At 70.6% G+C, this 57,671-nt stretch carries 46 protein-coding genes (2 of these 46 running past the window's edge); 20 read left to right on the top strand and 26 right to left on the bottom strand.

Going from position 1 to position 57,671, the window contains the following annotated elements; translation table 11 throughout:
- From M2421_RS15195 to egtB, 10 genes are all read right to left on the bottom strand, one after another.
- Window positions 1-1,281 carry the 5' portion of a lytic murein transglycosylase gene (locus M2421_RS15195; protein WP_259208213.1) on the bottom strand. It extends 936 nt beyond the left edge of the window, so only the first 1,281 of its 2,217 coding nucleotides appear in the window; its start codon is at window positions 1,279-1,281; the stop codon falls past the left edge of the window.
- Between the two features lie 65 nt (window positions 1,282-1,346).
- Entirely contained in the window at window positions 1,347-3,395 is a 2,049-nt protein-coding gene (locus M2421_RS15190; protein WP_259208210.1) for a hypothetical protein, read from the bottom strand.
- Entirely contained in the window at window positions 3,392-4,516 is a 1,125-nt protein-coding gene (locus M2421_RS15185; RefSeq protein WP_259208207.1) for a VWA domain-containing protein, read from the bottom strand. The genes M2421_RS15190 and M2421_RS15185 overlap by 4 nt, the downstream gene beginning before the upstream one ends.
- Window positions 4,513-6,894 carry a DUF5682 family protein gene (locus M2421_RS15180; protein WP_259208206.1) on the bottom strand — a complete coding sequence of 794 codons (2,382 nt, stop codon included), beginning with the start codon at window positions 6,892-6,894 and terminating at the stop codon, window positions 4,513-4,515. The genes M2421_RS15185 and M2421_RS15180 overlap by 4 nt, the downstream gene beginning before the upstream one ends.
- Window positions 6,891-8,012, bottom strand: coding sequence for an AAA family ATPase (locus tag M2421_RS15175; RefSeq protein WP_259208204.1), 1,122 nt, complete (start codon window positions 8,010-8,012; stop codon window positions 6,891-6,893). Before M2421_RS15175 ends, M2421_RS15180 begins: the two co-directional genes overlap by 4 nt.
- An 82-nt stretch (window positions 8,013-8,094) precedes the next feature.
- On the bottom strand, window positions 8,095-11,703 hold the full coding sequence (locus tag M2421_RS15170) for a DUF4132 domain-containing protein (protein WP_259208200.1): 3,609 nt from the start codon (window positions 11,701-11,703) through the stop codon (window positions 8,095-8,097).
- A 110-nt stretch (window positions 11,704-11,813) separates the two neighbouring features.
- Window positions 11,814-12,179 carry a WGR domain-containing protein gene (locus M2421_RS15165; protein WP_259208197.1) on the bottom strand — a complete coding sequence of 122 codons (366 nt, stop codon included), beginning with the start codon at window positions 12,177-12,179 and terminating at the stop codon, window positions 11,814-11,816.
- 138 nt (window positions 12,180-12,317) lie between these two features.
- The gene (locus M2421_RS15160) at window positions 12,318-12,479 is read right to left on the bottom strand and encodes a hypothetical protein (RefSeq protein WP_259208195.1); all 162 of its coding nucleotides are present in this window, start codon (window positions 12,477-12,479) and stop codon (window positions 12,318-12,320) included.
- A 60-nt stretch (window positions 12,480-12,539) separates the two neighbouring features.
- Window positions 12,540-13,514: an L-histidine N(alpha)-methyltransferase gene (gene egtD, locus M2421_RS15155; protein WP_259208192.1), complete on the bottom strand. Its 975-nt coding sequence runs from the start codon at window positions 13,512-13,514 to the stop codon at window positions 12,540-12,542.
- Window positions 13,511-14,812, bottom strand: a complete 1,302-nt coding sequence (gene egtB, locus M2421_RS15150; RefSeq protein WP_259208190.1) for an ergothioneine biosynthesis protein EgtB — start codon at window positions 14,810-14,812, stop codon at window positions 13,511-13,513. Before egtB ends, egtD begins: the two co-directional genes overlap by 4 nt.
- A 169-nt stretch (window positions 14,813-14,981) precedes the next feature.
- Between egtB and M2421_RS15145 the strand changes: the two genes are divergently transcribed.
- Complete coding sequence (locus M2421_RS15145) at window positions 14,982-16,289, top strand: GGDEF domain-containing protein (RefSeq protein WP_259208187.1); 1,308 nt, start codon at window positions 14,982-14,984, stop codon at window positions 16,287-16,289.
- Here M2421_RS15145 and M2421_RS15140 read toward each other — a convergent pair.
- Window positions 16,268-16,657, bottom strand: coding sequence for a YchJ family metal-binding protein (locus M2421_RS15140; protein ID WP_259208186.1), 390 nt, complete (start codon window positions 16,655-16,657; stop codon window positions 16,268-16,270). The two genes, M2421_RS15145 and M2421_RS15140, sit on opposite strands and share 22 nt — an antisense overlap.
- Window positions 16,658-16,773: 116 nt before the next feature.
- Between M2421_RS15140 and M2421_RS15135 the strand changes: the two genes are divergently transcribed.
- Window positions 16,774-17,550, top strand: coding sequence for a TSUP family transporter (locus M2421_RS15135; RefSeq protein ID WP_259208184.1), 777 nt, complete (start codon window positions 16,774-16,776; stop codon window positions 17,548-17,550).
- A 633-nt stretch (window positions 17,551-18,183) separates the two neighbouring features.
- Here M2421_RS15135 and M2421_RS15130 read toward each other — a convergent pair.
- The 4 genes from M2421_RS15130 to folE form a co-directional block, all read right to left on the bottom strand.
- Complete coding sequence (locus M2421_RS15130; RefSeq protein WP_259208182.1) at window positions 18,184-21,555, bottom strand: SbcC/MukB-like Walker B domain-containing protein; 3,372 nt, start codon at window positions 21,553-21,555, stop codon at window positions 18,184-18,186.
- A gap of 18 nt (window positions 21,556-21,573) precedes the next feature.
- Window positions 21,574-22,275, bottom strand: coding sequence for a DUF4194 domain-containing protein (locus tag M2421_RS15125; RefSeq protein WP_259208180.1), 702 nt, complete (start codon window positions 22,273-22,275; stop codon window positions 21,574-21,576).
- Entirely contained in the window at window positions 22,262-23,731 is a 1,470-nt protein-coding gene (locus M2421_RS15120; protein WP_259208178.1) for a DUF3375 domain-containing protein, read from the bottom strand. Before M2421_RS15120 ends, M2421_RS15125 begins: the two co-directional genes overlap by 14 nt.
- A 94-nt stretch (window positions 23,732-23,825) precedes the next feature.
- Entirely contained in the window at window positions 23,826-24,428 is a 603-nt protein-coding gene (folE, locus tag M2421_RS15115; protein WP_228884867.1) for a GTP cyclohydrolase I FolE, read from the bottom strand.
- Between the two features lie 161 nt (window positions 24,429-24,589).
- On the opposite strand from folE, the gene M2421_RS15110 reads away from it, so the two are divergent.
- From M2421_RS15110 to M2421_RS15060, 11 genes are all read left to right on the top strand, one after another.
- Window positions 24,590-25,045: a MarR family transcriptional regulator gene (locus M2421_RS15110; protein ID WP_259208173.1), complete on the top strand. Its 456-nt coding sequence runs from the start codon at window positions 24,590-24,592 to the stop codon at window positions 25,043-25,045.
- 84 nt (window positions 25,046-25,129) lie between these two features.
- The gene (locus M2421_RS15105; protein ID WP_259208170.1) at window positions 25,130-25,339 is read left to right on the top strand and encodes a DUF1656 domain-containing protein; all 210 of its coding nucleotides are present in this window, start codon (window positions 25,130-25,132) and stop codon (window positions 25,337-25,339) included.
- The gene (locus M2421_RS15100) at window positions 25,336-26,250 is read left to right on the top strand and encodes an HlyD family secretion protein (protein WP_259208168.1); all 915 of its coding nucleotides are present in this window, start codon (window positions 25,336-25,338) and stop codon (window positions 26,248-26,250) included. Before M2421_RS15105 ends, M2421_RS15100 begins: the two co-directional genes overlap by 4 nt.
- Complete coding sequence (locus M2421_RS15095) at window positions 26,247-27,704, top strand: efflux transporter outer membrane subunit (RefSeq protein ID WP_259208166.1); 1,458 nt, start codon at window positions 26,247-26,249, stop codon at window positions 27,702-27,704. The genes M2421_RS15100 and M2421_RS15095 overlap by 4 nt, the downstream gene beginning before the upstream one ends.
- A gap of 3 nt (window positions 27,705-27,707) precedes the next feature.
- Window positions 27,708-29,750, top strand: a complete 2,043-nt coding sequence (locus M2421_RS15090; RefSeq protein WP_259208164.1) for an FUSC family protein — start codon at window positions 27,708-27,710, stop codon at window positions 29,748-29,750.
- Window positions 29,751-29,937: 187 nt separating this feature from the next.
- Entirely contained in the window at window positions 29,938-30,372 is a 435-nt protein-coding gene (locus tag M2421_RS15085; RefSeq protein WP_259208162.1) for a hypothetical protein, read from the top strand.
- A gap of 36 nt (window positions 30,373-30,408) precedes the next feature.
- A complete protein-coding gene (locus M2421_RS15080; protein WP_259208160.1) occupies window positions 30,409-30,603 on the top strand; it encodes a hypothetical protein in 195 nt (64 codons plus the stop codon).
- A gap of 232 nt (window positions 30,604-30,835) precedes the next feature.
- A complete protein-coding gene (locus M2421_RS15075) occupies window positions 30,836-31,768 on the top strand; it encodes a 2OG-Fe dioxygenase family protein (protein ID WP_259208156.1) in 933 nt (310 codons plus the stop codon).
- Complete coding sequence (locus tag M2421_RS15070; protein ID WP_259208152.1) at window positions 31,765-32,571, top strand: hypothetical protein; 807 nt, start codon at window positions 31,765-31,767, stop codon at window positions 32,569-32,571. The genes M2421_RS15075 and M2421_RS15070 overlap by 4 nt, the downstream gene beginning before the upstream one ends.
- 91 nt (window positions 32,572-32,662) lie before the next feature.
- Window positions 32,663-33,871 carry a hypothetical protein gene (locus M2421_RS15065; protein WP_259208150.1) on the top strand — a complete coding sequence of 403 codons (1,209 nt, stop codon included), beginning with the start codon at window positions 32,663-32,665 and terminating at the stop codon, window positions 33,869-33,871.
- Window positions 33,872-33,934: 63 nt separating this feature from the next.
- On the top strand, window positions 33,935-34,435 hold the full coding sequence (locus tag M2421_RS15060; RefSeq protein ID WP_259208146.1) for a lysozyme: 501 nt from the start codon (window positions 33,935-33,937) through the stop codon (window positions 34,433-34,435).
- Window positions 34,436-34,498: 63 nt separating this feature from the next.
- Here the strand turns inward: M2421_RS15060 and M2421_RS15055 are convergent, their stop codons facing one another.
- From M2421_RS15055 to M2421_RS15025, 7 genes are all read right to left on the bottom strand, one after another.
- The gene (locus M2421_RS15055) at window positions 34,499-35,257 is read right to left on the bottom strand and encodes a hypothetical protein (protein WP_259208145.1); all 759 of its coding nucleotides are present in this window, start codon (window positions 35,255-35,257) and stop codon (window positions 34,499-34,501) included.
- A 54-nt stretch (window positions 35,258-35,311) separates the two neighbouring features.
- Window positions 35,312-35,503 carry a hypothetical protein gene (locus M2421_RS15050; RefSeq protein WP_259208143.1) on the bottom strand — a complete coding sequence of 64 codons (192 nt, stop codon included), beginning with the start codon at window positions 35,501-35,503 and terminating at the stop codon, window positions 35,312-35,314.
- A gap of 1 nt (window position 35,504) precedes the next feature.
- Window positions 35,505-35,930, bottom strand: coding sequence for a hypothetical protein (locus M2421_RS15045; protein ID WP_259208141.1), 426 nt, complete (start codon window positions 35,928-35,930; stop codon window positions 35,505-35,507).
- Between the two features lie 19 nt (window positions 35,931-35,949).
- The gene (locus M2421_RS15040) at window positions 35,950-36,207 is read right to left on the bottom strand and encodes a hypothetical protein (protein ID WP_259208138.1); all 258 of its coding nucleotides are present in this window, start codon (window positions 36,205-36,207) and stop codon (window positions 35,950-35,952) included.
- 100 nt (window positions 36,208-36,307) lie between these two features.
- Complete coding sequence (locus M2421_RS15035) at window positions 36,308-36,946, bottom strand: DUF2589 domain-containing protein (protein WP_259208137.1); 639 nt, start codon at window positions 36,944-36,946, stop codon at window positions 36,308-36,310.
- Between the two features lie 68 nt (window positions 36,947-37,014).
- Complete coding sequence (locus tag M2421_RS15030; RefSeq protein ID WP_259208135.1) at window positions 37,015-37,509, bottom strand: DUF2589 domain-containing protein; 495 nt, start codon at window positions 37,507-37,509, stop codon at window positions 37,015-37,017.
- Between the two features lie 134 nt (window positions 37,510-37,643).
- Entirely contained in the window at window positions 37,644-38,105 is a 462-nt protein-coding gene (locus tag M2421_RS15025) for an AraC family transcriptional regulator (RefSeq protein WP_259208134.1), read from the bottom strand.
- Between the two features lie 569 nt (window positions 38,106-38,674).
- Between M2421_RS15025 and M2421_RS15020 the strand changes: the two genes are divergently transcribed.
- Window positions 38,675-39,070 carry a hypothetical protein gene (locus tag M2421_RS15020; RefSeq protein ID WP_259208133.1) on the top strand — a complete coding sequence of 132 codons (396 nt, stop codon included), beginning with the start codon at window positions 38,675-38,677 and terminating at the stop codon, window positions 39,068-39,070.
- Window positions 39,071-39,083: 13 nt separating this feature from the next.
- On the opposite strand, the gene recD is transcribed toward M2421_RS15020, so the two are convergent.
- Genes recD through recC form a run of 3 tightly spaced genes read right to left on the bottom strand, consistent with a single transcriptional unit; the run spans window position 39,084 to window position 47,988 of the window.
- Entirely contained in the window at window positions 39,084-40,994 is a 1,911-nt protein-coding gene (gene recD, locus M2421_RS15015; RefSeq protein WP_259208130.1) for an exodeoxyribonuclease V subunit alpha, read from the bottom strand.
- The gene (gene recB, locus M2421_RS15010; protein ID WP_259208129.1) at window positions 40,991-44,644 is read right to left on the bottom strand and encodes an exodeoxyribonuclease V subunit beta; all 3,654 of its coding nucleotides are present in this window, start codon (window positions 44,642-44,644) and stop codon (window positions 40,991-40,993) included. Before recB ends, recD begins: the two co-directional genes overlap by 4 nt.
- Window positions 44,641-47,988: an exodeoxyribonuclease V subunit gamma gene (gene recC / locus M2421_RS15005; protein ID WP_259208127.1), complete on the bottom strand. Its 3,348-nt coding sequence runs from the start codon at window positions 47,986-47,988 to the stop codon at window positions 44,641-44,643. Before recC ends, recB begins: the two co-directional genes overlap by 4 nt.
- A 215-nt stretch (window positions 47,989-48,203) precedes the next feature.
- Between recC and M2421_RS15000 the strand changes: the two genes are divergently transcribed.
- From M2421_RS15000 to M2421_RS14975, 6 genes are all read left to right on the top strand, one after another.
- Window positions 48,204-48,992 (top strand): ATP-binding cassette domain-containing protein, encoded by a 789-nt coding sequence (locus M2421_RS15000; RefSeq protein WP_259208125.1) that lies wholly within the window; start codon window positions 48,204-48,206, stop codon window positions 48,990-48,992.
- On the top strand, window positions 48,992-49,741 hold the full coding sequence (locus M2421_RS14995) for an MlaE family lipid ABC transporter permease subunit (protein WP_259208123.1): 750 nt from the start codon (window positions 48,992-48,994) through the stop codon (window positions 49,739-49,741). The genes M2421_RS15000 and M2421_RS14995 overlap by 1 nt, the downstream gene beginning before the upstream one ends.
- Window positions 49,742-49,836: 95 nt before the next feature.
- On the top strand, window positions 49,837-50,361 hold the full coding sequence (mlaD, locus tag M2421_RS14990; protein ID WP_259208120.1) for an outer membrane lipid asymmetry maintenance protein MlaD: 525 nt from the start codon (window positions 49,837-49,839) through the stop codon (window positions 50,359-50,361).
- Entirely contained in the window at window positions 50,361-51,017 is a 657-nt protein-coding gene (locus M2421_RS14985; protein WP_259208119.1) for an ABC transporter substrate-binding protein, read from the top strand. Before mlaD ends, M2421_RS14985 begins: the two co-directional genes overlap by 1 nt.
- On the top strand, window positions 51,007-51,318 hold the full coding sequence (locus M2421_RS14980; protein WP_259208116.1) for an STAS domain-containing protein: 312 nt from the start codon (window positions 51,007-51,009) through the stop codon (window positions 51,316-51,318). The genes M2421_RS14985 and M2421_RS14980 overlap by 11 nt, the downstream gene beginning before the upstream one ends.
- Before the next feature lies 1 nt (window position 51,319).
- Window positions 51,320-52,321, top strand: coding sequence for an MlaA family lipoprotein (locus tag M2421_RS14975; RefSeq protein ID WP_259208114.1), 1,002 nt, complete (start codon window positions 51,320-51,322; stop codon window positions 52,319-52,321).
- Window positions 52,322-52,898: 577 nt separating this feature from the next.
- Here M2421_RS14975 and M2421_RS14970 read toward each other — a convergent pair.
- A protein-coding gene (locus M2421_RS14970) for a putative Ig domain-containing protein (RefSeq protein WP_259208112.1) crosses the window boundary here: on the bottom strand, window positions 52,899-57,671 show its 3' portion. Its footprint extends 507 nt past the window's final position; the window shows 4,773 of its 5,280 coding nt (coding positions 508-5,280); its start codon lies off the right edge, out of view — the gene reads right to left on this strand; its stop codon occupies window positions 52,899-52,901.

Genomic DNA, 57,671 nt, shown 5'->3' with positions numbered 1-57,671 from the left:
TGCGGGCATGGCGGTCGACGGGGTCTTGATGGGAGGGGCGCTGCGCAGGGCGGTGAGGATGCGTTGGCCGGCGCGGCCGTCGGTGGTGGTCCAGCCCAGGCGCTGCTGCTCAACCTGGATGGCGCGACGGGTAGCGGTGCCGACCATGCCGTCGGCGGCACCGATGTCATGCCCGCGGGCGAGCAGCAGGGTCTGCAGTTCACGGCGCTCGCGACGGCCGATGCCGGGATCGTCGGTGGGCCAGGCCGCCACGGTGCCCCTGCCGCCACGCAGGCGGTCGGCCAGCGTGGCAATGGCCAAGGCGTAGCTTTCGGCGGCGTTGTAGGCGTAGATCGCGTCGTAGTTGCGGAACACCAGCCAGGCCGGGCCGTTGGCGCCCGTGGGCAGCAGCAGCGCGGCGTTGCTGTCGGCGGGCAGGCCCGCCGGCGCCAGGGCGCCGCCGCCGACCGGGACGATGCCCAGCGCGCGCCAACTGGCCAGCGGCTGGCGCCGGGTGCGGCCGGCCACGGCCGCGTTGAAACCGGGCGGGAGCGTGACCTCGATGCCCCACGGCTGGCCGGTACGCCACCCGGCCTTGGCCAAGTAGTTGGCGGTGGAGGCCAGCGCGTCGGGGATGCTGGCGACCAGGTCGCGGCGACCGTCGCCATCGCCGTCTACCGCGATGCGCGCATACGTGGAGGGCATGAACTGGGTATGCCCGAAGGCCCCGGCCCAGGAACCGGTGAGGCCATCGGCCTGCAGGTCGCCAGCGTCGAGCAGCTTGAGCAGGGCCAGCAGTTCGCCACGGAAGAAGGGCTGCCGGCGGCCGTTGCACGACAGCGTGGCCAGCGACTGCAGCAGCGGGCGCTTGCCGAACACGCGGCCGTAGTCACTCTCCACGCCCCAGACCGCGACGATGGTGGCAGGGTCGACGCCGTACTGGGCGGACACGCGGTCCAGTAGATCGCGGTGCTGGACCAGCAAGGCGCGCCCATCGTCGACACGCTGGCTGTCCACCAGCGCGGCCAGGTAATCCCACAGCGGCGTAGTGAATTCCGGCTGCGCATCGAGCAGCGGCAGCACGCTCAGGTCCGGGGTGAGGCCGGCGGTGAGGCGGCTGAAGCCGGTCGCGCTGATGCCCTGCTTGAGCGCCTGCGGTTGCAGGGTGGCCAGGCAGCGATCGAAGCTGTCCTGCGCGGCCGCGCTGGTGGTGCTTGCGAGCAGCGCCAGCGCGATGCCGGCCAGGCGCAGGCCAAGGCGGTGGATGGCGGGCAGTCGGGCCGGGGGACGGCGTGCGGGCATGATCACCTGGGGGCAACGGAAGAAGGCATGCCTGCAGCATAGGTCAATGCGTGGCCAGGGAGGGATCATGCAGACAGGTCCCGCACCAGCACGGCCAGCGCCGACACGTGCTGCAGCAGCGTCGGCCGCCGCGCGGGTACCAGCGCCGCGCGCAGTTGGCCGAGCTGGGCAGCCGCCTGGCGGTAACCGGCCAGCCGCAGGCAGTGGGCCTGGTCCTGCACGCGCTCCCAGTCGCCGCCGTGCTGGTGGCGAAGGCCTTGCTGCAGCAGCAGCGACAGGTGTTCGAGGGTGTCCAGCAGCGGCGTCGATGCGGCGGCGGCCACCGAGCGCAAGGGCAGCGCTGCAACGGGCGGGTGGACCTGCGGGACCACCGCCTGGGTGTCGGTGAGCAGCGCGGTGGGTTGCATGACCAGTGCCCCGCCCTGCAGGCAGACGTTGCCGGCCACCGCACGCAACGCGCCGTAGTGGCCGTCGAGCACGCGGGCCAGCACGTCCACCGCATCGGGTGCGGCGGCGCGGTGCGGATGCAGCAGGCGCAGGCCGATGCCCTGGCCGTCGCGTGCGACCAGGTCGGCATGCAGGGTCTGGGTGATCGGATCCCAGTCGACCCGTGCCGGCTGCAGCGCGTCGACCTGGACGACATGGAAAGCCGCCGGCGCACCGCCGGCGACACCCGCTGCCGCCAGCCGCGGCTGGGTGAATGCCGGCGGCTGCCGGGCCAGGTGCGCGGCCAGGGCCGCCGGATCGGGCTGGCGCAACGGTGCGCCCAGTTCGTCCCAGGCACGGGGCGACAGCGGCAGCAGGCCAGTGTGCTGGCGCTGGGCGGCGACGCTGACGGTGCCGTTGGCGCTGCGCGTGGCGCGCTGGGTGACGACCTGGCTGGCGGCCAGCTGGCGCAGTGGATGCCCGGCGATGCGGCGTTCGCCGAGCGGGAGGGGTGCCTGCGCCTCCCGTGGCCACTGCCGTGCCATCACCGTGACCGACTGGGTATCCGGGTCGGCCCAGAGCACGGTGGCGCCCTGCTCGCGTTCATCGCCCCACAGCGCGGCACCAAGCGAGACCAGACGCACGCGGTCCAGCGCGACCTCGCCCTTGACCCCGATCCCCAGCACCTGCGCGGCGGGCAGCGCGGGCGCCACCTGCCGGGCCAGCTGCGCGGCCGCTTGCAGACGGGCCCACAGCCCCACCACCAGGTCGAGCAGGGCCAGCGGCGCGAACCGGGTGCTGCGCGCCTGCCGTGCCTGCAGCAGCTGGCGCAGCTCGGCCAGCGCGTCATCGATCCAGCACCAGCCCTGCGCCTGGGCGCGGGTGCGCAGCGCCTGGATGCGCGCGGCCACGGCGATCAGCGGTTGTGCGCCACCGTCGAGCCAGAGCGAGAGCAGCAGCGCGTCGATGTCGGCCTGCAACGCCTGCGCGGCGGTGTCCCAGCCACTGGCGGCGTCGGGTGCGGCGTCGGCCGTGCGCAGTTGCAGGGTGTGCGGTGCCTGCAGCGGGCCGAGGCGCTCGGCCTGGGCGAAGGCCATCACCGCGAGCACGACGTGGGCGCAATTGCCGCCCTGGCGGCAATCGCAGCGCGCGTGGGCGATGGAGCCGCGGGCAAAGAAGCGCACGCTGCACATCGGCAACTGCGCGCCGGGCGGGCTGGCCGCGCCGGCCCACGGGGACACGGTGATCACCGGACCGTCCTGGCGTAGTCGCTCGGCCTGGTCCATCACCCCGGGGGGCAGCACGGCGGCCAGGCTCGGCAGGTCGAACTGGGCCGGGCTCCAGGCCGCGTCGGATGCAGCCTGGCCGTGGTCGAGCGCGAGGTCGGTGGCAGGCGGCGGCAGGGTGGCGGCCACCTGCGCCTGCCAGGCCAGCACCAGCGTGACCCGATGGCGGCACATGGCCGTGGCGGTGCAGCTGCACTGGGCATCACGCAGGGTGCAGCCCACCGGCAGGCGCGTTACGCAGCCGTCGTCGTAGGTGGCGGTGAGGGTGCCGCTGGCGTCGATGTCGAGCGCCGGTGCCATCCCGGCGGCAAGGTCCTTCTGCGCGCGCTTGACGAAGCCCGGGTTGGCCAGCGCCATCAACGCGGCCGGGGTGAGTTCCAGCAGGTCCTGGCGCAGGTTCATGCCAGTACCTTTTCGGCCAGCCATACGGCCAGCTCGCCCGGCGTCATCGCCGCGATGTGCGCGCCGACCTTGACCAGGCGTGCCGCGGTTTCGCGGTCGTAACTGGGCTCGGCCTGCGTGTCCAGCGCGGCCAGCCCCAGCACCTTGACCCCGGATTCGACCAGCGCCTTGACCCGCCGCACCAGGTCGCCATCGGCACCGCCTTCGTAGAAGTCGCTGACCAGCACCACCACGCTGCGCGAGGGATTGACCACGCGGCCCTGCGCGTAGGCCACGGCGCGGGCGATGTCGGTGCCGCCGCCGAGTTGCACCTTCATCAGCAGTTCGACCGGGTCGGCGACATCGGCGGTGAGGTCGACCACCTGGGTATCGAAAGCGATCAGGTGGGTGCGCATGCCCGGCAACTGCCACAGGCAGGCGGCCATGACCGCGCTGTGGATGACCGAGTCGACCATGGAGCCGCTCTGGTCGATCAGCAGGATGATGTCCCACGGTTCGGCCTGGCGACGGCTGCGGCTGAAGAACATCGGCTGCTGCACGTAGAGCTTGCCGCTGGCCGGGTCGAGGCGATGCAGGTTGGCCGCCACCGTGCGGCGGAAATCGAAGTTGCTGGCGATCTGCCGGCGCGAGCGGCGGCGGCGGTCGCGGGTGCCGCTGAAGGCCTGGTGCACCTGCGTGGCCAGCCGCTCCATGATGCGCCGCACGACCTCGGCCACCAGCGTGCGGGCGGCGGCGAGCACCTGCGGGTTCATCAGGTGCTTGGTATGCAGTACTGCGCGCAGCAGGCTCTCGGAGGGCGCGATGCGCTCGAGTACCTCCAGGTTGGTGACCACTTCGTCGATGCCATAGCGCTCCACGGCGTCGCGTTCGAGGCGTTCGATCACCTCGCGCGGGAACAGCCGGTGGATGTCGTTGATCCAGTCCGGCGTGGACAGCTGCGATGCACCGCCGCCGCCACTGCGTTCGCCACGCAGCGCGCGGTCGCCATCACGGCCGTACAGCCACTCCAGCGCGGCGTCGGCGGCCTGGGCCTGCGCGCCGAGCGCACCACAGGCCGGCTCGGCCGGTTCGCCCAACAGCAGGCGCCAGCGCTGCAGCGGATCGGGGATGTCCAGGCTCATGACGCGGTGTCCTGCACGGGGGTGATGCCCCAGCGCGCGAGCGCGTCCAGCGCGGCGGTTTCGCGCTGGGCGGCGCGGGCCAGGGCGTCGGCAGGCGCCTGCCCCGGCACCGCCGCGGTCAGCACGCGGCCGGACAGGTGGTCGGCGCCATGCAGGGCCAGCATGCGGGTGGCCAGCGCGCCGCGCTCGCGTGCGGGCAGCCAGGCGAACGCGCTGCGCAGCGCCGGCAAGGCGAGGATGAAGTCGTCTGCCTGCAGGGCCTGGATGAGGCCGTCCAGCGCGGCGGTGAAGCCGGGCTCGCTGGCCAGGCGGTCGCGCGCCAGCGCCAACAGGCCGGCCAGGGCATCGCCCATCTGCGCCGGCGCCAGGCCCTGCAGCAGGGCCATGGCCTCGTCGGCAAACGGGAGCGTGGCCGCCCCCACCCGCTCGCGCAGGCCCACCAGCGCACCGAGCGAGGCGCCGCGGCTGACGGCCGCCGCCTGGGGATTGGCGAGCTTGCGCTGCCATACCGCCAGCGCGCGGGCCGGGGCCGTGGCGAACGTGGCGGCGTCGCCGGGCTCGTGATCGGCCAGGCGATCGATGAGGATCTGGCGCAGCGCCAGGTGGCCGCGCAGGTGGGCGTCGGTGTCGGCGCTGCTGACCTGGCCGGGCGCTTCGAGCAGCCACAGGGCACGGTCCAAGCCGGGCCCAAGCAGGGCGTTGAGCATCGGCGCCTCCTGCATGCCCAGCATGTGCCCATGCCGGCGCAGCAGGTCCAGCTCGCCCAGCGCCGGGGCCAGCACCTCGAAACGCGCTTCGCTGGCGACCGCCGTGGCCAGGTCGTCGAGCACGGCGGCGCTGACGGCCGGCAGTGCCGCCCATGCGGCGCGGTTGAGCAGCGGGACCCGTCCGGCGATGCCGCGATCAGCATGCCGCAGTGCATCTTCCAGCCGGGCGCGGGCGGCATCGCCGACAGTGGCGCCCCAGGCGCCGGCTTCGATCAGCGCGGCGTGCTGCTCCACCGGCTGGGTCAGCGACCAGGTCTCGTCGAACGTGTCGCTGATGGCCTGCGCCGGGCCGTGGGTACGCACGATGCCGGGCACCTGCAGCAGCAGCAGCCGATGCAGCAGGACGCTGCGCTGGCGGTCGTGCGGGTCGAGCAGGTCCAGCTGGCAGCGTTGGCCCAGCGCCAGCCCGTGCGCCTGCAGTTGCGCGGCGAGGTCGGCCAGCAAGGGCGGTTGCGGGGTCAGCGGGTCCAGCAGCCCGGTGCTGTCGCCGGTCAGCACGTCCATGATCTGGACCAGGACCGGATCGGTGCCGGCACGCAGTCGGCCGCGGTAGGTCCACGGCAGCGGTGCGTCCAGTGCGTCCTTGACCAGCGCCCCGGCCAGCGCGTCGAGCCAGTCCACGCGCTGCGGACGGGCATGCCCGCGCAGCCGCGCCAGGCCTTCAGCCCGCAGGCGTGCGGCGATCAGGTCGGCGGTGGACGCCGGCAACCTGCGCCCACGCAGCCGTGCCATCACCTGGCCGAGCATGTGGGCGTCGGCATCCACGCCGTGCTCCCACTGCCACTGGTACCACCCCGGCGAGGGCATTCCGGAGGCGTACCCGGCGAAAGCGTCCAGGCGCTTGAACGTATACGGCACGAGGAACGAACCATGCCGCACCGCCCCGCCACTGCCGTCCTGCGGGGTGGGCACCGCCGGCGGCGTGCTCGCCGCCGGTTGCTGCGCCCACAGCTGCTGCAGCGCGGGCGCGTGGTAGCCGCCACAGACAACGAGCACGCCGTGGCGACCGTCGTGCGCCGGCTGGCGCATTGCCCAGGCGATCCAGGCGGCCATCATCTGTTCGCGTCGCTGGTTGCCCAGCGACCCGCGGTCATCACCGCGCAGGTGGACGAAGTAGGTGTGCAGGCGTTCGTGCAGGCCATCGCCGGCGTCGTCCTGCTCGAACAGGTGGTCCCACAGCGCATCGCGGCCCTGGACGGCCAGGCGCTCGCCGAGCGCGCGTTCGTAGGCGTCGGCGCGGGCTTCGTGGGCATGGTCGGCGCTGTCGGCATAGCGGTTTTCCAGCGCCGCGAAGGCGTCGTCCCACGCGGGCAGGTCGATGAAGCGTACCTGCGCGCCTACTTCGCGCCCCACCACCAGTGCCTGCCATTCGGGCGAATGCTCGGCGAACGGGGTCCAGGAGCCGTGGTGGGTGCTGTCGTCGGACCGATGGCTGTAGATCGCCAGCGGCAGGCGATGGTCCAGGTACAGCTCGTCCAGGCGCGGGTTGAAATCGGCCGGGCCTTCGATCAGCACGAAGGCCGGGCGCTGGCGGCGGATGCGCGCGGCCACCAGCCGGGCGCAGGCCGGGCTGTGGTGGCGGACGCCGATGATGTCGGGCTGATCGATCACGGCAGGCGGTGGCGCGCCTCGTAGTACGCACGCCAGGACGGGCCCTGGCGGCGCGCGACGGTGTGTTCGAAGTACCGGCGCAGCTTGGCGCGGTCCTCGGCGCTGTCCTTGACCACCGTGCCGGCGATGCAGTCGACCAGGTCGGCCGGTGCACCTTCGCGCTGCTCCAGGAACCAGGCCCGCACGCCCACTGCATGGGCGACGTTGACGGCCTCGGCGGTGGACATGACGGCCGACAGGCGATCCATCGGCGTGTCGCCACCCTGCCCGTCCGGCGCGTGGCCGCTGCGCAGGTCGCGGAAGGTGGTGACCAGCAGTTCCAGCACCGGTACCGGCAGCGTGGCCGGAATGCCGCTGCGCTCGAGCAGGCGCGCCGACGCCTGCTGTACCAGCTGCAGTTCCAGGTCGAAATCGAGGATCGCCGCGACGGTTTCGAAATCGAAGCGGCGCTTGAGCGCGGCGCTCATTTCATTGACGCCGCGGTCGCGCGTGTTGGCGGTGGCGATGATGTTGAAGCCCTCTCGGGCATACAGCATGGCGTGCTCGCCCTCGAGCTCGGGCACGGCCATGACCCGGTCCGACAGCATGCCCAGCAGGCAGTCCTGTACTTCCTGCGGCGCGCGGGTGATTTCCTCGAAGCGCACGATGCGGCCATCGCGCATGCCCTGGTACAGCGGCGCCGGCACCATCGCGCGCGGGCTGGGGCCTTCGTTGATCAACAGCGCGTAGTTCCAGCCGTACTTGATCTGGTCTTCGGTGGTGGATGCGCCGCCCTGGATGGTGAGGGTGGACACGCCGCAGATGGCGCTGGCCAGCAGTTCGGACAACAGCGACTTGGCGGTGCCCGGCTCGCCGACCAGCATCAGGCCGCGGCCGGTGGCCAGGGTGACCAGCATGCGTTCGATGCTGGCCACCGGGGCCACGACCTTGGCCTGGATGCCCAGCGCGGGATCGCCCAGGATGAAGGCGCGCGCGGCCCGCAGGCTGAGCGCCCAGCCCGGCGGACGGGCATCGCGGTCGTGCTGGCGCAGGCGGGCCAGTTCGTCGGCATGCAGCACCTCGGCGGGCGGGCGCTGCATCGCGGCGGTGGGCGCGGGGGAAACGGAGGACGGGGCCATCGGGGTATCCGGTTGCACGCACGCGCCGGGCGCGCGCGTTCGGGTGGGAGGCGGGCCACGCCGGCGGTGCGGCCCGCAGGGCTCAGGCGCGCAGCGCCTCCAGGTCGCGGATCAGTTCGCTGGCGGCGATCGGGTCCAGGCCGGACAACGGGTCGGCCTGCTGCATGTCACCCCAGGCACCGGGGGAGCCGAACTGCACGTCGCCCAGTTCCTGTTCGGGGTATTCGTTGACCATGCCCACGATGATGCCCGGATCGAGCAGCAGCTCGATCACCTTGCCGTTGGCCAGCGGCTTGGTGAAGTACCAGATGCCGCCGCCGTCCTGGGCCATGCCGCGACGCCAGCCCTTGTTGACCAGGCCGAGCACGCGGCCAGTGGGCACTTTGGCGCCCTTCCAGCGCAGCAGCTTGTCCTGCGGGTGTTCGTCGGCCCGCAGGGTGTAGGTGTCGCGGCCGACCTGCGCGAACGGCTGCAGCAGTTCGTAGTCGGCCAACACCTGGCCGAACGCGGCGGCATCGGCGGCCGACAGCTCCAGCGCATGCGGCACGCCGATGCGCACCGCCTCGCCCTCGGGCAGGTCGAACGGATCGTCGTTGGCGTCGGTGAAACTGCCATCTTCGGCCACCCGGAAGCAGGCCTGCAGGGTGCCGCCATGCGACTGGCCGTCGCTGACCGCGTACACGCCCCAGACCAGGCGCTGCACCAGGTGGCGCAGCAGCGGGTGCTCGACCAGGAACGCGCGGTACAGGGCCGGAGTCCAGCGCCGGCGCGCGCACATGGCCAGCTCCAGGCGCAGCACCTGCTGGCTGGCGATGGTGCGCACGTCTTTCTTCAACGTCTTGAAGCGCTCGACACTGGCCTTGGCCAGCGCGGCGTCATCGCTCTTCTTCGGTTTGGGCAGATCCTCCAGCCGCGGGCCGTCGCCACTGGCGAGGATCTCGCGCACGTAGGGCTTGAGCGCTTCGTCGAACCCGACCTTGAAGGCGCGCGGACCAAACTCCAGGCGCAGGGTGCCGTGTTCGTCCAGGTCCAGGTCCGGGGCGAGACGGTCCTCCAGTTCTTCGGTGGTGAGCTGGCGTGCCTCGGCGATCGCCGCGATCTTCTCGCGGGCCTTGTCCTGCAGGCCCTTGAACTTGATCTTCTGCGCGATGCCGTTGATCTGCATCAGCGCCACGTCGGTACCGATGGTGGCCAGCACATCCAGCCCCAACACCGCACGGGCATGCGCGGCCTCGCCCGGCCAGGTGCGGATGAAGGGCGTGAGGCGGCGGGCGGTGTCGTCGTTGCCGAGCAGGCCCTGCGCGGTCAGCACCCAGCTTTCCTTGCCGGACCCACCCGCATTGAGCCAGGCACCGAACAGGTCCCAGGCAAAGTCGGCGAGGCTGTCGGGGCGGCAGGCCGCGATCACCTGGCCGATGCCGGCGTAGACCTCTTCGTTGGTGGGGAAGGTAAGCATTTCGCCGAGCAGGTCGATGGCCTCCTCGCCGAGCGCCTTGCCGTTGTGCAACAGCGGCCGTCGCCAGCCGCTGGGCGCCCAGAACTCGGGCAGCTTGCTGCGCCGGGTGGGATAGCGCTGCAGCGGGTCGTCGTCGAGCACCTGCTGCAGCGCCTGCATCACGTCGTCGCGGCCATGCCGCGCGGCCACCTCGCGCAACACCGCTTCATGGCCCTGGGCCGCGAGCAGGCGCACGCCGGCACCGGCACTGTCGCGCAGCTCGCCGGCCTTGCCGAAGGCCGCGGGGAGCAGGCCGGCAGCGGCGTGTTCGGGGTAAGTAAGCAGCCACTGACGGCCGATGTCGCGCACGGTCTTGAGCCTGGCGAACGCGCGTGCGGCCGGCAGGGCCAGTTCCACCGCACCGACATGCAGCGCATCGGCCATGCAGTCGGTGGGTTTGCTGCGGACCATGGTGATCAGGGCGGGCAGTACCGCCAGGCCATGCGATGCGACCATGCGCGAGATGCTGCCGCTTTCGGTTTCGCCGGCGATCGCATTCCAGAACGGCGCGGCCATGCCCTCGGGCAGGGCGTCGATGTATTCGGGGTAGAGGCAGAACCAGTAATACTGGCTGCGGCGGCGCACGGCGACCATGTCCCGCCACAGGCTCACCAGCTGCGCGGTATCGCGCGCCACGATGGCCGCGGCAGCCTGGGCGTTCAGCGCCTTGAGCTCCTCATCGCGCAGGGTGAAGCCGATCTCGTCGGCGGCGCGCGTTGGCTGCTGGCGGCACTCCTGCATGCGCTGTGCCTGCCAGTTGCCCAGCTGCATCGCCGCGTCGCGGGTGCCCGGCGCCCAGTGCTCCACCGGCTCGACCGGCAGCAATGGCACGTCCAGCACGGCCTGCGCCTGGCGCGTACGCGGCTGGCGCCAGGGCGCGGCGGCGAGCACCGGCGGCAGTTCGTCGTGCCCTGCCGTCTCCTGCGGTCCGCCAAGCAGGGCCCGCTGGCGCTGGATCACGGCCAGCGCGGCCGGCTCGATCCACGGCTCCACGGCCACGACGCGCTCGCCCATCGCGCGCAGCAGCTGCACCAGCGTCGGGGTGAGCAGGCCGGCGTCCTTGCCACCGGCGGCGACCACGCGCGAGATGGCCACCAGCGCGGCCTCCGGCCAGCGATTGACCGCCAGCCCCAGCCGGGCCAGCGCATGCTTGGAACTGCTGGCCGCACGCGCCAACGCGTCCACCGCATCGGGGAGACCGATATGGGCGAGCGCATCGCCGGCTTCTTCGACGATGGCGCCGGGCGCCAGCAACGGCAGTGCCGCCACGCCGCGTTCCACCAGCACCGTGGCGGCGAAACGCGCATGGTTCCAGAATTTTTCGTTGGGCCGCAGGCGCATGGCCACCGCGCAGGCGGCCGGATCGGTGGCGATGGTCATCAGCCAATGGGCGCTTTCGTGCAGCGCCGCGGCGGCGCCCGGCGCCAACAGAAGCGCGTGGGCCAGCGCAGGTGCGTCGGGCAGCAGCAACAGCAACGCCGGCTGCCGGCAGGCCACCACGTGCGGCAGATGACCACCGATGCGCTCCACGCAGGCCTGCCACACCGCTTCGTCGGCCACCGACAGATGGCTGCGCAGCGCATCCTCGGCCGCACCCAGCGGGGCGCTCCAGCGCGAACCGAACGGCTCATCGACCTGGCCATGGAAGCGCAGGGTATGCCGCTGGGTGGAATGGTCGTACTCGCTGGCGATCTGGATGTGCTGCGCATCCAGCAGCATCGCCACCACCTGCTCCAGGCCGTGGCTGGCCACCAGCCAATGCACCGTGTCGGCGAACAGTGCTTCGTGCCCGTAGTGGTTGTTGAGCGCGATCACCAGCAGCATCAGGTCGGCATCGCGGTCCGGCGCAGGCACCTGGGCACGCAGTCGTTCGACCATCCTGCGCAGGGCCGGCAGCAGGGCCGGGTCGCTACGCACCTCATCGACATCCACGTTGAGCTGGGTGGCGAAGGCCTGCCACAGGGCGGCCGGGTCGTGCGCGGGCAATCGGGCCGGGAAGCGACGCGAGGCGTACATCAACGCCAGGTGCTGCGGGGTGATGCGCACCGGCGCGCCCTGGGCGAGCCACGGCGGCAGGTTGGGGTCATGCGGCAGGTCCGCCGCGGCCACCGGAACGGCGGTGAAGCAGTCCGCCCCGGGGTTGGCCGCGGCGGCCGGTGCATCCTTGGCAATCTGGGTGCTCCAGCGACTGACCATCCCCGCGTCCCGGAGCGCCGCATAGGCGAGCTGGGCGCCCACCTCGCTGACCCCGGCGCGGCGGCGCAGGCCGGTGACGGTGAGCGACTCGCCCGGTGCAAGCGCGCCGGTCAGCAGCGCCTGGCGGATATGCTCGAAGGCCGTGGCCGCCTCTTCACCGGCGTGGGGGCCGCACTGGGTGCAGGTGCAGCGGCGGCAGGCTGGGGCGCCTTGGCGGCGCGCGGCGCGGCCGTGGCTGGCGCGGTGGCTGCGATCGCGGGCGTGGCCGCGGCACCGGTTTCACTGTAGCCCTTGCCGGTTTTTTCATTGACCAGCCTGGTCAGCGCCGACGCGGCCTTGGCGGCATCGGCGAAGGACTTGGTCTGGCTTTGCCCCTGCGTGCCGATGCGTCCCCAGCGCACGTTCAAGTCGCTGCCGTCCTGCTCCACTTCCCAGAACTTGCTGGCGGTACCTTCCACGAGTTCGAATCGACGCATCACGTCCGTACTACTCCCTGGCCTGCGCGGTGGCCACAACGCAACCGCTTCCATGCGTCCATAGCATATCGGCGAACGGCAGCCCCCGCATGACCGCCAGCGCACTGCCGGCGGTGCAGCGTGCGCCGAAGAGGCGGCTCAGGCGCGCAGGGCTTCCAGGTCGCGGATCAGTTCGCTCACGGCAATGGCATCGAGCGCGGTCGCGACACTGCGTCCACGCCGGGTTAGATCAGCACGGTGGCCACGAAGCGGGCATCGTCCCAGAACTTGGGGGGTCTTTTTGTGCTGTTCGATCGCCACGGCGATGGCCTGCGGATCCCGCGCGGTGGTGAGCAGCCAGTGCGCCGCGGCGGGAGTGCGTCAGACCGGGCGCAGCAGCGCGAGCTCGAAGGCGGGATCGCGGGCGTTCCAGCGCGTGCAGACCTGCAGGCCCGCCTGGGCCACCAGCGCCGCGAACGCGGCCTCGGTGTACTTGTGGCTGTATTCCACGGTCATCGCCTCGCCCTCGGCGAAGTCGAACGGTTGCCCGGCCACGTGCACGGTCTGCGCGCGGGTACTGACCAGCTCGGTCTCGATCCGCAGCCGCTCCACGCTGTAGCGGGCGCGGTGCTGGAAGGCGTCCAGGTCGAAGTCGCTGCCGATTTCGCGGTTGAGCCTTGCCAACAGGTTGAGGGTGAACGCGGCGGTGACGCCGGCCGCATCGTTGTACGCCGCTTCGATCAGCGCCGGGTCCTTGTGCAGGTCGATGCCGATCAGGGCCATGCCGTCAGCGCCCATGGTCTGGCGCATCGCCTGCAGCAGCCTGACGGCCTCGGGCGCGGCGAAGTTGCCCAGGGTGGAGCCGGGGAAGAACAGCAGGCGGCGCGCCGGTTCGCGTTGCGATTCGGGCAGCTGTACCGGGCGGGTGAAGTCGGCGCAGACCGGGAGCATTTCAATGTCCGGCAGGGCCTGCGCCAGCCGCGCGATGCTGGCCAGCAGGGCGGCGCGCGAGATCTCGATGGGCGTATAGGCCACCGGGTCGGCCAGCGCGTGCAGCAGCAGTTCGGTCTTGCGGCCGCTGCCGCTGCCCAGTTCGACCACGTGCAGGCGCGGGCCGACCACGCTGGCGATATCGGCGGCGCAGTCCTGCAGCAGGTGCAGTTCCGTGCGCGTGGGGTAGTACTCGGGCTGGCGGGTGATCTGTTCGAACAGGGCCGAGCCGCGTGCGTCGTAGAAGTACTTGGATGGCAACTGGCGCGGCCGCTGGGACAACCCCTGCAGGATGTCGGCGGTGATCCGCGCACGGTCCGGCTGCAGGTCGGTCAGCGCCTCGAGCGCGTCACTGACCGTGCTCATGCCAGGTCCCGCGCCAGGCGCAGGCCGGAGAACTGCCAGCGCGCCGACGGTGCGAAGAAGTTGCGGTAGCTGGCACGTACATGCCCCTCGGGGGTCACGCAGCTGCCGCCGCGCAGGATCCATTGGCCGTTCATGAATTTACCGTTGTATTCGCCGAGGTTGCCGGCAAAGGGGCGAAAGCCCGGATAGGCGCCGTAGGCGCTGCTGGTCCATTCCCAGACGTCGCCGAACAGCTGCAACAAGGCGGTGTCGGCGCCCTGCCCTGGCGCGCTGGCGCCACCGGGATGCAGCCGGTCGGCGTCGGCGAAATGGCCGTGCGCTGGCTGGCCGGCGGCGGCGGCTTCCCATTCGAACTCGGTGGGCAGGCGCGCGCCTTGCCAACGCGCATAGGCGTCCGCCTCGAAATAGCTGAGGTGGCAGACCGGCGCATGCCGATCCAATCGCTGCCAGCCGCCCAGGGTGAACTCGCGTTCCAGCGCGTCGTCCCAGTACAGCGGGTGCTGCCAGCCTTCGGCCTGGCACAGCGCCCAGCCTTCGCTCATCCACAGGGTGACGTCGCGGTAGCCGCCAGCCTCGATGAACGCACGGTACTCGGCGTTGCTGACCGGACGGTTGGCCAGCGCGTGGGCCGGGACCAGCACGCGATGCACGGGGGATTCGTTGTCGTAGGCGAAGGCAGGGTGCGTGGGCCAGGCCGGCGCCCCGATCTCGACGATCTGCTCGGGGGCGTCGCGCCACTCCAGTGGAATGGCGGGCGCCTCGTGGCGGGCAAGGTCGTCGCGGTAGGCCGGCTGCAGGGGATTGCTCCACAGCGCGTGCTTGATGTCGGTGAGCAGCAGTTCCTGGTGCTGCTGTTCGTGATGCAGGCCGAGCAGCAGCTGGTGGCGCGCCTGCGGGTCGAGCGCGTCGGCCTGCAACAGGGCGATGACCTGCTGGTCGACCCGGGCCCGGTACTCCAGCACCTGCGCCAGTGACGGGCGCGACAGCAGGCCGCGCTGCGGCCGCGCGTGCGCCGGGCCGATGCTCTGGTAATAGCTGTTGAAGAGGTAGTGCCAGTCGGCGTCGAAGGGGGCGTGGTCGGGCCGGCTGCCCAGCACGAAACGTTCGAAGAACCAGGTGGTGTGGGCCAGGTGCCATTTGCTCGGGCTGGCGTCGGCCATGCTCTGCACCATGGCGTCTTCGGGGCTGAGCGGGGCGGCCAGCGCCACGCTGCGCGCGCGGATCCCGGCGTAGCGGACGGCCAGTGCTGCGTCATGCGTTGTGGCGGGCGGCGGTGCGGAGGCGACGGCGGTATTCATCGCGCTCAGGATCGGCCAGCCGCGGTGAGCGGCATGTCATGGCAAGGCTCAGATCATGTGACGCACTCAAGTTGAATACGCAGCGGCCGCTATCGGGAAGACCATCGCCTGTGTGGTCCGGTTTGCACGTGCAGCCATGGCGCGCCGGCCCACACCCGTGGAACCGTCCTTGCGCAACCACCTGCTACGCCAGCCTGGCCATTACCTGTTCCTGCTGCCCGCCATGCTGGTGGGGATGGGACTGTGGTGGGCCACGCCGGCCGATGAGGTGGGCAGCCCCGTGCACCGGATCCTGCCGCTGGTGCTGACCTGCCTGGGCATCGGCCTGGGCCTGATCTACAACCGCGTGCGCGCGGTGTGCCTGCTGCTGGCGATCGCGCTGGCGTTCGCGATGCTGCATGGCCTGGTCGGCAGCTTCCTCAACACCGGTGCGGTCACCGCGCTGACACCGCTGCTGTTCCACTCGGTCTCGCTGTGGCTGCCGCTGCTGTTCGCGCTGCATGGGCTGTGGCCCGAGCGCGGCCGCCTGCGCGAGGACCTGCTGCTGCGCGGGGTGGTCAGTGGCGCGGCGGTAGGCGTGTTCGCCCTGCTTGCCGCGCAGGGGCCGCAGGGCATGCATGACCTGCTCTCGGACCACCATTGGGCGTGGCTGCCGACCGGCTGGAGCCGGCTGGCGCAGCTGCCCACGCTGGTGTTCGTGGCGGCCCTGGTCGGCCTCGGCGCGCAGGCACTGCGGCAGCCGCGGCCGCTGCATACGGCGATGCTGATCGCGCTGCTGGTGGTATGGGCGATGCTGCCGCGGGTGTTCCTGTCGCCGGCGCTGCTGCCGGCACTGGCCAGCACCGCGCTGCTGCTGATCGTGTCGGCGATGCTGCAGGAATCCTTCCACATGGCCTACCGCGACGAGCTGACCGGGCTGCCCGGGCGCCGCGCCTTGAACGAGTGCCTGCAACGGGTGGGCGCGACCTACACGATCGCGATGGTGGACGTGGACCACTTCAAGCGCTTCAACGATACCCATGGCCACGACAATGGCGATGACGTGCTCAAGCTGGTGGCCACGCGGCTGGCCGAGGTGGGCGGCGGCGGGCGGGCCTTCCGCTACGGCGGCGAGGAATTCGCCCTGGTGTTCCTGGACCGCCCCGCCCCGGCCTGCGTGGAGGCGGTGGAGGCGGTCCGGGCGACGGTGGAGGCCAGCCGACTACAGCTGCGCGACCGCGCCGCGCGCGCGCAGGACGACGCGGTGGGCCGCCTGCAGCGCGGCCGCGGCGGCGGCGGCACGGTGGTGCAGGTGACGGTGAGCATCGGCATGGCCGACCACCGCGCGGGCGACGACGCCCAGGCGGTGATCAAGGCGGCCGACCAGGCGCTGTACGCGGCCAAGGATGCCGGGCGCAACTGCGTGCGCGCCCACGGCCAGCAGCGGCCGGTGGCGGTGCGCAGCCGCGAGGCGGCTCAGGGCAGCGCGTCGAGGTAGAACCAGCGGCCGTCTTCGCGGACGAAGCGGCTGTGTTCGCGCATCTTGACCGCGCTGCCGCCGCCGATTCTGTAGCGGGCGGTGAAGTCGACCTGTGCGTGGTCCGGGTCGGCGACAGTGTGCTGGTGGAGGGTCAGGCCGAGCCACTGGGTGCGTTGGTGGGCCGGTTCGTCCAGCGACAGCGCGTCCGGGCGCGTGGACGGATGCCAGCTGGCCAGCAGGTAGTCCGGCAGCTGTTTGACGTAGGCGCTGTAGCGCGAGCGCATCAGGGCCTCGGCGTCGGGGGCGTGGGCGCCGGCGTGATAGAGGCCACAGCAGGCGGTGTAGGCCAGGGGGCGGCCGCAGGGACAGGGGTCGGGGTTGCTCATGCGGGCATTGTCGCGCGTTTGCCCTGTGCCGATGCCGGGGCAGCCGACCAACGGTCGGCTCTACCGGGTGCTGGGGGCCAGGCGTATGCTGGCGCGCCTTGCGTTGCGGTGTCGCCGTGTTCGAGCTGGTTCCCCCTGAGCTGTTGTGGTTGGTGGCGATCGCCTTCATCGCCGGCCTGGTCGATGCGGCCGTGGGCGGCGGCGGGCTGGTGCAGTTGCCCGGTCTGTTCACGGTGCTGCCGCAGCACACCCCGGCGATGCTGTTTGGCACCAACAAGTTCAGCTCGATGTTCGGCACCGCTGCGGCCGCGTTCCGCTATGCGCGCAACGTGCGCTTCCCGTGGCGACCGGTGCTGTTCGCGGCCGGCACCGCCTTCGTGTTCTCCTTTGCCGGCGCCACGGCGGTGAGTTTGCTGCCCAAGGATGCGGTGCGTCCGCTGGTGCTGGTCCTGCTGGTGGCGATGCTCGGCTACACGCTGTGGAAGAAGGATTTCGGCGCGCTGCACCGGCCGCGCGAGATCGGGCGCAAGGAGCTGGTCACGGCCTTGGCGATCGGTGCGGTGATCGGGTTCTACGACGGCTTCTTCGGGCCGGGTACGGGCAGCTTCCTGATCTTCCTGTTCGTGCGCTTCTTCGGCCTGGATTTCCTGCGTGCCTCGGCCGCCTCGAAGGTGGTGAACCTGGCGACCAACGTGGCCGCCATTTCGTTCTTCGTGCCGACCGGCAACATCCTGTGGCTGTTCGCATTGCCGATGGCCGCCGCCAACATCATCGGCTCGGTGGTGGGCACGCGGCTGGCGCTGCGGGGCGGCACGCCCTTCATCCGCAAATTGTTCGTCGGCCTGGTGGTGGTGCTGATCGCGCGGATGGGCTGGGATACGTTTGCCGGGTAACGCGTAGAGCGGAGTGCCGGGGCACTGGGGTTGGCGACCGGTGATGGAGCAGCCGACCAACGGTCGGCTCTACGTGGGTGCGGGATTTCCGTTGCCGGTGCGGGATTTCCGTTGCGGGTGCGGGATTCCGTTGCCGGTGCGGGATTTCGTTGCGCGTGCGGGATTCCGTTGCGCGTGCGGGATTCGGGTGCCGGTGCAGGATTTCCGGTGCGGGTGCGGGATTCCGTTGCCCGTGCGGGATTTCCGTTGCCGGTGCGGGATTTCCGGTGCCGGCGCGGGATTTCCGTTGCCGGTGCGGGATTTCCGGTGCCGGTGCGGGATTCCGTTGCCCGTGCAGGATTTCCGTTGCGGGTGCGGGATTTCCGGTGCCGGTGCGGGGATTGCCGGTGCCGGTGCGGGATTCCGTTGCTCGTGCAGGATTTCCGGTGCCGGTGCGAGATTCCGTTGCCCGTGCGGGATTCCGTTGCCCGTGCGGGATTTCCGGTGCCGGTGCGGGATTCCGTTTCCCGTGCAGGATTTCCGTTGCAGGCGCGGGATTTCCGGTGCCGGCTCAGGATTTCCGTTGCCGGCGCGGGAGTTGCCGTTGTGGGCGCGCGATTGCCGGTGCCGGTGCGGCGCAGCCGTGCCGACCGGTCAGGCGACCGGTTCGGCGTCCTGCTGGCGGCTGCGCTCGGGCAGCTTCAAGCGCTTGGCTTCCTCGTCGTACTCGATCAGCAGCACGCCGGAGTCGTGGCGGCCGCTGATTTCGACGAAGCAGGCGCCGCCGATGAACGGTTCGAGCGTCATCACCGACTTCAGCGGCGTGGCCACCACCATCTGGAAACCGAAGTTCTCGAAGATGTTCATCGCCAGCGCGGTGAACTCGTTGTCGGCCTTGTCGAAGGCTTCGTCGAGCACCACGGCGGCGTAGCTGGGCAGCTGGCTTTCGGCGCCGCCGAGCTGGTAGCGCAGCGCGGCCGCCAGGCAGGTGGTGGCCAGCTTCTGCCGCTGTCCACCGGATTTGCCGGCGCCGCTGCGGTAGATCTCGACCTGCTGGCGGGTAGCAGCATCGAGCTCGACGCCGATGAATTCCACATGCAGGCGCACGTCGAGCACGTTCTCGCGCCAGCGCCGGTCTTCGCCTTCCTGTGAGCCCAGGCGCTTGACCAGTTCACGCAGCACCGCGAACTGCGCTTCGGCCACCTCGCGTTCTTCGGTCTGGTGGTGCGACAGCACTTCGCGCAGCTGCTGGTGGAACTCCAGCACCTCCGGCAGGCGCCGGTCGCTGAGCTCGATGGTCAGCAGCGTGCCGCGGTTGAACGGCACCTGCTCCAGCGAGGCATTGACCTCGTCCAGGCGCTGGCCGATCGACTTGCGTGCCTCGGCACTGTGCCGCTGCAGGGCCAGCAGGTTGTTCTTGCTCTGGTTCTGCAGCAGGTCGAAGAAGCGTTCTTCGTGCTGCGGCAGGCCATCGCGCTCCAGGCGCTGCAGGCGGGCGAGGAAGTCCTCGGCCGAGGCCACCGACGCGGTGAAGTCACCGGATTCCTCCGGCCATGCCTGTGCGAAGCGACGGAAGCAGGCCACCAGCTGGGTCTCGACGCGGTGCACGTCCTGCTGCGAGGCGGCGAGGCTCTCGTTGATGCCCTTGCTGATCTCGCGCATGTGCGCTTCCAGCGTCTCCAGGCTCAGCCCCCCCAGCCGCTCCAGGCGCAGCTGCAGCCCCGCTTCCTGGGTGGCGCCGAGCGCCGGCAGCACCAGCGCACGGCTGCGTTGGCGCTGGGCATCGAGTTTGTCGCGCTCGCGGGCGTGCTGGGCCAGCTCGACCCGGGTGTCTTCGTAGGTGCGGCGTGCCTGCGCGATATCCGCGCGGGCCTGGTCGATCTGCTGGGCCAGCCGGGCCAGGTCGGCGTTGCCTTCCTTGAGTTCGCGCAGCGAGGACTCGATGTCCTGCAGGCGCTGGACCGCCGTGGCGATATCCACTTCTTCCCAGACGAAGTTCACCAGCTGGTTGCAGGCCAGGCGACGGTCGTTGTCACGATCGCGCTGGCTGCGCAGCCGGGCGACGTCTTCGTCGCAGGCAGCGATGCGCTGGGCAAGCTCCTGGGCTTCCTTGCGGAACACCGCCAGTTTTTCCGTATTGCTGAAGCCAAGCAGCCAGCGGCGGCGATCGCCGATCGCGTTGCGGTCATCCTTCTCGAAGCGGTCGCCCGGGTGCTTGACCTGGCCTTCGCGCGAGATACCCCGTTCCACGTCGCGCAGCTGCTTTGCCTCGACGCACTCGTAGTCGTAGCGCTTGCCGAGCTCGCGGCGCAGCCACGGCTCGAACGGGCTGTCGCGGAACTCCAGCTTGTGCAGCAGCGAACGTGCCGACGGTTGGCGCGCAATGGCATCGTCATTGCGACGCACGCGATAGTAGGTCAGCCGCATGCCAAGCTGGGTGCGATTCACCCACGCATTGACCTCGTTGTAATGCTTGTCGTCCACCAGCAGCGACTGCGCGAAGCCGAACAGCACGCGCTCGATCGCGCCCTGCCAGGCGCCCTCCTCCTGGCGGACCTGGACCAGCTCGCCCACGAACGGCAGTGCCGCCTCGGGGACGCCGGTTTCCTCGGCCATGCGGCTGCGCAGCTTCTGCAGCGGCGCGGGAATGCTCGACGGGTTGCGCTCCATCGCCTCCAGCTCGGCACGGACATCGCAGAAGCGACGCGTGTCGTCCTGTTTGCCGGACAACCGCTCGGTAATGGCATCGTCCAGCGCGGCGGCCGCCTGCTGGCGGTTGTCCAGTTCGCCCTGCGCGCGGGCAATCAGTTCGGCAAACCCGTGGGCGTCGTCGGGCAACGCGTCGCCCAGCGTCTGCGCGGCCTGGCGGGCCTGCTCGCGTTTTGCCTGGCGGCGGTCGCGCTCGGCTTGGGCACGCCCGTGTTCGCGCTCCAGTTCCTCGATGCGCTCGCCGCCCTGCTGGCGTCGCTGCAGCTCGAGTTCGGCGAGGTGCTCTTCATGGTTGGCCAGCCCCTGGCGGCGCTGGGTTTCTTCGCCGAGCAGGCCACGATGGCGGACATCGATCTCCTGCAGGCGCTTTTCCAGCAGCTGCTGCAGGCGCGATTCGCGGAAGCTGTCCAGCCCGAGCTTCAGCGTCTCCTCGTCGGCACGCTGCAGGTTCATTGCTTTCAGCTCGGCATGCAGCGCACGCGCGGGCAACAGGGTTTCGACCTGGCGCCGCGCGGTGACCACCGATTTGTGCGCGCCATCGAGCTCGGCGAAGTCGCTCACCAGGCGCTCGGCGGCATCGAAGGTCTTGGGCGTGTCCAGCATGAAGTCACGCAGGAAGACGTTCAGGTCGCCCAGGTTCTTGGCCGACTGCGTCTTGTGCAGCAGGCGCAGCGCCATCTCATTGTCGATGCCGAGCAGGTGGCGGAAGCGCTCTGCGTAGCCGACGAAGCTGTCGAAGTGGTGCACGTCGCCCAGGCGCTGCTTGAGCTTGCGCAGGTCCAGGTCGAAGCCACCCAGGTCCTTGGCGATATCGAACGGACGCTCGGCGATGAGGTAGTGCTTGCGCACGTCGGCGGCCGCCGCGCCGTTGCCGGCGATCCAGAACAGGCGCACCAGGCTGACCACGCGGCCATCGCCGGCCCGGTATTCCAGCACCAGTGCGGTCCAGGTCGCGCCCTTGCGCAGGTACTGGGTGGCGATTTCGCCGGTGCCGCGGTCCTGCTGGTCGGCCCACGCGCCACGCACGTAGGAGACCAGGTTGCGGTCGCGGCCGCTGCGCTCGGCTTCACGCGCGGCGGCGTTGAAGTCGACGATCGACGGCGGCACCAGCATCGCCGACATGGCGTCGAGCAGGGTCGACTTGCCCGAGCCGGACCGGCCCACGAACAGGAAGCCGCGCTCGGCGATGGGCACTTCGGTCAGGCCGTTGAAGGTGCCCCAGTTGTGCACCTGCAGGCGGCGCATGCGGAACTGCTGCAGCCGCGGATCCGGCAGCCCGTCGGTGAACAGGGCGGGGGTGTGCTTGGAAATGGCCATGCGTTATCGGTGGTCCGTTCAGGCGTTTGCAGCGGGGGTGTCGCGCAACTGGCGGTACACGGCGGACAGCGCGGAGACGTCTTCGGCGGAGAACAGCAGCTTCAGCGCCGGCGACACTTCGTGTCGGTCGTCCTGGCCGGCCAGCCGGGTCAGGATGTGGTTCTCTTTCATCTTCTGCACGGCGGCGGCGACGCGGCGATTGAAGCCGGCCCGATCGGTGGACAGGTTCTTCTCGTAGATGGCCAGCGCTTCGGCCATCTCGGTGTCGGCCACCACCGCGCGGTTGCCGCGCGCGTCCGCTTCGGCCAGCTGCTGGCGCAGGTACAGCAACAGCACCGAGTCGATGAAGGTCAGCGGCGAGCTGCGCAGCAGCACCGGTGCGTCGATGTCCTCGGTATCGGCCTGGCGGGTGAAGGCCACGCCGCTGTCACGGTCGAGCACCAGTTCCAGGAACAGGTCCGACAGCGCCGAGCGGATCGCCGCCTCGCTGCGGATCAACGCCGGCCACAGCTTGGCGTGTCGCAACTGGTCGATGCTCGGGCCGATCAGCAACTGGCACAGCGCGCGGCGACCATCGAGGGGCAGCCGGCCGGTGTCGCCCAGGTAGAACACGTCATTGCTACGCCGCGGCAGCGGCGTGACCACGACCGGTTCGGCCTCGTGATCGTCTGCCACCGCGTCGACCGGGGCGGCATCGTGGGACTCTTCATGCCAGTTCATGGCGTTTCTCCTGGGTGAACCAAACCAGCGGGATGCGGGCGCGTCGCCACTGTCCATCGCCGCCACGCCAATGGGCGGTTTCCTGCTCGCCTTCGACCACCACGCCGTGGCGGGTGCCCAGCGACAGGTAGCCGATCACGCTGCCCAGCCCCTGCGGCGCTTCGCGCTGCGACAGGGCCTGGGCGATGCTCAGTTTCGGCTGCGCACCCAGCAGTTCATGCAGGTCGCGGCGCAGCGTGCGGAAATCGATCTCCGAGGACGCCACCAGGTCGCCGACGCTTTCCAGGCTGATGCTGGCCGCGTCGTTGCGCTGCACGCTGCCATCCACCTGCGCGCTGCGCGGGTCGTGCAGCTTCCATTGCGACCAGGAGCGCAGGCGGCTGGTGGTGAGCTGGAGGTCGCGGCCGATCGGGCGCTGGGCGGAGAACGCATCGCGCAGCGCCAGCGCTTCGGATTGCGCCTGCTTGAGCAGCTGGTTGAGCCGGCGCTGTTCCAGGTAGCCACGGCTCTGCACGAAGCCACGCAGGCTGCGCGCGAAGTGCTGCAGCACGTCGTGGACCTGGCCGCCGCGGTCGAGCATGGTGGCGGTGAAGCCGCGCAGGAACGCGCGCTCGTTGCGGTCCAGCTTGCGCGCGAAGCCGCGCGCAAGCACCGCCTCCAGCGCGGCGTCGAGCTGGGCGCTCTGCTCGGCATCGTTGAGCAGCCGCCAGAAGGCCTGGAAGCTGCGGCCGGCGTCGCTGTCGCCAATCACGTCCACGCCTTCGAACAACCGGGACAGCACGTCGCCACGTTCGCTTTCATCGTCGATGATGCGCTCGCGGAACTCGCGGTTGAGGCGTTCGAAGTCATCGCGGACGCGGCGGAAATCCTCGGTGAGGTCGTCGGCCAGGCCGATGATCTGGCGCGCGCGCTCCAGCGCGCGCTTGCCATCCAGCGCCACCACCCGGCCTTCGCCAACCCGGGCGATCTCGGCATCGATGCGGTCGCGTTCATCGCGCAGCGCCGACAGCCGTGCATCCGGGTTGGACTCGGTCTGCGCGGCCAGCTGCGAGAGCTGTTCGATCACCAGCGCGAGCCGGCTTTCGGTCGCGGCCACGCGGCTCTGCTCCAGGCTGTCGGCGAAGCGGATCGCCTGCAGGGCCTGGGTGGACAGTTCGTATTGTTCCTGGTCGGCGCCCTCGGGCAGGCGCCGCTCCAGCCAGCCCTGGGCCAGCCAATGGGCGATGTAGGCCTGGGCGGTACGCGGCAGCTCACGCGACAGTTCGTCGCCGTTGAGCTGGTCCAGCGCCCGCTGCAGGCGTTCGTGCAGGGCGGCGGCCGGCAGCGTGCGCTCCCCGTCCATCAGCAGGCTCTGCAGCAGGCCGATGATCTCCGGGGCGTTGGCGGCGGCCAGCAGCTTCCACTGGGGCTGTTCGCGCAGGGCGCGGTAACGGGTGATGCGTTCGCGGTGCTTCATGCAGCCAGGACATCCGGAAGAACACCGCGCGGCCAGACGCCGCGCGGCAGGAAGGGGAACGACCCGGCACCGCGGTGCCGGGCGCGCGGCAGGTTCAGCGCTTGCCGCCCACTTCGATGAAGCGCAGGAACTCGGCGCGGGTGCGCGCATCCTCGCGGAAGCTGCCCAGCATCTTGGAGGTGACCATGCTGACGCCGCGCTTGTGGATGCCGCGGGTGGTCATGCACTCGTGCGCACCTTCCACCACCACGCCCACGCCGATCGGCTGCAGCACGTCCTGGATGCACTGGGCGATCTGCGCGGTCATCTTTTCCTGGACCTGGAAGCGACGCGCATAGGCCTCGACCACCCGCGCCAGCTTGCTGATCCCTACCACCTTGCCGGCCGGCAGATAGCCGACGTGCACGCGGCCGATGATCGGCGCCATGTGGTGTTCGCAGTGGCTTTCGTACTCGATGTCGCGCAGCACGATCAGTTCATCGTAGCCGGCCACTTCCTCGAAGGTGCGCTCCATGTAGGCGCGCGGGTCGTCGCGGTAGCCGCTGAACCAGTCGCCGTAGGCCTCGGCCACGCGCCGCGGGGTATCCAGCAGGCCTTCGCGGGTGGGGTCTTCACCGGCCCAGCGCAGCAGGGTGCGCACGGCCGATTCGGCATCGGCCTGGGTGACCGGGGTGGCGTCGTTGTCTTGTTTGCTCATTACATACAGCACCCGAAGGGGGGCGAGCATCGTACCCGACAGACCCCTCGGGCGTCCCCCCGCGCCGGGCCCGGGGCCGTCCAGCGCGCGCCAGGCATTGGGCTGCGGTTGGGCTGGGGGTATTGATAGGATGGAAATTAGTAGTATCCTATCGATCTGCCATGAAACGTACCCTCGACGAACGCACCCAGCTGCAGATGCAGCTCAGCTCCGGCCTGCTCTATGCAGGGCGGCAGTGGCAGCGCCTGGCCGACCAGGCCCTGGGCAGCTATGGCATTTCAGCCGCCTGCACGATGCCGCTGTTGATGATCGGCCGGGCCGGCGGCGGTATCCGCCAGGTCACGCTGGCCCAGCAGCTGGGCATGGAAGGCCCGTCGCTGGTGCGCCTGCTGGACAAGCTGTCGGCCAGCGACCTGGTCCGCCGCGAATGCGACGCCAGCGACCGCCGCGCCAACCTGCTGTGGCTCACCGACAAGGGCGAGGCCCTGGTCAGCCAGTTGGAGACCGCGTTGATCGGGCTGCGCGAGGACGTGTTCGGCGCGCTGTCCATGGATGAACTGCGCACCGTGCTGAAGCTGTGGCAGCTGCTGGCCGATGCGGCCGACCGCGTGACGTAAACCGATTCGCCGCTGTACCGCCCGGTGCCGTGCTGCGGCGCCGGGCGTCCCCCTTTCCGCTCCCCCAGTGAACCCTTTGCCTCGATGTACGGTGAATTCAGTCTCTATGGTGTGTTCGTCCCGACCCTGCTCGGGCTGATGCTGCTGGCCTACCTGCTCATCAGCGGGTTGCGCCTTGTCCTGCAGCGCACCGGCGCCTACCGCCACATCTGGCACCCCGCCCTGTTCAACCTGGCCGTGTACGTGATCGTGCTCGGCGGGTTGTTTTCCCTGATGCGTTGGATGCAATCGTGAACAAGATCCTCAAGCGTGCTTTCCCGGTCGTGCTGACCGTCGTGGCGGTGGTTGCCGCCGTGCTGGTGCTGCGCCACCTGTGGGCGTATTACATGGACGAACCGTGGACGCGCGATGCGCACGTCAGCGCCGACGTGGTGCAGGTGGCGCCGGATGTGTCCGGGCTGGTGGAAGCGGTGAAGGTGGCCGACAACCAGCCGGTCAAGCGCGGCGAGGTGCTGTTCGTGGTCGATCGGGCCCGCTACCAGATCGCGCTGGAGCAGGCCCAGGCCGCCCTCGGCGAACGCCGCGCCACGCTGGACCAGCTGCGCCGCGAGATCGCGCGTGACCGCAGCCTGCAGGACCTGGTCGCCGCCGAGGACGCCGAAGTGCGCCGCGCCAAGCTGCTCGCCGCGCAGGCCTCGATGGCCACCGCGCAGGCCGCAGTCGATCTGGCCAGGCTCAACCTGGCCCGCACCGAGGTGCGCAGCCCGAGCGACGGGCACGTCAATGACCGCACCGTGCGTGCCGGTGACTACGTGACCGCCGGGCGCCCGGTGATGGCCGTGCTGGATACCGGCTCGTTCCGCGTGGATGGGTACTTCGAGGAGACCCGGCTGCGCGGCGTGCATCCCGGGCAGAAGGTGGACATCCGCCTGATGGGCGAGGCGCAGCCGCTGCAGGGCCACGTGCAGAGCATCGCCGCCGGCATCGAGGACCGTTACCGCAGCGAAGGCAGCAGCCTGCTGCCGAACGTGACCCCGGCCTTCGACTGGGTGCGGTTGGCCCAGCGCATCCCGGTGCGCATCCACATCGACACGGTGCCGGCGGGCGTGAACCTGATCGCCGGGCGCACCGCCACGGTCACCATCCAGCCGGATACGGCCACGCCCACGCCCACGCCGGTGCGACCGGCACAGGCGGCGTTGTGAGCCGCCCTGCCCTGCACCGCATCGCGCTGGGGCTGGCGTTGACCACCCTGGCCGCGTGCAAGACCGTGGGCCCGGATTACGCCGTGCCCGAGGGATCGGCCTTCCAGCGGCCCGAGGCCAACGCGGCCTTCATCGACACCGGCAACCCGCAGGTGGCCGCCGGCGCCGCGCTGCCGGCGCGCTGGTGGGAGCTGTACCAGGACGACACCCTCAACGCACTGGTGCAGCAGGCCCTGCGCGACAACGTGGAACTCAAGGTGGCCGATGCCAACCTGCGCCGCGCCGCCGCCGTGTACGAGCAGGCGCTGGATGCCGGTGGTTTCGAGTACGAGGCCGAGGCCGGGGTGAGCCGCGCGCAGCTGTCGGCCGAATCCTTCCTGCTGGAACACGAACTGCCGCCGATCAACCTGGCCGACGGCAAGTTCGCGGTGTCCTACCAGTTCGACCTGTTCGGCAAGCTCAAGCGCGCCTCCGAGGCCGCGCACGCCGACGAGCAGAGCGTGGCCGCCGCGCTCGACCTGGCCCGGGTGTCGCTGGTGGCGCAGGTCGCCGGCAGCTACGTGGAGATCTGCCATGCCAACCATGAGCTGCACGTGGCCGAGCACTCGCTGCAACTGCAGCAGCGCAGTCGCGAGGTCACCCAGCGGCTGATCGACGCCGGCCGTGGCACGCCGCCCGAGCTGGCCCGCGCCAACGCCCAGGTCGCGATGCTGGAGGCGGCGCTGCCGCCGCTGCGGGCGCAGCGCCAGGCGTCCGAATACCAGTTGGCCGCCCTGCTCGGCCGCACCCCGGGGCAGCTGCCCGATGGCGTGGCCGACTGCAGCCAGGCACCCACGCTGGCCCAGCCGTTGCCGGTGGGTGATGGCCGTGCGCTGCTGGCACGCCGCCCCGACGTGCGCCAGGCCGAGCGCCGCCTGGCCGCGGCCACCGCCCGCATTGGCGTGGCCACCGCCGAGCTGTACCCGGACATCCGCCTGGGCGCCTCGCTCGGCGCGGCCGGCCTGCTGGAGGATTTCGGCCAGCCGCTGACCCAGCAGTGGTCGATCGGCCCGCTGATTTCCTGGACGCTGCCGTCCTCGGGCACCCACGCGCGCATCCACGCCACCGAAGCCGGCGCCGATGCCGCCCTGGCCGAGTTCGACCACAGCGTGCTGCAGGCGCTGCGCGAAACCCAGACCGCGCTCAGCCGCTATGCGCACGACCTGCAGCGCCTGCAATCGCTGCAGACCGCGCAGCAGCAGGCCGAACTGGCCGCCAGCCAGAACCGGCGCCTGTACCAGGGCGGGCGCACCCCGTACCTGGCCAGCCTGGACGCCGACCGCACGCTGGTCTCGGCCGATGCAACGCTGGCCGCCGCGCAGGCGCAGGTGTCGCGTGACCAGATCCAGCTGTTCCTGGCGCTTGGCGGCGGCTGGAACGCCGACGCCGTGGCCCCGCGCGCGGCAGCGAGGTAAGCCATGCTGCTGCTGGATCGCCAGGCATGGCTGTTTTCGGTCAAGACCTTCCTGGCCGCGCTGGCTGCGCTGTACATCGGCCTGGCCGGCAACCTGTCACGCCCGTATTGGGCGATGGCCACCGTCTACATCGTCACCCAGCCGATGCTCGGCCCCACCCGCGCCAAGGGTGTCTACCGCATCCTGGGCACGCTGCTCGCCGGCGCGGCCACGCTGTGGATGCTGCCGCACCTGGTGGAAACGCCGTTGCTGCTGAGCGCGGCGATGTCGCTGTGGTTGTCCGCCTGCCTGTTCATCGCCCTGCTCAACCGCGGCCCGCGCGGCTACGCATTCCTGCTGGCCGGCTATACCACCGCCTTCATCGGCTTCCCGGCGGTGACCTCGCCGGACACCATCTTCGACACGGTGGTGGCGCGCAGCGAGGAGATCATCCTGGGCACGGTGGTGGCGGTGCTGTTTGCCTCGCTGTTCTTCCCTGCCTCGGTGCGACCGATGCTGCGCTCGCGGATCGGCAACTGGATGGGCGATGCGGCGCAGTGGTGCCGGCAGATCCTGCTGCGCGGCCAGGCGCATGCCCCGCGCAACCGTCTGGCAGCCGACCTGGTGCAGTTCGAGGCCTTGATCGAATTCCTGCGCCGCGACGACCCGCGCCATGCCGGTGCGGCGATCTCGATGGAACGACTGCGCGAGCGGATGCTGCTGATGCTGCCGGTGCTGTCCTCGATCGCCGACCGCCTGGGCGCGTTGCGGGCCGGAGGCCGTGCGCTGCCGCCAGGGCTCGAGGCGCTGGTGGCCGACATCGCCGACTGGCTGGACACGCCGGGCCGCTCAAGCGCCAGTGCGTATGCGGCGCTGCGCGAGCGCATCCTGGCATTGAAGCCGGCGGTGGATGGCGAACTGGACCACCTGTTGCTGGTCACCCTGCTGCTGCGCCTGGAGGAGCTGGTGGACCTCTGGCAGGACTGCGCCACCCTGCAGGACGCGATCGAACACGGCAGTGCCCCGCGCGACATCGCCCATTACCGCATCCGCGCCAAGCGCGTGGGCGACGCACGCCACGTGGACTACGGCATGGCGCTGTTCTCCGCCGCCAGCGCCGGCGTCGCATTGATGACCTACTGCGCGCTGTGGATCGCGCTCGGTTGGGAAGGTGGCGGCAATGGCGCGATGATGGCCGCCGTGGCCGCGGCATTCTTCGCCGCCCAGGACGACCCGGCGCCGAGCATGCTGTCCTTCCTGCTGTGGGCGATCGTGGCCAGCCTGGTGGCCGCTGTGTACCTGTTCGGCGTGTTCCCGGCGGTGCATGATGTCGGCAGCCTGGCGCTGGTGCTGGCGGTGGTGTTCCTGCCGGTGGGCCTGCTTCTGCACAAGCCGCAGACCGCGCTGATCGGGCTGCCGCTGATGGTCAACCTGGTGGCCCTGCTCAATGTGCAGAACACCTACAGCGCCAACATCCAGACCTTCATCAACTCCTCGGTGGCGATGTTCATCGGCATCGGTTTTGCCGTGGTGATGACCCGCTTGTTCCGTTCGGTGGGCGCCGAATGGACCGCGCGCCGGCTGGTGCGACAGGGCTGGACCACGCTGGCCGAGGCCGCCGAAGGCCATGGCCAGCAGGACCGGCAGCAGTTCGCCGCGCGCATGCTGGACCTGCTCGGCCTGCTTGCCCCGCGCCTGGCGGCCACCCCGCAAGGCAGCGACATCGCCTCGGTGGACATGCTCACCGAAGCCCGCATCGGCTTGAACATCCTGCAGCTGCGGCGCGCCCGGCACGACCTGCCACCCACCAGCATGGCGGCGATCGAATCGATCCTGGACGATGTGGCCACGCACTACCGTGCACAGGTGGCCCATCGGGGGCCGCTGCCGGCACCGACCGCTCTGCAGGCCAAGCTGGAGGCCTCGCTGAAGCGGGTGCAGACGGTCGCGCCGGGCAAGGCCCGCGACGAGGCGTTGATGGGCGTGATGGGGTTGCGCTTTGCGTTGTTCCCCGAGGCGCCAGTGGTGGCCAGCGCCGCACCCGACGGCGCCATCGCCGCCGGCTGACGCCAGGCGCCATCGCGATCCGCAACGCGCGGTGGTGCCGGCGCAACACACCGCGCAAGGCGCCTGCGGGTGCGCGCCTATACAGGAGACGCAGTGCATCGCCGCGCGTGGACCACGCCGGCGGACACTGCCGGCAACGCCCACGATGGTCGTTGCCGCACCGGTTGTCCTGTCCAGGAGTACGCCCATGCACCGTCCACTGCACGTCCTGCAACGCCCCGCGCTATCCCTGTGGTTCGGCCTGATCCTGTGCCTGGCAGCGATCCTGCCCGCGCAGGCACAGTGCGTGGTGGCAACCACCGCCACGGCAGCCGATGCCCAGCAGGCGTCCGCCGCGATCGCCGCGCATGCCTTCGCCGGGCACCAGGCCGAGTTCGTCACCGGCAACATCAAGGCCGGGCTGGCCTTTCCCGGCCCGACCCTGGTCGATGCCGCCGCGCTGGAGGGCTTCGTACAGGCCATCCTGACCGGTACGGCCGGGGTCGCGCTGGCCGGTGGCGCTCGCACCAAGTACTGGCATGCCGCCAGCGGCACGATCGTCATCTTCAACAACGCGGTCGCCGACTGCGGCACGGCATTCCGGCCCACGGGCGGGATCACCTACTACAATAACCAGAACTGACCGCCTGCCTCCGTCGCCGGGGCCATGGGAGCCATCATGCGAGACACCGGGCATTTTTCCCTGCTGCTGGAGCATGACGAGGCGATCGGCGTCCTCAACGCGCTCAACTATTTCGGCTTCGGCGTCGATGCCGATACCTGCCATACCGTGACCGGCCTGGACCAGGACCGCGTGCAGGCCCTGCACGCGCGGCTGCACCTGGCCCACCGTGGCGACAGCACGGTGCCCTGAGCGCCGGCGGTGCTGAGCACGCGCGCGTCGCCCGGCCCCCCCTGATGCAGACCCCCTCGCCACCGCGCGCGTGCACGGTGGCGTCTGCGTGTGCGGGGTGCGCGCAGCGCATTGGCAGCGGCTGACAAAACGCTGCAACGGCGCGCGCGTTGCCGGCGCGGGGCGATCGCTATACAGCAGGTGCATCCGGCCGATCCGCGACCGCGGTGCCCTTCCCCTGCGGAGACCGCGCATGCACGCCGACGCCGATGCTGTTCCCTCCTCCCGTGCACCGGCGCTGCGCGCCGTGCATTGCCTGGCCTGCACGCTGGCGCGTCCACGCCGGCACGCGATGCTGCCGCAGCTGTTCCGCATGGAGCAGCTGGGCCTGCAGCGCGGGTTCCTGGACAGCGTGGCCGCCTACGCCGCGCAGTTGCCGTGGGATGCCTACGACGTGGCCCGGCGTCGCCGCCAGGTGCTGCAGCGGCACGCCAGCATCCTCGCGCCTGCGCAGCGCGCGCTGCTGGAGGACGACGACGCCGCGCCCGACGCGGTATGGAACGCCGTGCGCGACCACCTGCCCTCGGTGCTGCGCGCCGCGCTGGAGCGCATCCAGCCGCACCGCCGGCGGGCGATGCGCAAGTACGACGCACGGCGGGTCTCCACCGCCTGCTGGCAGCTGCAGCCGCTGGAGGACCCGCATTTCGTGCAGCCCGCTGCGGCGGCCCGTGCACCGCACCGGGTGTTCGCGCCGATCGCTGCGGCGCTGACCTACCATCCGGACACGCTGCGGCTGGTCGCCGGCATCGCCGAAACCATCCACCAGCGCTGCGCGGCCACGCGCCTGCGGCTGGTGTTGCACCAGATGCTGACGATCGCGCGCGGGCCTGGCGCCGCCGAGCCGGCGCCCGAGGGCCTGCACCAGGATGGCGCGGACTACATCCTGTCGGCATTGGTGATCCGTCGGCGTGGCGTGCATGGCGGTGCCTCCCGCGTCTACCGCGGCAGTGCCGGCCCCTTGCTGCTGGAGCACACGCTGGGCGAAGGCGAGGGGCTGTTCCAGCCCGATGCCGGCTCGCCGCTGTGGCACGAGGTGTCGGCGCTGCATGCCGAGGACCCGCATGGCGAAGGCCAGCGCATGATCCTGGGCATCGATGCGCACGTGCTGTCCGAGCGACCGGCATGAGCGCCCGCGCCCCGCGCAGCCGCGCGCGCCCGCTGCGGCCAGCCTCGGTATGGCGCACGCGCCTGCTGCGGTTGTTGCACCTGGTCGCCGAGCAGGCCTTGCCACTGACCATCGCCGGGGTCTCGTTCGTGATCGCCCTGGACGCGTGGCTGTCGGCCCGCCCGGTGCTGTGGGAGCACCAGCGCGCACTGGCCTCGCTGAGCATCGCCAGCGACCTGGAGGGCACCACGGCCGACGGCATCGACAGCCGCCACACCGTCACCATCAGCAACGTCGGTGAACTCAGCTTCGCGGTGCTCGACGTGCAGGTCGACCTGGCGCTGGACGACGGGCTGCAGGCGCCATGGCTGCAGAACACGCTGCTGCAGGCGCGACCGGTGGCGCTCCCGATCGGGCTGCAGCCGTTCCACCTGGAGGCAGCCCGCGATGGCCGCAGCGCGCGCTTCGCCTTCGCCCAGGACGCTTCCGGCTGGCATGTGATCGACCCGGGTCGATCGGTCGACCTGGTGTTCGCGCAGCCGGTGCAGGGCCATGGCCGGATGGGGGTGAGCGTGGAGGTGTTCACCCAACCGCTGCGCATGGGCGCGCTGGAAGACCAGATCACGGTGGAGCGGGTGATCGCCGGCCGTCGTCGCCATGTGTTTCCCGAGTCGGGGCCGGACGATGTATCCGACCTGGGCGTGTTCCCGTACAGCGCGGCCAGCATGGTGATCGTGGCCGCGCCCACGCCGCCACGCAGCCGGCACGCGGCGTCGCCCCGCCGACCGACGCCGCGTCGCTGGAACGCGCCGGCAAACCCCTGAAACACGCCAACCAACCGGCGTCCCGGGCTGGCCCTATACCTGTGCTGCACGGCGCGCCGCGGCGTGCGTCCCCTCCGCATGGAGCACGCTCATGGCCTTGCCCGTCGATCCAACGTCCGCGGCTGTCGCGGACCACCACCAACGCCGCTGCCGCGGCTTCCTGCGCCTGGCGGTGCTGCGCATCCTGGCGATGCTCGGTGCGGTGCTGCTGGGCCTGTGTGCGCCGCATGCGCCGGCCCACGCCGCCAACGGCCCGCAGGTGACCCAACTGCAGGGTCACCTGGAGCTGGACTACAGCGTGGAAGTGCGCGTGGAGGGGCTGGCCGACTGGGCCGCCGACAACGATCCGCGCCGGCTGGTGCCGTTCATCGATGGGCGCGCGCTGCCGGGCAATCCACCCGAAGCGATCGACGTGACCCGCGGCCGGCTGTTGTTCCACCTGCGCGTCAACGAAGACAGCCGCGCGGTGTGGACCGACCTGCTCGGCGCGCCCGAGGGATTGCGCCGGCCGGTCACCTTCAGCGTGGGCCCGGTCGATGGCGCGCCGTTCGACACCGTGTACGGCGACGGACGGCGGGTGATGCTCACGGTGATTTCGCCGGTGTACGGCGGCATCGCGCTGCTGCTGGTGGTGGTGACGCTGGCCGTGTTCGTGCAGCTGGCACGCACCACCAGCATCATCCGCAAGCCGGCCGAAGGCGGCCTGGGGCCGTATGACCTGGGCCGCTTCCAGATGGCGGTGTGGTTCTTCCTGATCTACCTGTCCTACACCGCCATCTGGCTGATCACCGATGCCACCGACACGATCCACCCATCGCTGCTGGCGCTGCTGGGCATCAGTGCCGGCACCGCGCTGAGCGAGGCGGTGATCGATGCCGGCGGCGCGCCCGCGCCGGCGCCACGCCAGCAGGCGTTGCTGGACGAACGCCAGCAGCGGGTGCGCGAGATCGGTACGCGCGGCATGTGGCAGGACGGCAACGAGGGCGCGGGCGGCGACCCGCGCGAGCGCCAGCAGGCCGCGCGGCAACGGGTGATGCAGATCGACCGCGAGCTGCGCGCGCTGCAGGCCCCTGCGCCGGAGATGGCGTCGCGCGGACTGCTGCATGACCTGCTCTCGGATGCGCAGGGCTACCGTTTCGATCGTTTCCAGATCTTCGCCTTCACGCTGATCCTGGGCGTGATCTTCCTGTCCGATGTCTACAACAACCTGAGCATGCCCGAGCTCAGTCCCACCCTGCTGGGGCTGATGGGCCTCAGCTCGGGCACCTATATCGGTTTCAAGCTGCCCAACCGCAGCTGACCCCACGCCGGCCCACGGCGTGGCGCCCTCTCCTGGATGCGCCCAGACCAACGAGGATCCGCAATGAACAGCATGACGTTGAGCCCGCAAGGGATCGAATGGCTCAAGCAGGTGGAAGGCCAGCGCCTGCAACCCTACGACGACCAGACCGGCAAGCCGGTCGACCACTGGGTGGCCGGCGCCACCGTCGGCTACGGGCACCTGATCGCCCGCGCCGAGTGGGACGGGCTTGCCCGCGGGATCACCCTGGAACAGGCCGAGGCGCTGCTGCGCAAGGACCTGGCGCCGTTCGAGCAGGCCGTCAACCGTGGCGTGACCGCGACGGTGTCGCAGTGCCAGTTCGATGCACTGGTGATCCTCAGCTTCAACATCGGGGTGGGCAACTTCGCCCGCTCCTCGGTGCTCAAGCTGGTCAACAACCCCCAGGCCAGCACCACCTTTGCCACGCTGGAGGCGGCCTGGATGGCGTGGACGCGGTCGCAGGGCAAGGTGATGAAGGGCCTGGTCAACCGCCGCGGCGCCGAGTGGCGCATGTACAGCAGCGGCACCTACGCACACTGGTAAACGGCAGAACGCCGCGGCACCCGATGGGGTACCGCGGCGTATCGGGTGCGCCTGCAGGTGGGCTCAGGGCGTCACGCGCTGCAGGACGCAGCCTGGCGCGCATTCGCCGATCGCCGGCTCGATGCGCAGGCGGGGGGTGTCATCGAGGGTCTGCACCACGATCCAGCGCCCCACCAGGCGATCGCAGGCGGCACCGCCGTTGCCGGGCCGCACCGAGTACCACGCTCCCTCCGCGGTGCGCCCTTCCAGGCGCAGCGGCACCCGGCAGTTGCGCGGACTGGCGTAGGCCAGGCTGCTGCCCAGGTCGCCCGGCTCGCTGCCCGCCAGCGTCAGTTGCAGGCTCACCGGCAGGTTCGCCGCGCCCTGCACCTGGGTGGCCCAGCGCCCTGCCAGCGCTGCCGGCAGGCGGGCCGCCGCGGGGACCTGGCCACTGGCCCACAGCGACACCTCCGAGGCTGCCGCGTCGCTGCGCACCTGCAGCGTGGCCTGGCCTTCGCCCACCTGCAGCTGCACGCGGCCCGGATACAGCCGGTTGCACCAGCGCCCGCCGTTGGCGCCGACCAGGTCGTACTGCAACTGGCCGTCGCCCTGGTGGGACAGGCGTGCGTCGAGACGGCAGTTGCGCGGCTCGCCGAACACGATCTGGGCCGTGTCGCTGGCCGGCTGCAAGGCCAGGCGCACCGATGACGGCCGCCCATCGGCGGTATCCACCCCCACCCACGTGGCCGCCGTTGCGGCGTCGGGATGGGCCTGTGCATGGGCGAACAGCGGGGCCAGCAGAACCAGCCACCCCAACGCCCGGCGGCAATCGTATGTCCTCATCGTGTACTCCTTGGTGGTTGAAACGCCAGGCGCGGGCAGCTGCCCGCACCCGGCTCAGAAATAACGCGTCATCAACGCCACGCCGAGCGCGATCAGCCACAGCGTGGCCAGCAGCCGCTGGCGGCGACGACGGGCACGCGCGGCGGCCGCGGCGCGCTTGCGGGCCAGCAGCGGGCCCAGCCATTGGCGTACCTGGTGGGCGTCGTCGTCGGACAGCAACAGGCGCAGGCGGTCGGGTCGGGCCATGTCATGCCTCCGCGGTCGAGGGGGGATCGAGGCTGAAACGGCGCAGGCTCTGGCCGTCCAGCAGCAGTTCGCCGTGCAGCGGGGTGCCGCCATGCAGGCAGATGGTCAAGCGGTGTTCGGCCTCTCCGGTGCATGGGTGCAGCGCGATCCTCGCCGGCAGGCCATCGGCGCCGGCCACTTCTTCGACCTCGCAATCCAGCTGCACTTCCAGCGTGGTGGCCAGGATGCCGCGCGGCACGATCAACTCGGCCAGCGGTACGTCGTGCTGCAGCCATTGCCCATCGACGAGGCTGCGAACCACCAGCGTCTGGCCCGCGCCGAGGCGGGCCTGCAGGCGCTGCAGGTGCGCATGCGCGCAGCGGTGGCGGCTGTCCGCCAATGCCCGGGCGAGGGTGTGGATCAGGTCATCGAGCGGATGGTCGGCCATCGACAGGCTCCCGTGCCGGTCATTCGGCCAACCACACCGGTCGGCGCGGAAAGCCGACGTGGTAGGCCAGCCACTGCAGCACGACCTGGTGCTCGCCGATCTGCAGGATGGTGAAGCTGCGTTCGATCCCCAGGATCGCGCCCTTCGGCGTATCGCTGAGGCAGCGGTTGAGCAGGTCCTGGGCCTGGCCCAGGTCGGCATCGGTGAGCATCTGGGTGGGGTTGTTGCTGCCTACCACGATGCGTTTGACGAACTTGACATCATTCAGATCGAACATGGCGGTCTTCCCTGCGTTGGACATGCCGGACCCGCCGCGTCTTGGCGACGCGACGGGTCATTCCACGATTGCGTTCACCGCGATGGGCGCAACGCCCATGTCAGGCCACCGGTACCGGGGCGCCGATCTTGCGCGGGGCCGAGGCGGTCTGCAGGATGTCCATCACCCGGGCCAGGCCTTCGGGCATGCCCTTGTCCTCGGCGTGCACGGCCACGGTGTACTTGGCCGAATTGTCCGACGTGCGGGTGTTCTCCTTGTGCGAGGCCACCGAGCCCTGGATGTTCACCTTGGCCGAGAACACGCCCCAGCCCACCTTCATTTCCGCCTGCATCGCCGCCGAGTAGTCCTGGCTGTCCTTGGCCGAGAACGACGACTTCACTTCCATCTCGAAGTTGATGTCCACGCTGTAGATGCTCAGGTTGGGCACCTTGACGATGGCCAGCAGCGGCACTTCCAGCTCCACTTCTTCCTCGGAGAACGGCTGGGCCTCCTTGGTGGCCGGATCGAGGTTGTCGACCGGGCGCTTGAAGCGGAACAGCGCGGTGCGGGTGCCGCCGACCGCGTTGGGATCGGTGTTGGCCGGGTCCGGCGGCAGGAAGCCGACCGAGCGGATGAAGCTGGCGGTGGCCTGGGCCAGTTTGATCTGCGAATCGCACGCTGCGGTGAGCGGGCCGCCGATCAGGTCGGCCATGGGCAGACCCTTGAACTGGCTGGAGATATTGACGAGTTCGTCAGGCATGGTGATGCACTCCTAGTGGTTGGCAGGCAGCGACGGCCGTAACGCGTGGACGCCGCCGTGGTGGTGGATCAGGTGGCTTTGATGGTCTTGAACACCCCCTGGCTCTGCGCCAGGTGGTTCATCAACCGCGCCGCGCCATCGGTCGGCTCGGTTCCCTCCACGCGCAACTGCACGTGTACGTTGCCCACGCCCTTGCCGCGGCCGGTATCCAGTCCTACGTGTCGCGCCGCCGGCCGCGGCGTCTCCCAGGCATCCGGAGCGCCCGGCGCAGGCACATCCAGATCCTCGGGGCCCAGTTCCGCCAGGTCCGCGTTGAAGCTGATCTCCACCTCCCGGATGCGCAGGTTGTTGGTGGACACCAGCGGCAACAGCGGCGCGCGGTAGAGGTCTTCATCGCCTTCCTCGGCCTGCGGGTGCAGGGAGGGCATGCGGATGGTGACGCTCCTGGGCCGGTTGTCTTCGTCGAAGAAATCGCGCAGGTGGGAAATCTGGTGCATCTCGATGCTGTCCTGGGCTTCGATGACCGCCCCGGCCAATGCTTCGATCAACGTGTGGAATGACATGGTTCCGCTCATCTCGCCTTCGCTCCTGGTCGTGGGACCTGCCATCGATACGGGTCGATGTCGGTGGTGTTGCTTCCACGGGGTTAGTGATACCCGCCGCGCCGTGCGCGCGTGCGGCGATGTGTTGCGACCGCTTAGCCGCGCGTTGCAGGCGAACGGCGCGGCGGCGGTGCGCAGCACGCACCGCGCATGCTCGACGGCGGCTCGCCGTAGTGGTGCCGATACGCGCGGCTGAAGCCGGACAGGCTGACGAAGCCCACCGCGTAGGCCACGTCCGACACATTGCCCTCGCCCTCGCGCAGCAGGCGCCGCGCCAGGCGCAGGCGCACCAGCCGGATCAACTCGCCGGGCGGGTGGCCGATGCTTGCCACCAGCTTGCGATGCAGGCTGGTGCGCGACATGTTCAACGCTGCGGCCAGCCGATCGACGGAAACCTCCTCGTCATCGGCATGCTGTTCTATCCACTCCCGCGCCCGCTCCACCAGCCGCGTGGCGGCGGTACCGTGCGGGCGGATCCGCGTGCGTGCCAGCAGCGCCTCCCAGGCCAGGTCGCCGTCGGCCGCCGTGGCACCGGGCTGGCACGTGCACTGGCACATGTGCGACAGCAATGCCAGGCTCCACGCCAGGCTCTGTCCATCACCATCGTCGACATCGCCACTGCCCGCGCCAGGCGGACTGACGAAAACCTCCAAACCTCGCTCGAAAACGTCCATAGCCCTGCCCCCTTCCTTCTGCTGATAAGCCGAGTCGGTGCATCGACGAAGCCAGCCGCAGGCGTCCCCAGGCACGAACCGGTCAGGCGTGATCGCACTGGATTTCCCCTGCAAAGCGCGTCGAGTACGACACCGCAGTTCCTCCACTACCGGTGTAACCGGAGCGTTGCCGGTGGACTTGGCGCTGCGTTGCAGATGCTTGTCACAGCGTTGCAGGGCGCTTTCGCACCGGCGTGCAAGTGGCGATACTGGATCGACGCATGCGTGTGAAACTGCAGCGACCGGCGATGATGTGTGACCGCCCGCACTCACAATGTGAGGCGCCCTACTCACTACGGATTTGCTGTCGATCACATGGTTGACTGGGCCACCGCGCGCTGCCTGCGCTCATCGCCACCGGATCGGGGCTATGCTGATGCCCTCTTTCCTGCGTGATGTTCGACCAGATCCCTATGAGCTATGACCTGATGGTGTTCGACCCCGCCGTGGCCCCGCGCGATGCGGAGGCGTTCCTGCAGTGGTACGACGCGCAGACCGAATGGAACGAAACCCACGAGTACGACGATCCGGCGGTGTCGGTGCCGGCGTTGCAGGCGTTCTTCGCCGCGCTCGTCGAGCACTTCCCGCCGATGGACGGGCCGCTGGCCGATGACGAGGACGACCGCCCGGAAGTGACCGACTACAGCGTCGGCCAGCACGTGATCTACGCCTCCTTCGCCGATGAAGTGGCCGAGAACGCGCATGGCCTGGTGCAGGTGCTGGCCCATACCCACCAGTTGGGCTTCTTCGATGTCAGCGGTGACGGCGCCATCGTGTTCCCCGATGGCACCGTGGTGATCCCGGAGTAAACCGGATGCGGGGCTAGAACAGCTGGCCCTGGGCCGGGGCCGGCGCCGCCGGGGCAGCGTCCGGCGCGGCCTCGCCGGCCTCGCCGGTGTCTTCGCCCAATCGCGCCGCCAGCCCGGACAACCGGCTGGCGTGCCGCTTCAGGGCCGCGCCGATCACCTCGGCGCTGCCCAGTACATGCAGCGACTGGCGGGCCCGGGTCATGCCGGTGTACACCAGCTCGCGCGACAGCACCCGGTTGTCGCGGCGCGGCAACTGCAACCAGACCGTGTCGAATTCCGAGCCCTGGGCCTTGTGCACGGTCATCGCGAACGCGCTTTCATGCGCGGGCAGCGCACCGGGATGGAAGCCCCGCGGCTGGTCCGGCGTATCGCCGGGGAACCAGGCCGTCACCGCGCCGTGGCGGTCGGCCAGGCAGATGCCGATATCCCCGTTGAACAGGCGGTGGCGGTAGCTGTTTTCGGTGACCAGCAACAGCCGGCCGTGGAAATAGCCCGGCGCCATGCCCGGGCGCGGCACGCCGGCCAGCAATGCTTCGATGCGCGCGTTGAGTCCGCGTGCGCCCTGCGGCCCTTCGCGCACGGCGGTGAGCAGGCGGATGCGCCCTGCGTTGGCCAGGGCCTGGCCCGGATCGGCGGCCTCGCCCAACCCGCGCCAGTGCGCGAGCAGCGGCGCGCGGTGCTGCTGCAGCGGGTCGCTCTGGTCCTCGTGGAAGTGCACGCCTGCCAGCGTGCCACCCCGCAGCAACGCCAGGGCGGTATCGGCGTCGCCGTGGCGCACCGCATGCGCCAGCGGTGCCAGGTCCAGCGCATCGGTCTGCCGGTAGCCGCGCTGCAACTGCACGCGCCGGCCGTCGAACCGGGTCGCCGCGGCCACGGGCTGCAGGCTGGCGGGGGCCAACAGCGTGCGCAGTGCCTGCGCGTCATCGGCGCGGGTGCCCAGGCCGTCGCCGCTGGCGCGCAGGACCGCGCTGAGCACGTCGCCAGCCTCCACCGACGGCAGCTGGTCCGGGTCGCCCAGCAACACCAGCCGGGTGCCCGAGGCGATCGCCTCGACCAGTTTGGTCATCAGCGGCAGGTCGATCATCGACGCTTCGTCCACCACCACCACCTCGAACGGCAGCGGGTTGTCGCCGTGATGGCGGAAGCGCGGCGCATCGGGAATCACCCCCAGCAGCCGGTGCAGGGTGGTTCCGGTGGTGGGCATGGCGTCGCACAGGGCCGGCGCAATGCCGAGCAGGCGCAGCCGTTGCACGGCCAGGCGCAGGCTTTCGGCCATGCGTTCGGCGGCGCGGCCGGTGGGGGCGGCCAGCGCCACCCGGGGCAACGGCGTATCGGCCTGTGCCGCCTGCGCGGCCAGCAGCACCAGCAGCCGCGCGATGGTGGTGGTCTTGCCGGTGCCGGGGCCACCGGTGACCAGCACCAGTGGGTGACGCAGCGCCACGGCAGCGGCACGGGCCTGGTGGTCGATGCCTTCGCGGGCTTGCGGGAACAGCTGCGCGAACAATGCCGCCAATGCATCCGGGTCGGCCGCGGGCAGTGGCTGGCTGGCGATGCGCTGCAGGCCTTCGGCCAGGCGGCGCTCGTATTCGCGGTAACGGCGCAGGTAGAGCAGGCCGTTCTCCAGCACCAGCGGTGCATCGGCAGCCGGCGCGGTGCAGCTGTCGGGCACGTCCACCCACGGTGACGCACGCAGCTGCGCCAGCCAGTCCGCCGGTGCGGGCCAGTCGGCGTCGCCTTCGACCAGGCGTTGCGGCTGGCACGGGTCCAGCCCGGCGTGGCCCTGGGACACCGCCAGCGAGGCCAGTGCGGCGGCGGCCAGCACCGCCTCGGGCGTGTCCGGCCGCAGCCGGCGCAGGCTCAGCGCCAGCGCGTGGTCGAGGGTACGCAGGGCGTTGCGCTGTTTCAGCGCGGCAAGCAGGCTCATGCCTCCCCCCGTGCGCGTGCAGCCATGCGGGCCTGGGCGTGTTCGCCGCCGGCGAACAGCGCATCCATGGCGTCGACCAGGGCGGGATCGAAGCGCTGGCTGTACAGCCCGGGGCTGTCCTGCCGCGTTGCATCCAGGCCACGGCAGAACAGGTAGCGGATCCCGCCCATGTCGCGCGCGTAGTCGTAGCCGGCCCCCAGCCGGAAGCGCAGCCAGCGGTGCAGCGCAACGGTATAAATGAGCGCCTGCAGGTCGTACTCGCTGTGCCGCATGGCGCTCTCCAGCCGCGCCGGGTCGTAGCCCGGCAGGCGGTTGGACTTGTAGTCGAGCACGTACCAGCGCTCGCCGCTGCAGTAGGTGAGGTCGATCTTGCCGGTCATCAGGCCTTCCAGCTTGCGCCGCGTACCAAAGCCGCGGCGGTCGCCGACCAGGCCGTAGGCGTGCAGCAGCTCCAGCAGCTGCGGCACCGCGGTGGGCTGCATCGCAAAGTGGAATTCGATCTCGGCCCGGCGCGCGGTCGGCGGCAGCGCGTGCAGTGCGCCGCCTTCGGGCAATGGCACGGTCAGGGTCTGCCCGACCAGGGCGGTGAGCACGGCCACGCCATCCTCCAGGTCCTCATCCGGGTAGCCCTCCTCGGCCAGCGAGGTGCGCAGCACCTGCGCCTGTTCCTCCGGCGCCGGTTGTCCCGGCTGCCAGCCTGCCCAGCACGCGAAGTCGGTGTTCTCCAGCGCATCGTGCAGCACGTTGCCGAAGCGGCTGCCCATGAAGCGCGGGTCGATCTCCTCTTCGCTCACCGGCACCGCCGGATCCGCCTCCAGGCTGAGGTCCACCCCGGCCGGTTCGTCGGCCGCCGGCGCGGGGACTTCGGTGGCCGCCGCGTCGGTATCGTGGCCGGCGTCGGCATGCGCCAGCTGGGTGAAGCTGTACACCCACCAGTCGTGCGGGATGCGCCGGGTGAGCGCGCGGACCGGCGGCAGTTCGCCGTCGCGCTCGACCGCCAGTTGCGGCGGGCGCGGCTCCAGCGGCGTGTCGACCACGGCGACTGCCGGGTGCGCACGCAGCGCCTCCAGGTCGGCCAGCATGGGCGCCAAACGGGTCTTCGCCAGCCCGGCCAGGTCGCCCGCGGCGATCCACAGCGCGTGCTCGGCGCGGGTCAGGCCCACGTAGAGCAGGCGCGCGTCTTCGGCCTGCTGCTCCTGCGTGTTGCGCGTGCTGGCCTCGTCCCAGGCGGGGTCCTTGTCCATCTTCCAGTGCAGCTCGCGGCGGCCGTGGGCATACACCGTGCAATGGGCGTCGGTGTTGGGGCCCTGGCCGCCGATGCCCACGAACGGCAGGAACACCAGCGGATACTCCAGGCCCTTGCTCTTGTGCAGGGTGATGATCTGCACGCGGCGTGCATCCGACTCCAGCCGCAGCAGCTGCTGCTCGTCGTCCTGGTCGGCGTGCGCCATCTGCACCTGCAGCCAGTCCAGCAGGCCGTGCATGCCCAGCGTCTGCGCGGCGGCCTGTTGCAGCAGTTCCCCCAGCTGCAGGTAGTTGGTCAGCCGGCGCTCGCCATCGAGCAGGCCCAGCAGGCGCTCGGCATGCTCGGCACACAGGTCGGCGATCACCGCGAACGGCCCGCCGCGCTGCCAGCGCTCGCGCCACAGCAGCAGGCGGATCTGGAAACTGCGCTGCGCATCGCCTTCGCGCTCCATCGCATCGATGGCCGCCGCATCCTCGCCCAGCAGCACCGTGGACAGCGCTGCGCGCAGGCGGCCTTCGTCGGCCGGCTGCAGCAGGGCCAGCAGCAGCAGGCGCAGGTCGTGCGCCTCTGCGGTGGCATACAGGCTCTGCTTGCCGGCGGCCACGGCCGGGATACCCACCGCGCTGAGCGCCTGCTGGATGCGCGTGGCCTCGCGGTGCGAGCGCACCAGCACGGCGATGTCGCCCGGCTGCACCGGTTGCCCGCGCAACAGCGTACGGCCCTGGCGGGCTTCGCTGAGCAGCTGGTGGATGGCGGCCACGCAGGCATCGCCGGCCTGGGCGCGGGACGGATCGGCCTTGAGTGCGCCGCCGTCGGGGTTGTGCAGCACGCGCACGGTCAAGCCGGGCGCGGGCACCCCATCGCGCAGGAAATCGGCGTCCACGCGCGTGCTGCCCGGCTGCACAGGCTCGAAACCGATGTCCGCCTCGAGGAAGGCGTCGGCGCCGGCGTTGGCGTACAGCGCCTGGATGGCCTGCAGCACCGCCGGGCGCGAGCGGAAGTTGCGGTCCAGCGGGGGCGCCGCATCGGCCTGGTGCTTGGCCTTGAGATAGGTGTGGATGTCGCCACCGCGGAAACCGTAGATGGCCTGCTTGGGGTCCCCGATCAGGAACAGCGCCGGGGCCAGGCCGGCCGCGCGGGTTTCCGGCGAATCGCCGAACACGCGCTGGAAGATGCCCCACTGGCGATCGTCGGTGTCCTGGAACTCATCCACCAGCGCGATCGCGTACTGCGCGCGCAACTGCTGCACCAGCACCGCGCGGTGCGGTCCCTCCAGCGCATCGGCAACGCCATCGATCAGGTCGTCATAGGTCTGCACGCGGCCGATCCGCTTCAGTTCGTCCAGTCGCGTCCGGGCCTCGTCGCGCAGCGCGTGCAGGAACGCGATGGCCTGCCCGCGTTGCCACTGCGCCAGCGTATCGGCGGCCGCCACGTACACCGCCAGCGCGTGCTGCAGCGGCGACTGCGGCGCCTTGCCGGCGTGCGCCTTGTTGGTGCGCGCGGCCAGTTCCTCCACGCCCAGCCGGCGCAGCCGCTCCACGTCGGCCTCCAGCGGCGTGTCCGGGTCCGCGGCACCGGCCCAGCGATGCAGCTGCACCGCCAACGGCTCCAGCCAGGCCAGCTTGTAGCTGTTGCCGTTGAGCACCTTGTTCTCCACCGCCGCGCAGAGCTCGCCCATGAAGGCCTCGCCATGGTCGCGGTAGGCCGCGGCGAGCTGGTGCGCGGCCTGGGCGTGTGCCGGGCGTGGGTCGTGCTCGAGCCCGGCGGGTATCGCCGGCAACAGCGGCAGTGGCTTGATGAGCGTGCCCATATCGGCGGCCAGCGCCTCCGGCGAGGACCACAACCGGGTCAGCGCATCCACGGTGGCCGCATCGTTGGCATACACGCGCCACAGGTCGGCGGCCAGTTCATCGTGCAGCGCGCGTTCGCTGGGCAGCAGGGTCGGCGGATCGAACGTATGCCCGCTCTCCAGCGCGTGCTCGCGCAGCACGCGGGTGCAGAAGCCGTGGATGGTGAAGATCGAGGCCAGGTCGATTTCATCGGCGGCGGTCTGCAGGCGGCGTGCCAGCGCGGCCGGGCGTTCCTCGCCCAACCCGAGCTGCCGTTGCAGGATCAACCGGGTCAGCGCCACCTCCGGGCTGTCGTCCTCGCCGGGTGCGCGTTCAACCAGCTGCGCGGCCAGCGCCAACCGCTCGCGGATGCGCTTGCGCAGTTCCTGGGTGGCCGCGTCGGTGAAGGTCACCGCCAGGATCTGGCCGATGCGCATCCCCTTTTCCACCACCAGGCGGGTGAACAGCGTGGCCAAGGTGAAGGTCTTGCCGGTGCCGGCGCTGGCCTCGATCAGGCGCACGCCCTCCAGCGGCAGCGCCAGGTAGGGGTCATCCAGCAGGTCGGGTGTGTTCATCGTGCGAGGCCTTGTGGTTCCAGGCCGGCGAAGACGCGGCCTTCGCACACCGCGGTGAACACCACCAGGCTGTTGTGCAGGAGCTGTTGATAGGTGTCCGAGGTGGCGAACGGATCGCGCCCGCGCAGCGCCAACTGGTAGGCAGCGCCGCTGGATTCGCCCCAGCTGCGGTCGCTGCCGTACCACTTCGCGCGCCCCTCCGCGTCGCGCTTGGCCTCCGCGGCGGTGTACAGCGCCCAGCCGGTGGACGGCGCATACAGCAACGGGGCACGCAGCCCTTCGTGGCGCAGCTGCAGCAGCCGGCGCAGTACCTGCCGGGCCTGCGCACTGCCCAGCGGCGCGCGTTCGTGTGGGCCCAGGCGGTTGTCGCCGGCATCGTGGAACTGCACCAGCGGCAGCGCATCCCCGGCCGCGTTGGCCAGCAGCCAGTCCAGCCCGTGGCGGATCGCCGCGCGGGCATTGAGCTGGCCGGGGCGCAACCGCACCAGCCCCTGTGGATGCACGCCCTCGACCCGGCCATGCAGGCGCACCCCGTCGATCTCCACCTCGTAGCGGCGGCTGTCGGCGCGGGTGCCGGCCTGCCACTGCGCCAGCGCCTGCGCATACGGGCGGGTCTGTGCCTGCAGTACCTCGAACTGGCGCTCGCCCAGGGCACCGGACGGCAGCAGGGCGCGGGCGCGCAGGCGCGGATACAGCGGCGTGGCGTCGTCCTCGAGGGTGGCCTGGATCACCGCCTGCTGCAGCAACAGGGTGTCGCTGCCGCGCGTGGCCATCACCAACGGCTCCACGTCATCGGCATCGCCAAGATCCTCGGGCAGGCGCAGGCCGAGACGCTGCGAAAGAAACTGGCTGGCCGGGTCGGTGAGGAAGCGGCGCAGCGCATCCAGGCTCAGTTCGGCCTCGTCCAGCAGCGTCTCCGGGACCGGCAGCGGCGCATCGAACCACGCCGCCAGCGCGCGTCGTTGCCCGCCCAGCGAGCCGGCGGCCGGGTGCCATTGCTGGCGGTAGCTGAAGCGCCGTGGTTCGTCGCCGCCGCCAAAGGCCGCCGGGGCGAACGGCTGCAGCGAATGCCGCACGGTCAGTTGCCGGGCCGCATCGGCCGGCACCTGGTGATAGGCCGCCGCCGCGTCGATCAATTCGCTGACCAGCACCGACGGCTCACGCACGCTGCCGTCGCGTGGATCGGCGCCGAGATAGCTCAGGTAGAACACGTCCTGCGCCGACGCGAACAGCTGCAGGAACAGGAAACGATCATCCTCGCGCAGCGAACGGTCGCCATGCCGGCGCTTGTCGGTGCCCAGTTCGGCGGTGAGCTGGTTGAGCCCGGCGGCCGGATCGCGGCGCGGGAAGTCGCCATCGTTCAGGCCCAGCACGCAGATCACCCGGAACGGCAGCAGCCGCATCGGCACCATGCGCCCGAAGCTGATGCCGCCGGTGAGCAGCGGCGCGCGGGTGTCGGCTTCGGCCAGCACCCCGGCGAAATGCGCGCGCACCACCTCCGGCGCCACGTCGCCGGCGAAACCGGCCTGCGCCGCGTCGCGCGCGAATTCGTTGATCAACTTGCGCAGGCGCTCCAGCGCGCGCTGGCTGTTGGCCGCCTGCGGCGGTTCGGGCAACAGCGCATCCAGCATGCCCAGCAGGCGGGTGCGCCACTGCGCCGGCGGCAATGCCTTGCCCAGCGCCTGCTGGTAGCGGGCCAGCACCCGCAGCAGCGCGAGCAGGCGGTCCAGCGCCTCCAGCGCGCTGCCCTCCAGTTCCGGCCACGGCGCCACCCCGGCGATGTCACCCTCGCCGCCGCTGGCATGGCCGAGCAGCAGGCGGTCCAGCGCGAACTGCCAGGTGAACGCGTCATCGCGCGGCGCCTGGTGCTGCTGGCGATGCTGGGCATCCAGCCCCCAGCGCGCGCCGGCGGCCTGCAGCCAGTCGTGCAGGCGGTCGAAGGCCGCTGCGTCCAGCCCGGCCGCATCGGCCAGTGGCGCGCTGGCCAGCAGGTCGAGCACTTCGTTCAGGCCGAAGCGCGACACCGGCAGGCCGAGCAGGTGCACGAACACGTCGGCCAGCGGCTCGCCGGCCAGCGGGCTGGTGTCGGCCAGCGCATAGGGAATGTGTTCATCGCCACCGCTGCGGCCGCCGAACACCGCTTCCAGGTAGGGCACGTACGGGTCGATGTCCGGGGCCAGCACCGCGATCTCGCGCGCCTGCAGCGGTGGATCGAAGCGCGGGTCCTGGAGCAGGCCGCGCAGCTGGTCGTGCAGCACCTGCAGTTCGCGCAGGCGGGTGTGGCAGGCATGCACCTGCAGGCTGGGATCGTCGCGCCGCAGGCTGTCGCGGCGCGCACCGGCGGGTTGCCCGCGGCGGTGGAACAGATCGCGCTGCAGGCGGTGCAACAGGCTGTCGGCGAGCCCGCCGTGGGCCATGTCCGGGCGCACATCGTCTTCGGGATCGTCGTAGGCGGCGATCTCGCCGGAGGGGTGCACCACTTCGTAGCTGCCCAGCACCGCCATGAAGTCGCGGCCGGCCGCGCCCCAGGCCTGCAGCAGGCGGTTCTCGCCCGCCGCCTCGCCGAACGGGTCCGGCGCACCGCTGCGCAGCTTTTCGCCCAGGGTCTGCAGGTCGCCCCAGTAGGCCTGGGTGGGCGTGGGCAGGTAGAAATGCAGCGTGCCCACCCGCGCCTGGGTGGCCATCACCCGCAGCACGTCCGGGGAGATGTTGAGCGTGGCGAAGGCGAATACCCGCGCCGGCAGGCCCTGGGGCAGCGGCTGGCCGGCACCTTCGAAACGCGACAGGTAGGCATCGATGCGGCGTGCCCGGTACTGGTGGCCGCTGGCGATGTGCCGCCACAGGATCGCCTGTGGGTCGTGCGCGTCGGCGCCGGCCTCCCAGCGCAGCAGCCAGTCGCGGCGCCAGGCCTGGTACTTCTCGAAGACCGCCGCCAGCTCGCCCGCCAACGCCCACGGCTTGAGCGGATCGGCCACGGACAGGTAGGCCTGCAGCGCGCGCATCGGCGCCTGCGCCAGCAGGTTCGGGTCGGTCAGTGCCGCATACAGCTTCCAGCGCAGGGCGGCGGCGGTGAGGTCGTCATGCTCGCCGGGCACGTTGGCATTGAGCGCCCGCGCGACGAACTCGCCGGGGGTGAGGAAGTCCAGGTTGGCCGCAATGCCATACTCGACCGCCAAGCTGGACTGCAGCCAGCGCCGCATCGCCACCTGCGGGATCAGCACCACCTCCGGGACCAGGATCGACTGGCCCGGCACGGGCGTGCGCACGGCGCTGGCGAGCAGGGCGGCCAGCACGTCGAGGGAGTTGGAGTGGTACAGGCGGAAGTCGGATGCAGCATCGGTCATCGCGCCAGTGTGCCGCAGCGGGCGGTCGATCACGAGGGCGGCCAGGCACCGGGGGTGGCTGCGCAGGGCAGGCATGTCGGCGCTCGACACGGTGTGTTGCGAGCGGCGCCGCAGGCCGGCGGTTGGCGACGTGCGACAATACTGCACGGTCCAGTTCGGTTATGTTCAGCCGTTCACCACGATCTTACAACGTTGGAATTTTGTTAATGGCGTCCATGACGGCTTCCGAAGAACCTCTGGTGCAGTTGACCAACGTGCGCATCGATCGCGGCGGTCGCAGCATCCTGCGCGACGTTTCGCTGCAGGTGCCGCGCGGCAGCATCACCGCCGTGCTGGGCCCGTCGGGCAGCGGCAAGTCCACGCTGCTGGCCGCGCTCACCGGCGAACTGCGCCCGGTCGCCGGCCAGGTCACCCTGTTCGGCAAGCCGATCCCCACCGGCAGCAGCGCGCTGCTGGAGATGCGCAAGAGCGTGGGCGTGCTGCTGCAGGGCAATGGCCTGCTCACCGACCTGACCGTGGCCGAGAATGTCGCGCTGCCGCTGCGCACCCATACCCGCCTGCCGGCGCCGGTGCTGCGCCGGCTGGTACAGATGAAGCTGCACGCGGTGGGCCTGCTGGCCGCCGCCGATGCCTGGCCGCGCGAGCTGTCCGGCGGCATGGCGCGGCGCGTGGCGCTGGCCCGCGCGCTGGCCCTGGACCCGCCGCTGATGATCTACGACGAGCCGCTGACCGGGCTGGACCCGATCGCCTCGGGGGTGATCATGAGCCTAATCCAGCGTCTCAACCACAGCCTGGGCCTGACCAGCATCATCGTCAGCCACCACGTGCACGAGACCCTGCCGATCTGCGACCAGGTGATTGCGATCGCCAATGGCGGGGTGGTCTTCCAGGGCAGCCCGGCCGCGCTGGAATCCAGCCAGGACCCGCTGCTGCGGCAGTTCCTGCATGGCCAGCCGGATGGCCCGATTCCGTTCGATGCCGCGCCGCGCGCGAGGGTTGCCTGATGCCGTTCGTTGACGCCACCCGCTCGCTGGGCCGCGCCGGCCTGTTCTCGTTGACGGTGCTGCGCGGCTCGCTGCCCACCGCCGACTTCCTGGCCGAGCTCACCCGCGAGATCTACAAGGTGGGCGCGCGCTCGCTGCCGATCATCGCCGTCGGCGGCGCGTTCGTCGGCCTGGTGCTGACCCTGCAGGGCTACCGCACGCTGACCACCTTCGGTGCGGCCGACGCGCTGTCCACCCTGCTCGGCCTGTCGCTGTACCGCGAACTGGCCCCGGTGCTGACCGCGCTGCTGTTCATCGGCCGGGCCGGCAGCTCGATCGCCGCCGAACTGGGCCTGATGCGCGCCACCGACCAGATCAAGGCACTGGAGCTGATGGCCATCGACCCGGTCGCCAAGGTCGTCGCGCCGCGCTTCTGGGCGGCGGTGCTGACCGTGCCACTGCTGACCGGCATCTTCTGCTCGCTGGCGATCAGCGCCAGTTACTTCGAAGCCGTGCACGTGCTGGGGCTGGACAACGGCGTGTTCTGGTCGGCGCTGAGCAACAGCGTGGATTTCTGGGACGATTTCGGCGTGGCGATGCTGAAGTCGGCCATTTTCGGTGGTACCGCGGCACTGGTGGCGTCGTACGTGGGTTTCCACGCCGAACCCACCATCGAGGGCACCTCGGTGGCAACCACCCGCGCGGTGGTCAACGCCTCGCTGCTGGTGCTGATGTTCAACTTCGTGCTGTCGGCCATGATGTTCCGGTAACCGCCTGGCGCAGGCCGGTGCACGCCATCGGTTCGCAACGACTCCCCGCCCGGGCACCTGTCCGGGCACCTGACAAAGAACAGTGAGATAACCCCATGGCCATCCGCGGTCCCAGACTCGAATTTTCCGTCGGCGCCTTCCTGCTGCTGGCGCTGGCCTCGCTGCTGGTGCTCGCCATGGCTTCCACCAACCAACGGTGGGGCCTGGGCGGCGACGGCTATGAGCTGAAGGCGCGCTTCACCCAGATCGGGCAGCTGCGCAAGCAGGCCCCGGTCAAGATCGGCGGCGTGGTGGTCGGCCAGGTCTCCAGCATCGAGCTGGACCCGACCAAGTTCGACTCCATCGTCACCCTGACGCTGGACGGCAAGTTCAAGGACCTGCCGGCCGACACCTCCGCGGGCATATTCACCAGCGGTTTGCTCGGCGAGAGCTATATCGGACTACAGCCCGGCGGTGATCCGGACGTGCTCAAGTCCGGCGACGAGATCGTGTTCACCCAGCCGGCGGTGGATCTGCTGCAGCTGGTCGGCAAGTACATGTTCAGTGGCCCGGCCAACGCCGGCGGCGCCGCTCCCCAGGATGCTCCCGGTGCGGAAGCACCGGCTACGGAAGCCCACTAATGAAAACCAAACTGATCCCGGTCCTGCTGGCCTCGGCCCTGCTCGCCAGCGTCCCTTCGCTCAGCTTCGCCCAGGCCGCACCGGCCGCCACCAGTGCCTCGCAGGGCCAGGCCGGCACGGTCGTGCTGGATGCCAGCACCCGCATCCTGTCCACGCTGCAGCAGCGTCGCGGCGAGTTCCGCAGCAACCCGGCCGCGCTGCGCAGCTTCATCAACGGTGAGCTGACCAAGACCTTCGACCGCGACTACGCCGCCCGCCTGGTGCTGGGCGTGCACGGCCGCGGAGCTTCCGACGCCGATGTGAAGCTGTTCGCCGACGCCATGGCCGACAACCTGATGCAGCGCTACGGTTCGGCGCTGCTGGACATCCAGGGCAAGCCCAGCTTCCGCCTGAAGTCCGAAGCCCCGCTGCCGGGCAACCGCGGCGTCAAGGTGTCCACCGAACTGGTGCGCGCCGGCAGCGAAGCAACCCCGGTCGATTACCTGATGCGCAACGTCAACGGCCAGTGGAAGATCTTCGATGTCGCCATCGAAGGCATCTCCTACGTGCAGACCTTCAAGACCCAGTTCGACGCCCCGCTGCGCCAGAAGTCGATTCAGCAGGTGGCCGCCGAGCTGCGCAACGGCAGCATGCAGGCCGCCCCGAGTGGCAAGTAACCCGGCCAGCGTCAGCCGGCAGGACACCGCGCTGGTCTTCAGCGGGGTGCTCGACCGCGCGGCGGTGACCGCGCTGTGGCCGGCGCTGCAGGCCAGCAGCGGCGTGCAGGTGCTGGACCTGACCGCGGTACCGCGGGTGGACAGTGCCGGCCTGGCGCTGCTGGCCGAGCTGGCCGCGCGGCTGCGTGCGCAGGGCAGCGACCCCCGTTTCAACGGCGCCCCCGCCGGCTTCAACGAACTCGGCGCGGCCTACCGGTTGGCGCCCTCCCTGGATTTCAATGCCTCTACTGCGGCGAGCTGACATGAACGTCATACGCACCCTCCCCTTCCTCGTGCTGGCCCTGGCGCTCACCGCCTGCGCCGGCAAACCCGCGCGTGAAGCCGCCCCGGCCAGCGTTGCGGTGGACGCCTCGACCCCGGTCGAGGACGCGCCCGCCGCCACCGTGCCCCCGGTCGATGACGGCGCGGCGGCACCCGCCGCGGCCGTGGCCACCGACGGCACTGCCGCGCCGGTGGCGCAGGCCGCTGGCGAGTCGGCGCCGACCGATGCCGAAGACGACTTCGCCGCGTTGTACGGTGGCCCCGCGCCCGGTGCCACCGGCAGCGAACCCGGCCGTCCTGCCTACGATCCGTGGGAACCGTTCAACCGCAAGGTGCACAGCTTCAACAACGTGGTCGACCGTGCCGTCGCCCGCCCGCTGGCCACTGCCTACACCCACGTGGTGCCGCGCTTCGCGCGTACCGGGGTGACCAACTTCTTCAGCAACCTGCGTGCGCCGGTGACCATCACCAACCAGCTGCTGCAGGGTCGCCCTGGCGATGCCTGGGACAGCCTGGGCCGGTTCCTGATGAACTCCACGCTGGGCGTGGGCGGCCTGTTCGACCCGGCCAGCAAGGCGATGGTGCCGCGTCGCAGTGAGGACTTCGGCCAGACCCTGGGTGCCTGGGGCTGGCGCGGCTCGCGTTACGTGGAACTGCCGTTCTTCGGCCCGCGTACCGTGCGCGATGTGTTCGGCCTGGCCGGCGACATCCCGCTGTCGCCGATCCGTACGATCGAGCAGGACCGGCTGCGCATCGGCCTGCAGGGCCTGCAGCTGGTGGACATGCGCTCGCAGCTGATGGCGCTGGATGACATCCGCGACAGCGCGGTGGACGAGTACGCGCTCACCCGCGATGCCTGGCTGCAGCGCCGCAACTACCAGATCGAGAACGACCTGCGCGGCAAGCATGCGCGCGGCAAGGATGCCGACGACACCGCACCGATCCCGGTCGATGCGATGCCGATGCCGAACTGGAGCAACTGAGCCCGGGCGTACTCACCGACGGGTGGGCAGGTGCTCGCAGGAAGCTGACAAAAACCCCGCCTTGGCGGGGTTTTTTTTGGTTCCCCTTCCAATGCAGGGCGCGTCTTGTTGCAACGGGCGTGATTGAGCACGGCTCTGCGCGTGCGGTCGGGCAGTTCGGGCGCCGTGTTGGATCGGGTTGCGTCTTCGATCGGGTCTGTCGCGAGGGTGAGGGCCCCTTAGCAACCGGTAGCCCCTGGCGTAGTGTCCCCCGGCCTGGCGGCCTCCTCCTTTGTTTTGCCCAGGAGCCTACCGGCCGCTAAGGGGCTCGGCTCGCGGCACGCAGATGGACGCCAGGCTTTTGTTGCGCTGGTCGGTGGGTCGGTCGCTGGGTCCCCAGACCCTTTCCGGCGAATGTCCCCCGGCCGCTGCGCGGCCTCCTCCTTTATTTCGCCTCCAAGGGCATGGGGACCCAGCGACCGACCCACCGACCGCCGCGCAAGAAAAACTCCGAGCGCGCGAGGTGTTTGCCACACGCAGCGAGAAGAACTTCGTGCCCCCCGGCATCGCGCCACCGGCAACCGGTGGCGCGTACCGCTTACAGCTGCTTGTCCAGGCTGATCTGCACGCCGTGGTCGCGGTCTTCACCGCTGCCCACCAACCCGCGGTAGTCCACGCGCAGACCCCAGTCGCGACCGAAGTCGAACATCACCCCCGCGCCCAGCATCCAGCGATTGCGGTCGAAGCCATCCAGCGAGGTCCGGTAGAACGGCACACCGACCAGATCGGCGTACTGCATCGTGGCGGTGCCACTGCCGCTGAAGTCGTGCTGGTATTCCACCCGCAGCTGCGGCGTCCAGGCGCCCCAGGCCGCGGTCTTGCGCGACTCGATGCGCAGGCCCGCGTTACCGGTGCTGGTGTCCACGTCCTGGTCGCCGTAGCGCAGGGCGAACAGGTCGCTGCCCTGCTCGACATAGCGGTCGAGCGTGCCGCGCGACGCATCCAGTCGCGCATACGGGGTGAACTGCCAGCTGCCACGCACCAGGTCGGCACCGACGGACAGCGAACCGAACCACTGGCTGCCATCGCGGCGGGCATGCACGAAGCTGCCGTCGCTGGTCACGTAGCGGCGCAGATCGTAGTCCAGCAACTGGTGGCCCAGCAGCGCATCCACGAACAGGTGCTGGCCCGGGCTGTAGCTGCCGTACACCGCCAGGGTGAAGGCCTGGCCGTCGCTGCGGCTGCCGTTCTCGCCCACATCGGTGCGGTCGCGACCGTAGCCCAGGCCGACGCCCAGGGCCAGGTCCTCGCCCACCTGCAGGTCGCTGCCCAGGGTCACGCCATCGGTATTGAAGTCACCGCCGGCGCTGCCGCGCCCGTTGGTCCGGCCGGTGCGGATCGTACCGCCCACCCACAGGCCGAGCGGTGCCTGCGCGCCCGTCCCGGCCGCGGCCGGTGCATCCAGCCCCGGCTCCCGATCGAACGGCTGGCGGCGCTGGGCGTCGCAGTCACTGCCGGGCAGGCTGCCCACGGCCGGATCGCACCGCTGCGGCCCGTAGGCCAGGCCCAGATTGTTGCTGAAACCGTTGCTGCGGCTCGCCCCGTGCAAGCGCTGCATGCGCTGCTGGAAGTTCTCGATCTGCGAGGTGGCAAAGCGCCGCGCGGCGTCGGCCTGCGCCGACAGCAGCCCGCGCACTTCCGGGTCGCGGGTCGGGTCCGGGCGCTGGGTGACCTGCACGGTGTAATCGCGGGTGCCGGTGAAGCCCAGTGCATCGGTGGCGGTGACAGTGAAGGCGAACGCACCGGCCGCGGTAGGCGTGCCGGTCAGCGCACCCGACGCGGCCAGCGCCAGGCCGCCGGGCAGCGCGCCGGTGGTGACCGCGTAGGTATACGGCGCGGTGCCACCGCTGGTGGAGAGCTGCTGCTGGTAGGCGTTGGCGAACAACCCGGCCGGCAGGGTAGCCGGGGTCAGCGTCAGCACCGGCGCGGCCACGCTGAGCGTGTAGGCCTGGGTCACGGCGGCCGGGGTGCCGCGGGTGCTGTCGGTGGCGGTCACGCTGAAGGCCACCGTGCCCACTGCGGTGGGCGTTCCCGACAGGCGACCGGTGGCGGCATCCAACGCCAGGCCTGCCGGCAGGGTGCCGGTGGTGACGGCGAAGGTGTACGGCGCCACGCCGCCGCCGGCAGCGAAGGCCACCTGGTACGCACTGCCCGCCGTGGTCGGGGTCAGGGCGCCAGCGGCGGGGGTCAGCGTCAGTGCCGGGGTCGCCACCTGCAGGGTGTAGTTCTGCACCACGCTGGCCGGGGTGCCGGTGGTGCTGTCGGTCACGGTGAGGGTCAGCGCGAAGCTGCCCGACTGGGTCGGGGTGCCGGACAGCACGCCGGTGCCGGCGTCGAAGGCCACGCCGCTGGGCAGCGCGCCGGTCAACACGTAGCTGTAGGGCGCCACGCCCCCGCTGGTGGTGAATGCCTGCTGGTAGGCGGTGCCGGCCGTGGCCGACGGCAGGGTCGGCGGGGCCACGACCAGGGTCGGGCTGGCCACGCTCAGGGTAAAGCCCTGGCCGGCGGTGAACGGGCCGGTGCCGGTGCTGCTGTCGGTGGCCGACGCCACCAGGTTGAAGCTGCCGGCCTGCGTCGGGGTTCCGCTGACGGTGACGCTGTCGGCGGTGCTGGCGGTGATCGACAGGCCGGCCGGCAGGTTGGTCACCTGGTAGCCGCTATAAGGGGCCGCACCACCGGACCAGGTGAAGGTCTGGCTGTAAGGCGCGCCGGCCACGGCCGAAAACACGCTGTTGGCGCTGACGGTGATGGTCGGGTTGCCCACCGTCACGGTGACCGTGGCCGGCGTGGAGGTACCGGTGCCGTTGCTGGCGGTGTAGGTGAAGCTGTCACTGCCGGCGAAGCCCGCTGCCGGCTGGTAGCTGATCGCGGTCGGGCCGGTCACCGTGGCGGTGCCGTGCAACGGGGCGGTACCGATCGCCACCGAACTGGCCGCCCCGCCCGACAGCGCGAGCGCCACCGGCGCGGCGGGCGCACCGTAGGCCACCGCGGTGCTGACGTTGCCGGCCACCGGCAGGCCGTCGGCCACCGTGATCGACATCGGGGTGCCGATCGAATACGGCGCACCCACGCCGGTGCTGCTGTCGGTGGCGGTCACGGTGAAGTTGAACGTGCCCAACGCGGTCGGCGTGCCGCTGAAGACACCGTTGGCCGCCATGCTCAATCCCTGCGGCACGCTGCCGGCCGTGACCGTGTAGGCGTACGGCGCGGTGCCGCCGCTGGCCGGGCCGACGGTGGCGGTATACGGCTGGGCGAGGGTCGCCCCCGGCAGGGCTCCACCGGGCAGCACCAGCGTGGGCGCGCCCACGGTGAGCACATAGGTCTGCACGCCGGTGTAAGGACCCGGCGCTGCACTGGTATCGGTCGCGGTCACGGTGAAGGGGTAGGAGCCGCCCGCGGTGGGCGTACCGGCCAGCACGCCACCCGCGCTCAGGGTCAGGCCAGGCGGCAGCGAGCCGGTGGTGACGGCATAGGTGTAGCTGCCACTGCCGCCGCTGGCGACGATGGTCTGGCTGTAGGCAACGGCGATCGCCGGGGACGGCAGCACCGTCGGCGCGACGGTGACCGGCTGGTCATCGTTGAGCACGGTCACGATGCCCTGCGCATTGGCGAGCGTGGCATTGGTGGGGGCGGTCAGGTTGATCGCGAAGGTCTCGTCGGCCTCCGGCGTGGTATCGCCGTTGACGGTGACCGCGATGGTCTGGGTGGTCGCGCCGGGTGCGAAGGTCAGCGTCCCGCTGGCGCCGATGTAGTCGGTGGGCGCGACGGCGCTGGCATTGGCGGTGGCGTAGTTGACGGTGACCGTCTGCCCGCTCACCGCCGACAACGTCACCGTCAACGTGGCCGTGACCGTACCGCTGTTGCCTTCGGTCACCGTGGTGTCGTTGATGGACAGCGAGGGCACGGCGTCGTCGTTGACGATCGTGCCCGTGCCCTGGCCGTCGGCGACGGTGGCACCGGTGACGTTGCTGACGGTGGCAAAGAAGGTTTCATTGGGCTCGTGCAACGTGTCGCCGTTGACCAGCACGGTGAAGGTCGCGCTGCTGCTGCCGGCCGCAATGCTCTGCCCGGTCAGCGCCTGGGCGACATAGTCGCTGCCGGCGGTGGCGGTGCCATTGGCCGTGGCGATGTCGAAGCTGACCCCGCCCGGGCCCGCCGCCGCGTTGAGCGACACGGTGAAGGTGAAGGCGGTGGTGCCGCTGTCGCCCTCATTGAGGCTGACGTCACTGATGCTCAACGCCGGCTGGTCGTCATCCAGGATCGTGCCGGTAGCGCTGGCCGGTGCACCGACGGCATAGCCGGTGCCTGCAGCCAGCGTCAGCACCACGGTCTCATTGGCTTCCACGCTGCTGTCGGCGGTGGGCGTGACGGTGATCGTGCCGGTGGTGGCCCCGGCCGCGATCGACAGCGGCGAGGACACCGCCGCGTAGTCGGTGCCGCTGGTGGCCGTACCGCCCACGGTGTAGGCGACCGACAGCGGCACCAGGCTCGGCTGGTCCAGGGTGACGGTGTAGACCAGCGGGGTGCCGCTGTCTTCGTTGACCGAGGACGGGGCCACGGTGATCGACGCGCTCGGCACGTCGTCGTTGAGGATCGTGCCGGTGGCGCTGGCCGGGGCCCCGACGGTGTAGCCGCTGCCCGCTGCGACGGTGAGGATCACCGTTTCATTGGCCTCCACGGTGGCATCGGCGGTCGGGTTGATCGTGACCGTTGCGGTGGTCGCGCCCGAGGGAATGCTCACCGTCGCCACGCCGCCGGTGTAATCCACGCCACTGGTCGCGGTGCCGCCGGTGGTCAGGTTGACCACGGTCGGCGAGGACAGGTTGAGGCTGCGGGTGACGGTGTAGACCAGGTTGGTCGCCCCGTCCTCGCTGACGCTGGCCGGCGCCACGGCGATGCTGACGCTGGGCGCCGCGCTCACGGTCAGGGTGAAGTTCTCCACCTCGAAATAGCTGCCGGTGCCGGTGCTGCTGTCGGTGACGCGGATGGTGACCGGATAGGCGCCGGGGGCCACGGCGGTGGTACCGCTGATCACGCCTGCATTGAGCGTCAAACCGGCGGGAAGGCTGCTGGCTTCCATCGCGTAGGTATAGGGCGCAACGCCACCGGTGGTGGCCAGCGTCTGCGAGAACGGTACGCCCTGGATGGCCGTGGCCGCCGCCGGGGTGAGGCTCAGGCTGGGGTTCTGCACGGTGCCGCTGTAGGTCTTGTCGGCGGTGGCCGTGGTGGCATCGGTGGCGCGTACGGTGAAGGTGTACGCACCGCGCTGGGTGGGCGTGCCGCTGATCACTCCGGCGTTGAGGGTAATGCC

This window comes from Stenotrophomonas sp. BIGb0135, assembly GCF_024810105.1.
In the GTDB taxonomy this organism is placed as follows: domain Bacteria; phylum Pseudomonadota; class Gammaproteobacteria; order Xanthomonadales; family Xanthomonadaceae; genus Stenotrophomonas; species Stenotrophomonas maltophilia_AB.
This window is presented reverse-complemented; position numbering and strand designations above follow the sequence as displayed.

Excerpts from the sequence above, each read along its gene's own strand:
- M2421_RS15190 (WP_259208210.1), bottom strand. The coding sequence starts at position 3,395 with ATGAACCTGCGCCAGGACCTGCTGGAACTCACCCCGGCCGCGTTGATG.
- M2421_RS15185 (WP_259208207.1), bottom strand. The coding sequence starts at position 4,516 with ATGAGCCTGGACATCCCCGATCCGCTGCAGCGCTGGCGCCTGCTGTTG.
- M2421_RS15175 (WP_259208204.1), bottom strand. The coding sequence starts at position 8,012 with ATGGCCCCGTCCTCCGTTTCCCCCGCGCCCACCGCCGCGATGCAGCGC.
- M2421_RS15170 (WP_259208200.1), bottom strand. The coding sequence starts at position 11,703 with ATGGTCAGTCGCTGGAGCACCCAGATTGCCAAGGATGCACCGGCCGCC.
- M2421_RS15165 (WP_259208197.1), bottom strand. The coding sequence starts at position 12,179 with ATGCGTCGATTCGAACTCGTGGAAGGTACCGCCAGCAAGTTCTGGGAA.
- egtD (WP_259208192.1), bottom strand. The coding sequence starts at position 13,514 with ATGAGCACGGTCAGTGACGCGCTCGAGGCGCTGACCGACCTGCAGCCG.
- egtB (WP_259208190.1), bottom strand. The coding sequence starts at position 14,812 with ATGAATACCGCCGTCGCCTCCGCACCGCCGCCCGCCACAACGCATGAC.
- M2421_RS15140 (WP_259208186.1), bottom strand. The coding sequence starts at position 16,657 with ATGAGCAACCCCGACCCCTGTCCCTGCGGCCGCCCCCTGGCCTACACC.
- M2421_RS15130 (WP_259208182.1), bottom strand. The coding sequence starts at position 21,555 with ATGGCCATTTCCAAGCACACCCCCGCCCTGTTCACCGACGGGCTGCCG.
- M2421_RS15125 (WP_259208180.1), bottom strand. The coding sequence starts at position 22,275 with ATGAACTGGCATGAAGAGTCCCACGATGCCGCCCCGGTCGACGCGGTG.
- M2421_RS15120 (WP_259208178.1), bottom strand. The coding sequence starts at position 23,731 with ATGAAGCACCGCGAACGCATCACCCGTTACCGCGCCCTGCGCGAACAG.
- folE (WP_228884867.1), bottom strand. The coding sequence starts at position 24,428 with ATGAGCAAACAAGACAACGACGCCACCCCGGTCACCCAGGCCGATGCC.
- M2421_RS15110 (WP_259208173.1), top strand. The coding sequence starts at position 24,590 with ATGAAACGTACCCTCGACGAACGCACCCAGCTGCAGATGCAGCTCAGC.
- M2421_RS15105 (WP_259208170.1), top strand. The coding sequence starts at position 25,130 with ATGTACGGTGAATTCAGTCTCTATGGTGTGTTCGTCCCGACCCTGCTC.
- M2421_RS15090 (WP_259208164.1), top strand. The coding sequence starts at position 27,708 with ATGCTGCTGCTGGATCGCCAGGCATGGCTGTTTTCGGTCAAGACCTTC.
- M2421_RS15085 (WP_259208162.1), top strand. The coding sequence starts at position 29,938 with ATGCACCGTCCACTGCACGTCCTGCAACGCCCCGCGCTATCCCTGTGG.
- M2421_RS15080 (WP_259208160.1), top strand. The coding sequence starts at position 30,409 with ATGCGAGACACCGGGCATTTTTCCCTGCTGCTGGAGCATGACGAGGCG.
- M2421_RS15075 (WP_259208156.1), top strand. The coding sequence starts at position 30,836 with ATGCACGCCGACGCCGATGCTGTTCCCTCCTCCCGTGCACCGGCGCTG.
- M2421_RS15070 (WP_259208152.1), top strand. The coding sequence starts at position 31,765 with ATGAGCGCCCGCGCCCCGCGCAGCCGCGCGCGCCCGCTGCGGCCAGCC.
- M2421_RS15065 (WP_259208150.1), top strand. The coding sequence starts at position 32,663 with ATGGCCTTGCCCGTCGATCCAACGTCCGCGGCTGTCGCGGACCACCAC.
- M2421_RS15060 (WP_259208146.1), top strand. The coding sequence starts at position 33,935 with ATGAACAGCATGACGTTGAGCCCGCAAGGGATCGAATGGCTCAAGCAG.
- M2421_RS15055 (WP_259208145.1), bottom strand. The coding sequence starts at position 35,257 with ATGAGGACATACGATTGCCGCCGGGCGTTGGGGTGGCTGGTTCTGCTG.
- M2421_RS15050 (WP_259208143.1), bottom strand. The coding sequence starts at position 35,503 with ATGGCCCGACCCGACCGCCTGCGCCTGTTGCTGTCCGACGACGACGCC.
- M2421_RS15045 (WP_259208141.1), bottom strand. The coding sequence starts at position 35,930 with ATGGCCGACCATCCGCTCGATGACCTGATCCACACCCTCGCCCGGGCA.
- M2421_RS15040 (WP_259208138.1), bottom strand. The coding sequence starts at position 36,207 with ATGTTCGATCTGAATGATGTCAAGTTCGTCAAACGCATCGTGGTAGGC.
- M2421_RS15035 (WP_259208137.1), bottom strand. The coding sequence starts at position 36,946 with ATGCCTGACGAACTCGTCAATATCTCCAGCCAGTTCAAGGGTCTGCCC.
- M2421_RS15030 (WP_259208135.1), bottom strand. The coding sequence starts at position 37,509 with ATGTCATTCCACACGTTGATCGAAGCATTGGCCGGGGCGGTCATCGAA.
- M2421_RS15025 (WP_259208134.1), bottom strand. The coding sequence starts at position 38,105 with ATGTGCCAGTGCACGTGCCAGCCCGGTGCCACGGCGGCCGACGGCGAC.
- M2421_RS15020 (WP_259208133.1), top strand. The coding sequence starts at position 38,675 with ATGAGCTATGACCTGATGGTGTTCGACCCCGCCGTGGCCCCGCGCGAT.
- recD (WP_259208130.1), bottom strand. The coding sequence starts at position 40,994 with ATGAGCCTGCTTGCCGCGCTGAAACAGCGCAACGCCCTGCGTACCCTC.
- recB (WP_259208129.1), bottom strand. The coding sequence starts at position 44,644 with ATGAACACACCCGACCTGCTGGATGACCCCTACCTGGCGCTGCCGCTG.
- recC (WP_259208127.1), bottom strand. The coding sequence starts at position 47,988 with ATGACCGATGCTGCATCCGACTTCCGCCTGTACCACTCCAACTCCCTC.
- M2421_RS15000 (WP_259208125.1), top strand. The coding sequence starts at position 48,204 with ATGACGGCTTCCGAAGAACCTCTGGTGCAGTTGACCAACGTGCGCATC.
- M2421_RS14995 (WP_259208123.1), top strand. The coding sequence starts at position 48,992 with ATGCCGTTCGTTGACGCCACCCGCTCGCTGGGCCGCGCCGGCCTGTTC.
- mlaD (WP_259208120.1), top strand. The coding sequence starts at position 49,837 with ATGGCCATCCGCGGTCCCAGACTCGAATTTTCCGTCGGCGCCTTCCTG.
- M2421_RS14985 (WP_259208119.1), top strand. The coding sequence starts at position 50,361 with ATGAAAACCAAACTGATCCCGGTCCTGCTGGCCTCGGCCCTGCTCGCC.
- M2421_RS14975 (WP_259208114.1), top strand. The coding sequence starts at position 51,320 with ATGAACGTCATACGCACCCTCCCCTTCCTCGTGCTGGCCCTGGCGCTC.